Source organism: Fluviicoccus sp. (assembly GCF_030646115.1).
Lineage (GTDB): Bacteria > Pseudomonadota > Gammaproteobacteria > Pseudomonadales > Moraxellaceae > Fluviicoccus.
In genome coordinates this window covers 173015-218975 of record NZ_JAUSMX010000014.1, presented here as the reverse complement: position 1 = coordinate 218975, position 45961 = coordinate 173015, and the positions used below count along the sequence as shown (strand labels likewise).

Here is a 45961-nt window from a genome sequence, read left to right as displayed (position 1 = left end):
GCGCTCCGGAACATCAGCAAGAAGTGGACAATGCCGATCCGGGACTGGAAAGCCGCGCTGAATCGATTCACCATCCAGTACGAAGACCGGATGCTACCGTTTTAACGAAACCCCGTTTACACAAAGTTCCGCACACCCCCTAGCTTTGTTGCACCATAGCTTCTTGGATCAAAATCTGGTGTTGATCGTTTTACAAATGATCCAGCAGATGCGACATTTGCCCAACCATCATCATCATGATAGAGCTCCCAGGCTTTTCTAAGTAGCGGCACTAACTCTGAAGCACTCGTTTTTTCTGACGTGTTTAACTTCTTAACTACAGGAGCCGACTCTAAAGGTGATTGAGTAGGAGCATCAGCACCAAGGTTTTCAGTAAGAATGAAGTCATCGCATGCATTCCTGAACGAAATAGGAGTTTTCTTTTCTCCCACACCGAAAACGAATATTTCAGACTCTCTTAGTCGAGAGGCCAGCTTCGTAAAATCGCTGTCACTGGAAACCAAGGCAAAAGCATCAAATTTATTGGAATAGAGCAAGTCCATGGCATCAATAATCATTGATGCATCTGTTGAGTTTTTCCCCGTGGTGTAAGCAAATTGCTGAATTGGCTGAATAGCCAATTCATTTAATGTCTGTTTCCAGTTTTTGAGGTAATCACTAGACCAATCCCCGTAGGCTCTTTTTATTACAATATGACCATGTGCCGAAATCTCTTCCAATATGGCCTTTACCTTTGAATATTGAGCATTATCTGCGTCAATTAGTACAGCTACTTTTTTATGCTCATCCAAATCCTTCATAAAAACTCCAGTTTATATTTTGCAAAAACCCAACATCCAGTAACAGCGGCGGCGCGCAACACCATCTGCTGCATGCCGTTGTTGAGCCTCTAAGTTCCATAATGCCAAGGCAGGGGCAAGCGACTGAGCATCGCCCGTTCTCCGTCGCACTACCTATACCATTCTGCCTTGATTGCCGCGATGTCCATCTCCTTCCACTCTTCCTTCCAAAGTTCCCAATACGGAATATCGTTCGACGAAGGTGCAGGGTCACATTGATCGATTTGGACTATCGAAGGCAGAACTATAGATTCGCCCACAAGAAGTGCTTCTCCTTGTCGGAAGGAGGTCATCTTGTCAATCAGTGTTCCGAGAGAGTCTGGGAGCAGTTTCTTGACGTATCCTTGGTCAACTGGGTTTGTCAGGCGCATCGCGATAAAATTATTGCACTGCGAGAATATCGTCTCTGAAATTTCGGACGGGCGTTGGCTTGCGAGAAGCAAAGTCACGCCGTACTTACGGCCTTCCTTTGCAATACGCTCGATGGATGTCTTCGAAGAGCGGTACTTCGAGAGCTCGCTGTTAGGTACGTACTTGTGCGCCTCTTCATATACGAGGAGAACAGGTACATCGTTGTTAATCTTCTCATTAGGGTTCTTGGCGCATCGCAAACGCTTATAGATGTACCCATACTCGAAAATCAGACGAGAAATGAGGGAGACCGTTATGCTAAGGACTTCAAAAGGTACTCCGCTCAGATCGATGACTGTAACGTTTGATTTACTTGCTGCCGAATAGCCGAGCAAGTTCTCGAGCGTCTGCTCAAATGTGATGGTCTTCGACCGCTCACCCAGGAAGAAGTCAAGCCGGTTATCGTTGATTTTGCTTTCCAAACGATTGATAAAGTTGGTGAGCTTAGAGTGCAGACTCCCGTTCTCGTACTTCGGCTGGCCCGCCTTCTCTTTGTTACTTGCAGCGTAAACTTCACCCGTGTCCACACGTTCCGTGTTCTTTGCAATGGCATATTTCAAGACCTCTTGGATGTCGAACAGAAGTGGCGAGTCAAGGTGAATTCGTTGCTCATCGTCTGGCGAGCCGGTGAACTTCGCACGCCGGTCTTGCAGCACGGCTTCCTTGAAGACATTACGCTGGTTGTGATCATTCGCTTCGGTATCAATAAAGAACTCCTCCAGTTCTTCGCCATTAAGCATCCAGTATGGCAATACCAAGTTCGAAACGTCGATGAAGTTGGCATTCGGAAACGCGGACCTGTATTCCGAGTGAATGTCGAAGACAATCACATGGGAGTTGTTGAGCGAAAAGTTACCAGTTTTTTTTGAGGCCGCTTTCTGAATAATTGTCGTCAGTGTGTGAGACTTGCCAGATCCGGTGGATCCAACGATGGCAATGTGCTTATTGAAGAACTTATTGCCATTAACCGGCACTAGGACGCCGGGATTCGACGCAAGGCTTGAGAAACAAAAGCTATCAGCTTCCGCGACCGAATCTGAGTAGATGCGCCTAATGTCTTCAATCGTTGCCGGCTCTACACTCTTCGGTGGTATCGCAAGTGAGTCACCGCCGCGTTCGAACTTTCCGTCCCGTAGAACACCTATCGGGAATGCCTCTATTATGTGATTTCGCGCTCCATCATCTCGGACCACAATTTGGAAGTTTTCAATGATGGCGATGAGAATGGCGTTCTCATTGTCGGCGATTCGGACATACGAGCCAACACGAAGCGATTCCTCTGCAAGTTTGAAATCTTCCAACTTATCGACGACGATGCGAACCTTATCTGGGAAAACTGCCACCACTTGGGCATTGAGGTTGTCTGCTGTAGTTTCAACTGCCATTTGCGACTCCGATTCGGTTAGATGATAGCCTTGATGTCTGTGAGCTTTTTCAGCTGGATCTGAATGTGCTTTACGGCTTGGTTCGCGGGATCAAAGTAGCTTTTCCCCAAGTGGAATTGGTAGACCTCTCGAGTCCTCGTGATGGAGCCCACCGTCGCCTCAAGATTGTCGATTGAATTAAGCACTTTTAACTTTATCCCATTGTCGTGTGTGGCGGGTTTTGATATCGATTTCACGTTGAAGTCGGCACCATGGAAGTCGTAGCCATCGATGAAACCGAATCCCTCGGTCGCCAGCTCCTTCTTCAGCGCCACCAACTCGTCATTAGGGAGCCTGTGAACATAGACGTAGGGGCAGAACGACGAGTTTCCATCACGTTTGGTCGTCTTTGACCACTTCCTTGACAGTATGTGCAGTACATCTTTGAGATCACTCCGGACTAGTGTTTCGGGGTCAACTTCAATGAGGAAAAAACGCTCGAACGGGGATAGATTGAGGACAGTAAAGTACTGCTTGCGCAGTGCAGAAAAGTGGGCTTTCTCACCATTCTTCCGCACGAACCATTCGTTGAACAGCACGCTAGATGTGTCTGATCGCTCTAAAAACTCCCTCTTGGTAATAGTGCGGTTGGCTGGCAACGGTTGGATCGTTAACTCTCGCATCAGGGCAAGGGCGTTGTTGTAATAGAAGTACTCTGCGCTGAACGGCGTGCAGCCGTACGCGGTCTGCAACTCCTTGATGACCTGCGCAAATTGATCCTCGAAACTCGCCGCCTTGATATCAATATCAAGAACCGACAGGAACTCGGCAAGGTCGGCGTCACTAAGATTGAGTTCGTCGTGATGACGGCGCTCGACTTTCTTTTCGCTGTACGTCAGGAAGTACTGTTTCAGAAACGCAACGTCAATCGGCAACGTCAACTTCTGCTGGCCAGAGCTGTAATGGCCGCAGAGGGAGTACCTGACGACCGGCCTCCCATCATCTCTGATCGCTTTGAAATGTGTCAGCATGTACATTACGGCCGGCTTGATAACCGAGTGGTTGTACTCCGTGCCCGAGTAGTACTTGCATTGCACAGCTGTAACTTCCGTTGCAGTATGAATGTCGACGTCTTCAATGCACTCGACGGCAATAGAGTCGCCGTGATTGGACATTTGGAGCACTTTCAATATCGAGTAATCGAACTGGTAGAAGTACCCGCGTATCGTGTCAACCGCGCTGCGATCCGTCATGCGCTCATCCCCAACAGGTCGCCGAGGAGTCTCAGTGACTCGATGAAGCCCTCGTTTAACCTACCCATACCCGAGACCCTGTTAAGTCGGCGTCGATAATGAGATGAAGTAAAAAATCGATATATCATATCTGCGTTCCTGGATTTTTAAGCCCAAACTACCCGCGTAAGAAGCAAACACCCTACAGCAAAATGAACAAAAACTCAGTAATCACTGAAGTCAAAAATAGCCCCATAAGCGGCTGGGTGCTTGTCGCACTTGACGCGAAAGTTAGGACTAATGACTTATTGATATTTAGTAACATCTTCTGCTTTAAGTGTAAATATGAATCTTTCTTTATTCGAAGATGTTAATTTATTAATATTTTCAATTTCACCAACTGAACATTCGTCTTTAAAGCCGAAATAATAATTAGGGATTGCCTCACTCTTTAAAAGTAGTTGTTTAATAGAATCCTTTTCTTCTTGACTTTTTTCGGAAGGCATTATCAATATAGCCATTGTTGGTGAAATTGGAACAAATAACTCCACATCATGCTCATCTACGCTTCGTAAGTTTTTCACTGGATTATCAGATGTTATAAAGTCTACATTGGTTTTATTTTCAATAATAACGATTTTATATAACTTTTCAATCAAGGCCAATGTTATTTGCTCAGACAAAAGAAGAGTGGAAATTGTTTGATACTCTTTAAAGTCTATTCCTTTCGATTCTAGCGCTCCTTGGATATTAACTCTGATATTTTCTCTTGTTTTAGAGGTGCGTGTTAGCTGATATACTGCAAATCGCAGCATATCCTGATATCCATTCAAATCAAAACTGTCGTATTTTTTATTTAATATTATATCTATAGCCTCCAAAGCTCCATTTTCAATGATGCAATAAAAATCCTCAATTATGTTTGTTCTAAAAGCATCAAGGCGCTTAGTATCCTGCTCGTCAAGGTCAATTAGCTCCGCAAGACTAAACATATAAGAGCAATAAATCAATTTTTCGAAAAGTCCCTTTAATGGAAAAACAGTCTTTTCATTCAAGCCAAGCAAAATTTCAAATCCACTTTTATTTATTTTATCTATTTTATAAAAATAGTTTGAGCAAGCGACCTGTTTTGTACTTTTAAGAACTGGAGCATTATTGATATTCGTGTAAACCTTTTCGCCACATGCAGACCATGCTTTAAGATAAAACTGGCTTACGAAATGTTGACTTTTCTTTTTTTGCATTTCCATATCTCCTAGAACAAGTCCTAACGTAAAAGTGAGCTGCCTGCGCGGCTTTTCGCGCAGGTCCGCTCGACTGCCGGGTTGGGCGTCACTACTAGAGCACCCAGCTATTTTATTTTTTCATCAGCGCGGGGTCGCCAGCACAAGAAGGTTTTGGCTGGAGGCGCAGGCCTGCCATATATGTGTCATACCGGCACTGTGCAGGCGGATGCGAGCATATTCCCATAGGTTTTGCACCTACCTGCGGCGTTAGCAGACCTTTTGAGAAGAGATCAAGAAGCTGCGCTGCACCCTTGGTCGTTTGGTCGATTGAGTATTCACCCCACCATACCTTTCGCTGGGCGATTTTAGCGCCCCAATAGTCAGCTTGCCCCTCGCAAGACGCCCATATGTTGTTCGGATAACGAGGAGGCCCGGCATAGTGATGTCCAAGTTCATGGGCAATTACGAGTCCAGCCCCCTCGACCTGAAGACGGTGGTGTCTTATCAGGCCACCGTATAGGACTACATGACGCTTTCCGTTCCTGATGAAAGCGACAGCATTTACCGCATCGTTCAGCCAATCGATTTGGTACTCCACATCTGGATAAAAGGTCTTGTATTGCCGTGCTAAGTACTCCGCCATCTCATAGGGCACAGAGTAATCTAATGGATATAGCTCATTTGGTTGCGCTTGGTCTTCACCCTCAGGCAGCAGATGGATAGCATCTTTTGGTATTGCGACTTGGGTGTGAGGAATAAACCTGATGTTCTTTGCCTTATTGAGCACGACGACCTTCGGCAGTGACTTTTGCTTCGACAAAGAGGAAATGTGCATCTTCCTGTACTCGGCAGTTCCCACTTGTGGGCCAGTCTGTAGAGCCTGAGTTTCCTTCCGCTGTAATGCCCAATCACCAGATACCACGCCCGAAGTATCAATCAAATGTCCAAAGGGGCTGGAAACATCTTGCTCGCTTGTGGCGACTATGTTCCACATAGGACCGTAATACACGCCAGAGGCAATTTGAGAGATTGCAATTGGCTTTGCGCCTTGCGAAAGAACCAAACTGTCGGAAGGTGCCAATCGATCAGCACGCTTCAATGTACTATCTGGCATCCAGAATACGTGATCTGGCGCAACAACGATCGAGATGTTGTTGGAAAGTGTTAGGTAGATAGCATACGGAAATGGAGTGGTTTTATCGCCCATTCCGTCGCTTGAAACTACTGGGGCGGATTTCCAAGTTCCATCAAACTGGAGTGCGAGAACTGTGTCACCTGCTTTGAAGTCTTGCATTCGTTTGAATGCTTTGTCCGTTACACGGACTAAAGTGTCGCCAGCCACACAGCTGCATTTGCACCAACACCAGACTTTTGGGTCCTGCGGTGTTGGTACATATACGAGTCCACCACCTGTCCCATGGCAAGTCGCATCGACTTGGTCTTTGATCGCACCGCAGTGGTCCGCAGCACATTGGACGGCGGCACCATGTGCAACCGAAAAGCCCCCTAGACCAATCACAAAACCAATGATTCTGAGAAACCGCTTCATTTCACACTCTCCTTCGCCTACGGGTTGAAGAAAACTACGACTGCATTGCGCTCGAAAATTCCATGGGGACGCCCAACGTTTGAGCTCAGGCCGCGGCCCGTCAGGGCCGTCGCGCCTGCAGTGAATTGTTATGCGCGCCCTAAGTTAATGCGCTGATCTTAATTAGTTCAACGATCGTTGACACGCACATAACGTCTAGCGTCCAAACCTTCTGCTCCGCATTGAACGTTCTGAGCAGCGATGGCGCGGACTTAACGCACTCAACCAGCTGGGCCGAATACGGGAACTTTACAGAAAACACTTCTTTTGCCGGGTCATAGCCAACCTCAAGAGCACCATGCTTGCCTGTAAAAGTAGTAGCGATAGCCAGATGCTCAGCCTCCGGCAAAATGTCCTTTCTCTTTGTATGAAAAGTGGGGGTAATGGGTTCGGCTAGCGGTTGTGGTGAATTCCAGCCCATCTTTTGGACCAAAATTGATTTGCCGGACAGGTCCAATTTCGTATACGCGTAAGTTCCAGGGCAACTAATTATGGACAACGTTGAGTCTGTGGGACACACATCAAACTTTGGCAGCGCTTGCTTGAAGAGATAGCCACCTTCGGTCTTTATTAGTTCATATGTTTCCGCGTAGACAGCTTCCTTTGCCTCATTAAAGAATGGAAAGCGCCCCAAACCTTTCAACGGGCCAGATTCAATGCCTGAAACTGACACAACTCGCGCGACGAGATGCTTCCAAGAGTCACGCATGACCCAAAAGCCTGCTTTTTTACCATTGGCGTAATACATCTGAAAAATGTTCACGGGATCTTCCATGTTGCCTCGCGCGCATAACTACATTTCGACGACACATGCCGCCATAAATCCACTTCGTCTAAAAAGCATTACAAGAAAGAAAATTCCTTTAAAGTCAGCACGTTATAAGAAGTTCCCAAAGCACATTTCCTTTCTCGACGACCGAACCCCACCGAACGAAACCACCCAAGCCTACCAGCCCAACCACCCTGCATCAACCCCTGTTATCACAAATTTTCACAGGTATCAATTACACAAAAAATTCATATTGCCGCCCCTAGAAATCTGGCAGGCATACCCTTGCCAAACTCCATCGCGCCCAACCCTCTGAATTCCCTCCCGCACAAGAATGAGCAATCACTCCCCCCCCTGCCCCCGCCAAACCCCCTCCAACATCGGCCTCACCAAATCCACCATCATCCCCACATGATCCTCCCGCGTATTCAACCCCGGAATATACGCATACGACCTCCCCCCCGCATGCAAAAACAACTCCGCATTCTGAATCGCCAACTCCTCCAGCGTCTCCAGACAATCCGCCGAAAACGCCGGACTCACCACCTGCACCGACCCCACCCCCGCCCTCGCCCACTCCCCCAACAACACATCCGTATAAGGCTTCACCCACTCCTGCTTCCCAAACCGCGACTGAAACGCAATCGCCCACTCATCCTCCCCCAACCCCAACTGCTGCGCCACATGCGCCGCCGTACACCGGCAACGCTTCGGATAAGGATCACCCTTATCCGCATAAGGCTGCGGAATACCGTGAAAGGAAAACAACAGCTTGTCCGACGACCCATGCACCGCCCGAAATTCCCGGATACTGGCCACCAACGCCGCAATATAGCCAGGATGCGCAAAGTAATCCTTAATGATGCTAAGACCGGGCAGATTGCGCTGCGTCGCCGACCAACGCTGCACCGCATCATAAACCGGCGCCGTGGACGTCGCGGAATACTGCGGAAACAACGGCAAAATCACGATGTTCTCCACCCCTTCCCCCCGCAGCTTGTCCAGCACCGACGGCAAGGACGGATTGCCATAGGTCATCGCCCCTTCCACCCGGATCTCCGCCGGCAAAGCCCCGCTCAAACGCTGCTGCACCGCCGCCGCCTGATCCCGCAAAATACGGCGCATGGGCGAATCCCCGGACTTTTCCCAAATGCTGGCGTACAGCTTCGCCACCCGCTTCGGCCTGAACGGCAGAATGAACAGGTTGAGGATGATCTTCCACAGCAAGGGCGGAATCTCGATCACCCGGCTGTCACTGAGGAACTGCCGCAAGTAACGGCGCACGGCCTCCGGCGTGGGGGCATCAGGGGTTCCCAGATTGGCAAGGACAACACCAAGCGGAGCGGGACGGGCGGGCTTCATGGCAATACCGGGATAAAGGAACTGGGGCGATTAAAACAAAATGGCGGGGAAAACAGAAGGATACAAAGCCTGACCATACCCCCGCCAAGGCGCACGAAACAAAAAGCCGTCACAAGGACGGCTTTCTGCACACAACCGCGTCACTCAGGACAAAACGGCCGTCACCTTGGCGCTGATGGCGTCCACGGAACCCACGCCTTCAATGCAGGCATACTTCGGGGCTTCGGGATTGCCGCTGGCGGCCAGCGACTGGTAGAAACCGACCAGACGGGAAGTCTGCTCATGGTAGATTTCCAGACGCTTGCGGATGGTTTCTTCCTTGTCGTCGTCACGCTGAACCAGGTCTTCACCGGTGGCGTCATCCTTACCTTCCACCTTGGGCGGATTGTGCTGGATGTGATAGACACGGCCGGAAGCGGGATGCACGCGGCGGCCCGACAGACGGCTGATGATTTCCTGATCCGGCACCGAAATCTCGACGACGTGGTCAATGTGCACACCGGCGGCAATTAGCGCCTCGGCCTGGGGAATGGTGCGGGGAAAACCGTCGAACAGGCAGCCGTTGACACAGTCAGGCTGGGTCAGGCGGTCTTTCACCAGGCCGATGATGATCTCGTCGGACACCAGTCCACCGGCATCCATGATCTTCTTCGCAGCCACACCCAGTTCCGTTCCCGCCTTGACCGCCGCACGCAGCATGTCGCCGGTGGAAATCTGGGGAACCTGGAACTGCTGGGTAATGACTTGAGCCTGAGTGCCCTTGCCGGCGCCCGGTGGCCCCAGAAGAATGATACGCATCATATGGATTGCTCCCTAAGGATATGAAAAACCGGTGACGGGCGGCCCGCGCGGACCACCCCGAATGCTTGACGAAAAACCACAATGCCGACCATGGGACTATGGCCGCAAAATACACTTACAGGCTTGACAGTACAAGCGTCTGACACATTTTGATTCACTGATGCCATCTTATCAGGGGCGTTCCTGATTAATCAGCACCTCAATGGTCTGCAGTTTACCATTTTGGGTCAGGGGAACGGCAATGGCTTCCAGATCACCTTTTTCGCCCACCGGATTGCCGCTGGCGCTGATACGGGCGCTGACCACCACCGAGGGGAACTTCGACAGGCTGAGATCGGGCATCATCGCCTGGCTGTCATTCAGCAAGGCTTCCACCGGAAAATTGCCCACCGGCTGGCGCACCACGGCCAGCGGCATGGGCGGGCCGTTCAGCGCCCGGGCAAATATGAACAGCGTGGCTCCGGAGGGCACCTTGGCCCGCAGGTTGTCGGCAATCTTCACCGTCACCTTGATACCGCCGCTCACCGCCGCCTTTTCACCGCCGGTCTTGGCCAGCGCAATCAGCTTGTCCACTTCGGTAATGGCTTCAGACTGGGTTTCGCCGGTGCGGGCAATATGCACCTGCTTCAGCACCGGCAGATATTGCAGCGCGGTGGCCATGTCACCGGCGCGGTAAGCTCCCATGCCCATCAGCAGCAAAGCACCTTCGTGTTGCGGATGCCGCTCCAGCACGCCGGACAGCAGCATGCGGCTCTGGTCATCCAGCCGCCCCTGTCGGGTAAACAGCAGCGACTGGGCATAGGCAAGGGTAATGTCGTCGCGGTCGGGCGCCAGCTTCCAGGCGTGGTCAAAGGCTTCCAGCGCCTGATCGGCCATCTGAGCCTGCAGATAACTCATGCCCAGCATGAACCAGCCGTCGGCATCTTCAGGATGCTTCTGCAGACGGGCCTGCATCACCCGCACCATGTCCGGCAGGTTTTGGGAGGTCAGCTCTTCTTTCGTGGGGTTTTCCCCGGCAAACAGCTTGTCCACCAGCGGGCCGGTTTTCAGCTGCACCTGCCACCAGGTCCACACCGCAGGCTGCCAGGCCAGCGCCAGATAACCGGCCACGGCCAGCACCGGCACCAGCAGCATCACGCCCAGGGCGCCCTTGCGGCCCAACCGCGACTCACGCACTTTGGCGCCGCCTTCCGGCTGCAAGGACAGCAATTGCCGTTCCAACTCGGTTTTCAGGGCGCGGAACGTGGTGTCGTCAACCCGCCCGGCGGCCTGGTCTGCTTCCAGCTCGGCCAAACGCTCGCGGAACACCTGCACGTTCAATTCCAGCAGGCTGTGCTCGCTTTCACGGCTGCGCATCACCGGCCACAAGATGAGCAGGGTCATCAGCGCCGTCAGCGCCAGCGCGGACGACAGGAAAATCAGGACAGGCAGGTTAGCGCTCATGGTCGGCAGGCTTCTTCAGCAATTCATTCAGTCGGGCGGTCTCTTCAGGGCTCAGTTCGGCGGCGGGCGGCGCGGGGCGGCGGCGCAGGACAGCCAGCACGCTCACCACCAGCCCCAGCAGTGCAAACGGCCCGAACCACAGAAGCCACGTGGAAGAACGCACCGGCGGGTTGTAGGTGATGAACTCGCCGTAACGGTCCACCATGTATTCCCGGATTTCATTGTCACTGCGGCCTTCCTGAATCAACTCGAAAGTCCGGTTCTTCAAATCACGGGCAATCGGGGCGTCGGAACCGGACAGATTCTGGTTCTGGCATTTCGGGCAGCGCAGTTCATTGGTCAGCGCCCGGAAGCGGGTTTCGTCTTCTGCCGATTTGAAGTCATAGACTTCAATGGCGGCGTGTGCGGACAGGCCCATCATGCCCAGCAGCAACAGCATGGACGCCTTGGAACTCAGGACTGACATAGCGGAGCATCGCCTCCCTTCACCAGTTGTTCATAGCAGGGCTTCAGCTTGGATTGCCAGGCCGCATCGTCAAACACCCCCACAAAACGGAAACGGATGTGGCCGGAAGCATCCAGCAAATAGGTTTCCGGCGCGCCATAAACCCCCAGATCCAGCCCCAGGTTGCCCTGCTGGTCGCTGATGATCAGCGTAAAGGGGTTGCCGAGGTTGGCCAGCCAGGCTTGGGCATCTTCCGGCGTGTCCTTGTAGTTCAGGCCGATGACCGGTACGCCCGCTTCGGCAATTTTCAGCAATGCCGGGTGTTCCTGGCGGCAGGAAGGACACCAGGAGGCCCAGACATTCAGCAGCACCGGGCGGCCGCGCACATCCGCTGCGGTCAGCTCGCGGCCGTCCGTCAATGACGGCAGGCGGAATTCCGGCAAAGGCTTGCCCAGGCGCGCCGACGGCAATTCGGTGGAATCCTTGCCGATGCGGCTGAACAGCAGCACGGCAAAACCCAGAAACAGCACCAAGGGAATACCCCACAACCAGGCACGCGACTTCATCACACCTTCTCCCCTGCAGGTTCCGGGCGCACTGCCCGCACGGCCATCCGGTAACGGCGGTCAGCAATGGACGTGATGCCGCCAAACACCATGAACAACGCCCCCAGCCAGGTCCAGCGGATGAAGGGTTTGTAATAGACCCGCACCGCCCAGGCTTCGCCTTCCAGCGGTTCGCCCATGGCGACATAGATATCGCGGAACAGGCCCGGATCAATGGCCGCCTCGGTCATGACCTGGCCACGGACGTTGTAGCGGCGCTTTTGCGGAAACAGGGTTTTCTGCAAGGTGTCACCCTGATAGATGCGCACTTCGCCCTGCTCGGCCGTAAAATTGGGGCCCTGCACGCTTTTCACGCCCGCCCATTCAAAGCCGTAGCCTTCCACATAGACACGGCTGCCGGGGCTCAGGCGCACATCATGCTCCACGCTGTAGGCTGTGGTCAGGGCTACCCCGACCACCATCACCAGCAGGCCGGTATGGGCCAGTTGCATGCCCCAGTACGACGCCGTCAGGCGGCGCAAACCGGCCACAAAGCCCTGCTTGGCGGTGCCGGCCTTGACCGCGATGTCACGCAGCATGTTCAGCAATACCCAGAACACCAGCACCAGGGTCGCCGCCACCAGCGGTTTCACCTGTGCAGCCAGCATCAGCGGCAGGCCGACGCCCAGCACCAGACTGGCTACCGCAATTTTCAGCAGCGGCACGGTCAATTCACGCAGGTCATGGCGTTTCCAGCGGGTCAGCGGCCCCACTCCCAGAAACAACAGCAGCACCAGCGCCAACGGCGTGAACAGGGTATTGAAATAAGGCGGCCCCACCGAGATCTTGCCCAGCTTCAGCGCATCGGCCACCAGCGGGAACAACGTGCCGAGGAACACGACCGTGGTGGCGGTGATCAGCAGCAGGTTGTTGGCCAGCAGGAAGCCTTCGCGGGAAACCCACTGGTAGCGGCTTTCGCTGTTGAGACGGCCGGCACGCAAGGCAAACACCAGCAGGCTGGCGCCGATCACCACCACCAGGATACCCAGCACGAACATGCCGCGCGCCGGGTCGGCGGCAAAGGCATGCACCGAGGTCAGCACACCCGAGCGCACCAGGAAGGTACCCAACAGGCTGAGGGCGAAGGCCAGGATGGCCAGCATCACCGTCCACGCCTTGAACACACCGCGCTTCTCACTCACCGCCAGCGAATGAACCAGCGCCGTACCAGCCAGCCAGGGCATGAACGAGGCATTTTCAACCGGGTCCCAGAACCACCAGCCGCCCCAGCCCAGTTCGTAATAGGCCCACCACGATCCCAGCGCAATGCCCAGGGTCAGGAAGGACCAGGCTGCAATGGTCCACGGCCGCGACCAGCGCGCCCAGGCGGAGTCCAGGCGGCCGCCCAGCAGACCGGCCATGGCAAAGGCAAAGGGCACGGTGAATCCGACATAACCCATGTACAGCAACGGCGGATGGATGATCAGGCCGGGGTCCTGCAACAGCGGGTTGAGGTCAGCGCCGTTCATGGGGAAATCGGGCAGCAGGCGGCGAAACGGGTTGGAGGTTAGCAATACAAAGGCCATCATCGCCACGTTGACCATGCCCATGATCGCCAGCACGCGCGCCGTCATTTCCCGGGGCAGGCCTTTGCCAAACACCGACACCGCAGCCCCCCACAGCGACAGCACCAGCACCCACAGCAGCAGCGATCCTTCATGGCCGCCCCAGACCGAGGAAATCTTGTATTCCAGCGGCAATTGGGTGTTGGATTGGCGGGAGACGTAATCGAGGGTGAAATCGTTCTGGATGAAGGCCCAGGTCAGTCCCAGAAAGGACAGCAGCAGGCAGAGGAACTGCACGGGGGCCATGGACCGGGCCAGGCGTTGCAACGGCAGGCTGCCGGTATGCACGCCGACCAGAGGCAGAATGGATTGAAGCAAGGCCACAACAAAGGCCAGCACCAGTGCGAAGTGACCGAGTTCTGCAATCATGCCCGACTCCCGTGAAAACTGTGCGCATGATACGCACCGTGGATGGATTGTCCAGCGCGGATTATCGGAGGTTTTGTACGGGGCGGGGTATGGGACAGATCAGCGACACGCAGGGCGGGCGGCGGATGCTTTATGTTCGCCCCAATCCCTGTACGGTCTGCAGCATGGCCGCCAGCAAGGCCTGACGGTCGCCGAGGTAGCGCTGATAGAACGTGGAATGGAGAATGGCGGCACTGCCCTGCACCATCGCCCACACCGCGCTCAGATAATCGCGGGGGGTCATGGCGCTGCCATTGGCCTTGAGGAATTCCGCCACCAGCGGCATCACGTCACGCAAATGGCTTTTGCGGATGAAATACAGGCGCGCAAAATACGGACGCAGGGTGCGCCGCGTTGCCGCCAGACGGTTTTCCAGACGTTCAAACAGCAAGTGTTTTTCGGGGGAAGACAGCCGGTAGGTAAAGTAGGCCTGCAGTACCTGCGGCACGTCGCCGGTGGCGATGGCGCGGTGCATCTCCTCGGCCAGACCGGTCTCATAGGCAATCAGTAACTGCAGGATCAGCTCATCCTTGCTCTGGAAATGCTTGTAGATGGTGCCCTTGGCAATGCCCACCCGCTCGGCAATCATCTCAATGGTGATTGACTCGTCACCCAATTCCAGCAGCAATGCTTCCGCCGCCTGCAGGATAGCCTGCTCCCGCGCCCGGAACGCCGCCTGGCGGGTGGTCATTGCGGCAATCCGAACAGGGTATTGAAGTTGCGGGTCGTGGCCTCGGCCACGGCTTCGACCGTCATGCCGCGCGCTTTCGCCACGGCTTCCGCCACGGCGGGCAGGTAACGCGGTTCGTTCTTTTTGCCCCGGTAAGGCACCGGGGCCAGATAGGGGGCATCCGTTTCAATCAGCAGGCGGTCCAGCGGCAGTTGCCGGGCCACCTCCCGCAGCGATTCGGCGTTGTTGAAACTGACAATGCCCGACATCGACACATAAAAGCCCAGTTCAATACCGGCGCGGGCGGTATCCCAGTCCTCGGTGAAGCAATGCAGGATGCCCTTCTCCGCCCCGCACTCCTTCAACAGGCCGATGGTGTCGGCGCGGGCGTCGCGGGTATGCACAATCAGCGGCTTGCCGGTGCGGCGGCCGGCTTCAATATGCGCGGCAAAGCGCCGCTGCTGCGCTGCCTTGTGTTCGGGGTGATAGTAGTAATCCAGCCCGGACTCGCCAATGGCGATGACGCGATCATGATCCGCCAGTTGGCACAGCAGGTCGGCGGTCGGCTCGGATTCCGCAGGCAGTTCTTCGGACGGATGCACGCCTACGGAGGCATAGACATCGGCATGCTTCTCGGCCAAGGCGCGCAGCACGGGGAAGGTTTCCAGATCCACACTCACTGTCAGGAAACGGCGGACACCGGCGGCGCGGGCGGCCTCCAGCGCCATGTCGAGATCCCCGGCATAGGATTTCAGGTCCAGCCGGTCCAGATGACAGTGTGAATCGATAAACATAGGCGCGTTTTTTCCGGAATGACTGAAGCCGGCGGCCGCCCTCCCTTCCCCGGAGACGACCGCCATGGATTACATGGTGTAGGTGGGACGATCCGCCTGGAGCGCGCCGCCCAGCTGCGCTTCGATCTTGCGGCGGCAGGGATCACCGCCCTCACCGGCCAGCTGGATGCCGAAACCGGCCGGGCGCTGGCCCTGGTTGCGATGGTTGACCCACACCACCTTGCCGGTCACGGGCAGCTTCTCGGCATCATCAGGCAGCGTCACCACCACAAAGATCTCTTCACCCAGACGGGTCGGGCGGTTGCTGGGAATGAAAAGCGCACCGCCCTTGATGAACGGCATGTAACTGACATACAGCTGAGCCTTGTCCTTGATGACCAGGCTCAGGATACCCGCTCCGCGTGGCAACATGTTATTACCCTCTTGTTTGTTCCCAGAAGCGGTCCTGAAGCAGGCCCGCCTGAATATTGGCAGTCAGCAGTCGCTGGTTTTCCACGCACAGGGCTTGCAACTCCAGCGCCCGGCGGCCGCCCAAGGCGTCGGCCAGTTGCCGGATTATAGGCAACAAATCCGTATTTTTGATAGCACCTTGCACTTGACTGCTCATCAGATGGATATCCGCGCAGAATCCGTACAGCCAGAACCAGAAATCCTGTGCCGGTAATTTCTGCGAGGCCGTGGAGGCCGACAAGGCGCCGGAACGACCGGTCGCCACCGCCAGCAGACGCTTGGCCAAGTCTTCGCGCTGCCGGAACACCTCCTGCTTCGCCAGCGCCAGCCCGGCCAGCGGCGCGCCCTGGCTGAGCGACAGCAACAAACCGGCCTGCTCCGGCGTCTCCAGCCGTGACGCCAGCCAAGAGACAGCCTGCGCCCGCTCCGGAACACCCAGCGGCACCGTTTGGCAACGGCTGCGGATGGTGGGCAGCAAGGCCAGCGGCTGGTCGGTCAGCAACAGGATCAGCGTCCGCTCGCCCGGCTCTTCCAGTGTTTTCAGCAAACTGTTGGCGGCGTTGACGTTCAGGGTATCCGCCGGTTCAATCATGGCAATCCGCCAGCCGCCCAGTTGCGCCGACTTGGACAGGAAACCCAGCAGCGACCGCACCTGGTCCACCTTGATGACCTTGCTGGTCTTGCCGGTTTTTTCATCGGTCAGCGGGGTCAAACGGTGGCAATCGGGGTGAGTATCGGCCTTCCACAGCAAACAGCCCTTGCAGCCACCGCAAGGCTTGTTGTCCTTAGGGGCGGCACAAAACAGCAATGCCGCCAGCGATTCGGCCAACGCCGTTTTGCCGGTGCCTGCCGGGCCGCTCAGCACCAGGGCATGCGGCAGGCGTTGACGGGACTGCAAGTCCGTCAGGCGCTGCCAGGCGGCGTCATGCCACGGGTAAGGCTGAAAATGCGCCATGGGTCAATCCTGCGAGAGGCCGGGAAACGTGGCGACCACCTGCTGCAATTGCGCCTGCACGCCGCTGATATCAAGCGCGGCGTCAATTCGCCGGTAGCGTTGCGGGGCCTCGGCGGCCAGTCGCGCATATTCGCTGCGCACCTTCTCGAAAAATACGGCTTTTTCCAGCTCGAAGCGGTCCAGCTCCTGACGGGCGGCGGCCCGCGCCAGGCCCAGCTCCACCGGTGCGTCCAGCCACAAGGTCACATCCGGGCGCAAATTGCCCTGCACCAGAGTTTCCAGCACCGCAATATCAGCGGCCGGCAGGCCACGGCCACCGCCTTGATAGGCATAGGTGGCATCGGTAAAGCGGTCGCAGAGCACCCACTGCCCGGCCTGCAAAGCGGGAATGATGACTTGCTCCAAGTGCTGGGCGCGGGCGGCGAAGACCAGCAGCAGCTCGGTCATTGAAGCCATCGGCTCGGCCTCGCGCGCCAGCAGCAAAGCGCGGATGCGCTCGGCCAGTAACGTGCCTCCCGGCTCACGCGTCACCAACACCGGAATTCCGGCCTGTTGCAGCTGTTCTTTGACGAACTGCAGCGCCGTGCTTTTGCCCACCCCTTCGGTGCCTTCCAGCGTAATAAACAAACCCATGACTGCTCCACGCAATGGCGTTCAGGGCGACGGCGAAGCCTGCCGCCGCCGGGAATTTTCAAGATAGGCGCGCACGGCCTCATTATGCGTCTTCAGGTCGGGGCTGAAGATATGGGTGCCGCTGCCATCCCCCCGCGCCACAAAATACAGGCTGTCGCCCGGCGCAGGGTTCAGGGCGGCCTCAATCGCCGCCTTGCCCGGCAAGGCAATGGGCGTCGGCGGCAGGCCGTTTATGCGATAGGTGTTGTAAGGCGTCGGGGTCATCAAGTCGACCTTGCGCAGGTTGCCGGCATAGGCCGCACCCATCCCGTAGATGACGGTCGGGTCGGTTTGCAGCCGCATGCCTTGCTGCAACCGGCGGATGAACAGCCCGGCAATCTGCGGACGCTCCGAGGCGTTGCCGGTTTCCTTCTCGACTATGGAGGCCATGATCAGCGCCTCATACGGCGAACGGTAAGGCAGTCCGGGACTGCGCTGGGCCCAGGCTTTGCGCAACACCGCTTGTTGCTGGTCATACAGCTTGCGCAACACCAGCTCGTCGCTGTCACCGGGCATGAAGACATAGGTATCCGGCGCAAACAGCCCTTCCGGGTTGGTGACGGCGCTGCCCATCAGCGACATGATCTGGCTGTCACTCTGCCCCTTGAGAGTCTGGGTCAGTTCGGGATTGGCCGCCAGTTGCTCGCGCAGCTTAGCGAAAGTCGTGCCCTCAATCACGGTAATGCGGGTGACGATCTGGCCTTCGCCTTGGGCCAGTTGCCGCAACATGCCGGCCAGGCTTATGCCGGGCTGGAACTGGTACACCCCCATTTTAAGGGTGCGCGGGCTCAAGGTGCGGAAGTAGGCCTTGGCCAACACGCGATTGCGCAGCCAGCCATCCTGCTCCAGCCGGTCAAATGCCGCCTGATAACCGCTGCCGCGCTCCACCCGCAACCGGTAACCTTCTTTGGGCAGGTCCAGGGCGCTGAACAGGCCCATCCACACCCACAGCAGCGTCGCCAGCACCAGGGACAGGAACAGCCCTGCCATCAGGGGCAAAAACGGCCCGCCGGTTTTCTTCGGGGCGGGCCGCTTGCGTCGGGTTGCCGGTCCGGCAGCGCTGCGCACACGCGGGGCGCGGGGCTTGGCATCCGGGTCTTTCGGAGCAGCCGGTTTGCGCTGACGCGGTGTGGCGGCGCCCGTACCGGTGTTCTTTTTGGCCGATGGGCGGCGGGTTGTTTTTTTAGGCGGTAATTCGGGCATTTTGAAGGTGAAACTGCAAGCGTTGGGTCACAGGATTGGCCGGCATCGGTTGGCCGTTGAAGCGGCGCACTGGCCAAATCCCGTAAAGGCTGTTACAAAAAAAGAGCTCGTCGGCCTGTTCCAGGTGTTCAACCCTTAAAGTCAGAACCCGGACCGTGTGCTGCAAGCTGTGCAGGTAATCCATCAAAAAAGCGCGCATGACCCCCGCCACCCCGGCTGAAGTCAGGGGCGGGGTATACAGTAGCTGGTCCTTGACCAGGAAAAGGTTGCTGAAGACCCCCTCCGTCACATCGCCGTTGAGGTCACAAACCACCGCTTCCGGAAACGGGGTTTCAGCCAGCTCACGCCGCAGCATCACTTGTTCCAGGCGGTTCAGATGCTTGTGACCGGCCGTCAGGGGATTCAAGCCGAGCACGCCCTTCAACACCCCGCTGTCAATTCCGTGCTGATGATCACGGGAGTGCGCCGTCACCGGCCAGGCCATGAAATAACAATGAGGCTCGGCCGTTTCGTCAGGCAGGTATCCGCGTCCCCCACGCCCGCGGGTAATCACGATCTTGGCGGTGGCATTGGGGTAAGCGGCTGCAAAACGCAGGAAGTCCCGTTGCCAGTCCGGAAACCGGTTGACCGGAATGCCGAATGCCTGACAGGCCGCCAGCAAGCGCTGCCAGTGATAGCTTAACAGCACGGGCGATCCGTCGCGCACCGGCAAGGTGGTGAAATGCCCGTCGCCATAGGCAAAACCCCGGTCACCGGTGGGCAAACCGTTGATCGGGGAGCCGTTTAGCCAGACAGCCATCAGCATAAATGTCACCTGGCCTTGCAGGCCGGTCAGATGCGGCGGAAGGCCAGTGTACCGTTGGTGCCGCCAAAGCCGAAGGAGTTTGACAGTGTCACATCAATCTTCATGGACCGGGCCTTATTGGGGACATAATCCAGACGGCACTCCGGATCGGGATTGTCCAGATTGATGGTGGGCGGTGCGATGTTGTCCCGGATAGCCAGCACGCTGAAAATAGCCTCCACGCCACCGGCCGCACCCAGCAGGTGGCCGATCATGGATTTCGTGGAACTGACCGCCACGCGCCCGGCATGCTCGCCGAACACCGCTTCAATCGCTTTCGACTCCGCCACATCACCGGCCGGGGTGCTGGTGCCATGGGCATTGATGTAATCCACCGCAGAAGGATCAATACCGGCGTCCCGCAAGGCATTGCGCATGGACGCGGCCGCCCCTTCTCCGGATTCGGTCGGCGCAGTCACATGGAAAGCATCGTCACTCATGCCGAAACCAACCAGTTCCGCATAGATTTTGGCGCCGCGCGCCTTGGCGTGCTCATACTCCTCCACCACCAGCACCCCGGCGCCGTCTCCCAGCACAAACCCGTCGCGATCCTTGTCAAAGGGGCGACTGGCGGCCTGGGGATTGTCGTTGCGGGTAGACAGGGCGCGGGCAGCGGCAAAACCGGCCATGCCCAGCGGCGACGAACCTTTTTCCGCCCCGCCCGCCACCATGACATCGGCGTCACCGTAAGCAATCAGGCGCGCCGCCAGCCCGATGCAATGGGTTGCGGTGGTGCAGGCTGTGGCCAGCGCCAGGTTCGGCCCCTTCAGGCCGAAACGGATGGCCAGCAGTCCCGCCGCCAGATTGACGATGGAGCCGGGCACGAAAAACGGGGAAATCTTGTTGGGACCATCCTTGAGCAGGATGTCGTAATTGCGCTCAATGGTGCTGATGCCGCCGATACCCGCCCCGATGGCCACGCCGATGCGTCCGGCATTACCGGCGGTGACTTCGAGCCCGGCATCCTGCATTGCCTGGACTCCGGCGGACATGCCGTAATGCATGAACTCGTCATAGCGCCGCAATTCCTTGGCGGGCATGGCGGATTCGGCATCGAAGTCGCGGACGATCCCGGCGAAACGGGTCTTGTATAGGCTCGCGTCAAAATGATCAATGGTGCTGATGCCGCTGCGTCCGGCCAGAATGCCTTCCCAGGTCGAGGCTACATCCCGACCCAGGCAGGTCACCATGCCCATTCCCGTAACCACGACACGACGTCGACTCATGTTAGAACCTCGATTTTCAGCAACAATCCGCAACCAGCGTGATCCGGCCTGTCAATCAGACCGCCCACCCGGCAACACCGGCAAAAAAAAACCGCATGACCCGCGAATGCGGGCTGCGGCTTTCGACTGCTTCACAACACCGGTTTTACTTGGCGTTGCCAACAATGTAGTCAATGGCAGACTGAACCGTACCGATCTTCTCGGCTTCTTCATCAGGAATCTCAGTCTCGAATTCCTCTTCGAGAGCCATCACCAACTCAACGGTGTCCAGGGAATCGGCGCCCAGATCGTCCACGAAAGAGGACTCGTTCTTCACGTCCTCCAGCTTTACGCCCAACTGTTCGGCTACGATCTTCTTGACGCGTTCTTCGATAGTGCTCACTTTGTCTCTCCTCTGGGGGTGGTCTCGATGTCCGGGGCATCTTCATGCCGCCGGACAGCGCTGCTAGTTTATTGAAGGCCGTGCTCGGGTAGCAACATCCTTTTAGGCCGTTTGGTAAAAAGAATTACATATACATACCGCCATTGACCGGCAAAGTCACTCCGGTAATGTAAGCAGCGGTATCACCGGCCAGAAAAGCCACGGCTTCGGCGATGTCTTCAGGCTGACCGAGACGGCCGGCCGGAATCTGGGAAAGCATGGCCTGTTGCTGGGCTTCAGACAAGGCATGCGTCATGTCGGTGGCGATAAAACCGGGGGCCACACTGTTGACGGTAATGTTGCGGCTGCCCATTTCACGGGCCAGGGAACGGCTGAAGCCCTCCAGACCCGCCTTGGCAGCGGCATAATTCGTTTGTCCGGGATTGCCCATCAGGCCCACCACGGAGCTGATATTGATGATGCGGCCCCAGCGCGCCTTGCCCATGCCCTTCAGGCAGGCCTTGGACAGCCGGAAAATGGCGGTCAGGTTGGTGGCGATCACGTCATCCCACTCGGCATCCTTCATGCGGAGCAACAAGTTGTCGCGGGTGATCCCGGCATTGTTGACCAGGATCAGCGGCGCGCCGAAACGGCTTTGCACGGCGTCGATAAAGGCCTCGATCTGTCCGGGCTGCGCCACGTTCAGCATCATGCCCGCACCGCCGGATTCCGACAGCCAGGCGTTAATGGCCTCGGCCCCGGCCTCGGTCGTCGCCGTGCCCACGACAATGGCGCCCTGCGCCGCCAGCTTGGCGGCAATGGCCTTGCCGATTCCGCGGCTGGCGCCGGTAACGATCGCAACTTTTCCTTGCAGTGACATCTTTCTCTCCGGGATCAGGCTGAACGGGCCAAAGCGGCCAACAGTGAGCTTTCGTTTTCCAGCGACTCGCACTCCATGCCTTTGTGGATGCGCTTGTTCAAACCGCACAACACCTTGCCGGGACCGCACTCCAGAGTGCGCGTCACACCTTGCGCCGCCAGCCACTCCACACTGCGCACCCACTGCACCGGGCTGTACAACTGGGCGACCAGCGCCTGGCGCATGCTGTCGGCGTCCGCTTCGATGCGGGCGGAAACATTCTGCACTACCGGGATTGCAGGCATGTTAAATGTCACATCCTGCAAGGCGGCCGCCAGCTTTTCCGCAGCGGGCTTCATCAGGGAACAATGCGATGGAACGCTGACCGGCAGGATCAGGGCGCGCTTGGCTCCCTTGGCGGTGGCCAGCCGCATGGCGGCCTCGACCGCTGCCTTCTCCCCGGCAATCACAACCTGTGCAGGCGAGTTGAAATTAACCGCGTCAACCACACCCTCAACAGCCGCTTCACGACAGGCGGCAAGGACATCATCATCTGACAGGCCCAGGATCGCCGCCATGGCGCCGGTTCCGGCCGGAACCGCATCCTGCATCAGGCGGCCGCGCAGGGCCACCAGGCGTACGGCGTCCGCCAGGGACAGCACACCGGCCGCCACCAGCGCCGTGTACTCCCCCAGGGAATGCCCGGCCAGAAAGGACGGTTGCACGCCGTTTTCGGCCTGCCAGATGCGCCACAAGGCAATACCGGCGGTCAACAAGGCGGGCTGGGTGTTTTCGGTGCGATTCAGGGCCTCTTCATCATTCTGGCAAAGCGACCAGAGATCAAAGCCCAATGCGGCGGAGGCTTCCGCAAAAGTCTCAGCTACCACGGGGAATCGGGCGGCGACATCGGACAACATGCCCTTTTGCTGCGAGCCTTGTCCGGGGAACACAAAAGCGAGTGAAGTCATAATTTTTCCGTATTCAGGTAGACGATGCGGCCGTCACGCAGCACCAGCTCGCCCACCAAATCCTCATTCTGTTCAATCAGGCTCTGCTTCTCTTTGACCTGAATCAGGAAACGACTGCGGTTGTGGGTGCGGATAATGGCCTGCTTGCCGTCTTCCCGCAACTGAATCTGTCGCAATTCAATGGTGTTGAGGATCAGTTTGGCGACCATGAAATTGGCATTCTGGATCTTGCGGTATTCATCAAGGGTGATTTCACGGTTATCGCGTGGCAGCAGATGGCGGTATTCCGGCGCGAACAGGGACATCAGGGGCTCGATATCCTTATGCATGACATGGGTGGCTTGCTGGTCCAGGAAGGCGCGTACATCAGCCTCGGTGATGGCCTCAAAGGCGCTGGCGATGTTGGCGGCAAAAGCCAGTACCAGCCAGAGGATGAAACGCATTTCAGGCCCCGGCAACCGGTTGCAGGCGGCTGGCGATCAACGAGGGAATGTCTTTTTCAACTTCCTTGACCGCCACCCGGATGGCGTTGGCGAACGACTTCTGGTCGGCGCTGCCGTGGCTCTTGATGACGATGCCGGTCAGTCCGACCAAGCTGGCGCCGTTGTACCGCCCCGGGTCCATGCGACGCCGCAGGCCGTTCCAGATCGGGATGGCGATGGCTCCGGCCAGCTTGGTGAAGGCGTTACGGTTAATCTCTTCCTTGACGAACGCGCCAAACATGCGGGCTACGCCCTCGGTGGTCTTCAGGGCAATGTTGCCGACAAAACCGTCGCAAACGACCACGTCCGCTTCCCCGGCGAAAACTCCGTCGCCCTCCACATAACCGATATAATTGAGGCCGGACTCCTTGAGCAAAGTGTTGGCCTCCTTGATCAGGTCATTTCCCTTGATCTCTTCCTCACCGATATTCAGCAAGCCGACACGCGGCCGGTCAATGCCATCCAACGCCTCCGCCACCAAACTGCCCATCTGTGCAAACTGCAACAGGTGGCGCGCCTCGGAATCAACGTTGGCGCCCAGGTCGAGCATGTGGCAATGACCCTTGACGGTCGGCAAGGCGGTCATGATGGCCGGGCGGTCGATTCCGGCATGGGTCTTGAGCACAAAACGGCTGATGGCCATCAGCGCCCCGGTATTACCGGCGCTGACACAAGCGGAAGCCTTGCCTTCATGAACCAGGTTGATGGCGAGACGCATGGAGGAATTGCGTTTGTTGCGCAGGGCAACCGCGACCTTGTCATGCATCAACACGACTTCGTCGGTATGGACGATGCTGACGCGGGAAGATTCTTCGGGACTGAGACGGGCAAGCAGGGGGCGAATCACATTCTCCTGACCAACCAGAACAAGCCGGAGTGCAGGATATGTTTGCAATACAGAAAGCGATGCGGGAACGGTAACGCGGGGACCGTGGTCCCCGCCCATGGCGTCAACGGCTAGCGTGATCGCCATGCCGTTTATTACTCTTCGACGGCAGCCACGGGGAAGAGTTGACGGCCACGATACACGCCATCCTTGGTGACGTGGTGACGGCGATGCACTTCACCGGTGGTGCTGTCCACGCTCAGGGCGACCGTGGTCAGGGCATCATGGGAGCGACGCATGTCGCGACGCGAGCGGCTTTTGCGGTTTTGCTGAACGGCCATTTTGAGACTCCAGACAACATCAGTTGATTACGGGTTATTCTTTTGCTGCCGGCTTGTTCAAAGCCGCCAGCACCTGAAACGGGTTTTCCCGACGACTTTCCTCACCGCTCACTTCAAGCGTACGCACCTTGAGCTCACAACTCTCATGGGCCGGAATGAAGGGAATGGCCAGCAACAATTCGTCTTCGAGGATTTCCGCCAGAACCAGGCCCTGTTCGGCAACGACCAGATAATCCGTGTCGTCCGACAGCCGTTCGGCGTCTTCCTCATCATGCACCAGCGCCAGATCCACCGTAACCGACACCGGTAAGGCAAGCGGCTCAAGGCATCGCTGGCAGGTCAGGGCCACGACCGTCTCCAGCGTGCCTCGCAACCATGCAACATGCCTGACTTCCGACTCCCGCTCCAGGCGGCAACGCACCTGAACAACGCCCTCGTGATCATTCAATCCCTCGCACAAACGCGGGAAAGACGCCAACGGGAGATCCGCCACCACATGGGCAGCTCGGTCCGCCCATTTGAAGGGCTCAATTGCGGCAGGTAAGTAAGGGACTGGCATAATAGGCGGTGAATCATACGGGGTCAGGACGATATTGTCAAAAACTGCTTGGGCCTTTTTTAGACGTCAACATGGAGCGGCGCATCCCCTTCCGTACCTACCGGCCGCCATCTGCGCAACACCTCGCGCAACTCCGCCAGCCGGACAGGCTTGCCGATAAAGTCTGACATGCCTGCCTGACGACAGGCTTCGCGGTCCGCCTGCATCACATTGGCGGTCATGGCAATGACCGGCAGTCCGGCAAATTCAGGACGATGCCGCAACTCCCGCGTCGCGTCCAGGCCGTCCAGCACCGGCATCTGTAAATCCATCAACACCAAGTCATAGGAGGCTCTTCCCCGGCCCAACAGCGCATCCAGCGCCTGCTGCCCGTCATCCGCCGTATCCACAGCCACCCCCAGGCTTTCCAGCATGCGCCGGGCCACCAGCTGATTGACCGCGTTGTCCTCCACCAGCAACACGCGCATGTCTGCAAGCTGCGTGGCCGGTTCATCCGGGCCATCGCCCTCCCCTCCAGCCCGAACCCTGGCCATCAGCTTCAGCAAGCTGTGCGTCGTGACCGGCTTTACCAGCACCCGGGAGGAGCGAATCATCGGCAGATCTTCGTCAAGACCGCCCCAAGGTGCCTGCAGGAAGGCGACCGGCGTGGAGATCGTGGCCAATATATCGCAGTCACGACACACCACCTTGGGCAAACCTGCGTCGAACAGCAGCAAATCAAAGGCCGCCTCTGGCGCGGCCAATATCCGGCAGGCATCCCCCAAGGTATAGGCCACCGTAATCACCCACCCCGTTCGCGCAACCTGACCACTCACGGAATAGGCCAGATGATGATTTTCGGTTACCAGCAACAGCCGCACCGGGGGAGTGTCATCAACCCCTGCATACTCTTCCGGGCTGACCTCCAGCAGGATTGAGAACGAAAAGCAACTGCCCTGCCCCGGACGGCTCTCTACCTGCAGCTTCCCCCCCATAAGACTGACGAGACGCTGGCAGATGGCGAGACCCAGGCCGGTGCCGCCAAACTGGCGGGTGGTTGATGCATCTCCTTGCCGGAAAGCTTCGAAGATGCGCTCCTGCTGATCCGGCCGGAGGCCGATACCGGTATCTCGGACGGCAAAGTGCAACAGGGCTTTCCGGCTGCTCCTGCTCTCCACGCGAATTTCGATATCAACATGCCCCTTTGGCGTGAACTTGATAGCGTTGCCCAGCAAATTCATCAGAATCTGCAACAGCCGCATTTCATCACCCACCAGCACCACGGGCACATCCGGCGCCAACAGGAAAAACACCTCGACCTCCTTGTCCTGGGCCGCATTAATCGCCAGATTCCGCAGGGACTCCAGCAAGCGGTCAACGGCAAAAGGCTCATGCTCCAGCGTCAGCTTGCCCGCCTCCACCTTGGACAAGTCCAGGATATCGTTGAGTATGGTCAGCAGGAACTCGCCTGAGCCCCGGAGTCGGGCCAGATAATCGCGTTGCTGTTCATTGAGGGGGGTATTTTCCAGCAACTGCCCCAAGCCAAGGATGCCGTTCATTGGCGTACGGATCTCATGGCTCATATTGGCCAGAAACTCGCTCTTGGCGCGCGTGGCGCTTTCCGCCGCCTCCTTGGCGGCGGTCAAGATAGCCTCATGATCTTTCTGGGGCGTGATATCAATGAACGCCACCAGATTCAACGAACCCAGCAAATAGGAATGAAAACGGACATAGCGGTATTCACCATTTCGGCACTGAACCCTTGCCTCCATGGGCTCAAATACGCCCTGCTGACGCCTGGCTGCAGTCAGGCGCTCAAACCATTGGGATTTTATTTCCTCGCGATAGCTTTCATCCGGATATGCGCGGCTCCACCAATCCGCAACATAACGTATTTCTGATTTTGAATATCCAAAAACATCACGAAAACAATGATTTAAAAGCGTAACCTCGCCTTCCCTCCCGGAAAAAACCGCAAAGGGAATCGGGGCGTTTTCGATCAGGGTGCTGAAGCGCTGCTCGCTTTCAGCCAGTTCCCGCCGTGCGCCCAGTTCGCGACGGATACGCACATCCAGGCGGCGGCGGAAAAAAACCAGTAACACGAGCAGCAACAGCAAGGCGCTCAAAGCCAGGATTGTCAGAACACGCTCAGGCCGATAACGCCAGTAATCCATCAGGGAAAGCTCGCGCTTGTGCACGCCCAGCCACTTTTCACGAATGCGGCGATGTTCGGCAGGGCTGATATCAGCGATGGACCTGTCCAGAATAATTGCGAGTTGCGGCCAATCCTTGCGCACACCAATAGAAATCGGCGAATCATAGGGGGTGATCGCCGCCAGCTTCAAACCGGAAATATGCAGCGAATTCACCAGCCAGGTGGCCGATGCATGATTGGAAAGCACATAATCCACTTCGCCCAGCGCCAGTGCGGACAGCATTTCATCCAGATAGCGATAGCGAACCGGCGTAATTTCCGGATAGTGGGTTTTGAGTATCTCATCCGGAAAATAATCGGCTTCCACACCGACGCGATGCCCTGTCAGATCCTCCAGTTGCCCCAGAAACGGGGTATCCAGGCGCGTCAGGATAACTACGGGAAAACGCAGATAGTGACGAGTGAATGTCAGGTACTCCCGACGGCCAGGCGTATCGGTAATGGATGGGGTAATATCAAGATTCTTTTGCTGCAACAGCAGCCAGGTCTGGCTCCAGGGCTGGCGCGGACCTGTTACAAAACGGATACCTGTTCGTTCTGAAACCAGCGCGAGATAATCGGCGCTTATCCCTTGATGTTTCCCCCCGGCATCCAGGAATTCGTAGGGTGGCCACTCCGGATCAATACCGACGCGGACGACAGGATGCGCCTCCAGCCAGGCTTTTTCTTCCGGGGTCCATTCCAGCGCCCATGCATAGTCCTGAACCAGCCACAGGCCCAACAGGCACCAACACCAGACGCGAAGGATCCGAAACTCCATGTTGTTCTGTCTCTTCCGGATGACGACGAAAACCGCTCCTTCAATTTACGGGCACTTGCGGGCGAAAGCAAAGAAAAAACCGGTAGAGCCCCAAAACAAAAATGCCCGCAACAATGCGGGCATTTTTGGAATCACGTAGGTGATTACTTGGCAGCAGCAGCGGCTTGGGCAGCCACTTCGGCCGCGAAGTCGACCACGGCACGCTCAATGCCTTCGCCCACTTCGAAACGAACGAAGCTGACGACGGAACCACCGGCCTTCTTCACAAAGTCGCCGACCTTGGTTTCCGGGTCCTTCACGAAGGCCTGTTCCACCAGACTGACTTCAGCCAGATACTTCTTCAGGCTGCCTTCAATCATCTTCTCGACGATGTTTTCGGGCTTGCCGGATTCACGGGCCTTGGCCGCGTAAATTTCCTTCTCACGGGCCAGCACATCGGCGGCCACATCAGCAGGATTCACCACCGTCGGGTTGGCGGCGGCCACATGCATGGCGACATCGCGGGCCACGTCAGCGTTGCCGCCGTTCAGGACCACGGCGACACCAATCTTGATGCCGTGCACATAAGAACCGACCACATCACCGGTAACGATGACCGCGCGACGGATCTGGATGTTTTCACCAATCTTTTGCACCAGGGCGACACGGGCTTCTTCGACGGTCAGACCGTCACCGTAGGCCAGGCCGGCAATCTTGGCGGCATCGGTTTCACCGGCAGCCAGCGCCACATCAGCCACTTGCTTGGCGAACGTGGTGAAGTTGGCATCCTTGGCGACGAAGTCGGTCTGGCTGTTCACTTCCAGCAGCAGCGCGGTCTTGCCGTCAGCCGCTGTAGCCGAGAGAATGGCGCCTTCGGCAGCCACGTTGCCAGCCTTCTTGGCGGCCTTGGCTTGACCAGACTTGCGCAGGTTGTCGATGGCCAGCTCAATGTCGCCACCGGCTTCGGTCAGCGCCTTCTTGCATTCCATCATGCCCAGACCGGTACGCTCACGCAGCTCTTTAACGAGGGAAGCAGTAATTTCTGCCATGTTCATGTCCTCTTTCGATATCGGGAAAACCGTCCGCACCGCCAGGGCGGGCGCGGACCACAATCATTATTAATAAAGAAAGGGAGACTCAGCTCCCTTCCTCAAACGTCACGCAAACCTGAAATCAGGCAGCGGTATCCGTCTTTTCCGCATCGGCTTCACGGCCGCCGCTCTGGGTGGCGGAGTATTCCTTGCCTTCCAGAATGGCGTCAGCCATGGCGCCAGCGTACAGCTGGATGGCGCGGATGGCGTCATCGTTGCCGGGAATTACATAATCCACGCCGTCAGGATTGGAGTTGGTGTCGACAATGCCGATCACGGGAATGCCCAGCTTTCTGGCTTCCTGGATGGCAATGGCTTCATGATCCACGTCGATGATGAACAGGGCATCAGGCAGGCCGCCCATGTCCTTGATGCCGCCCAGGCTCTTTTCCAGCTTTTCCATTTCGCGGGTGCGCTCAAGGGCTTCACGCTTGGTCAGCTTGGTGAAGGTGCCGTCCAGGGACTGGGCTTCCAGATCTTTCAGACGCTTGATGGACTGACGGATGGTCTTCCAGTTGGTCAGCATGCCGCCCAACCAGCGGTGGTCCACGAAGGGCATGCCGGCGCGCAGGGCGTGCTCACGCACGATTTCAGAAGCGGCGCGCTTGGTGCCGACGAACAGCACCTTGTTCTTGCGGGAAGCCAGACCATTGGCATAGGTCAGGGCATCGTTCAAACGCTTGACGGTGATGTCAAGGTTGATGATATGGATCTTGTTGCGGGCGCCAAAGATGTACTGGCCCATCTTGGGGTTCCAGAAACGGGTTTGGTGACCGAAATGCGCGCCGGCTTGCAGCAGATCGCGAATTGAAACTTGTGCCATGTTAAACTCCGGTGTTCGGGTTAGGCCTCCATGTACCCCGGTTACCGACCTGTCTCGCAGGCACCCAATAACCGTGACGGCACATGTGCGTCATTAGTGATAAAAAAACCTGTCCGGTTTATTTGCCGAAACAGGCGCGGCTTTATACCATATCGCCCTTCCCGCCTCAATCATGACGTAGTAGTTCTTTATGACCGTATCCCTGAAAAGCCTCGATGAAATAGAAAAAATGCGCGTCGCCGGTCGGCTGGCCGCTGATGTACTGATGATGATCGGCCCTTTCGTCAAGGCCGGCGTCACCACTGAAGAACTGGATCGCATCTGCCACGATTATATTGTCAACGTCCAGCAGGCCATTCCGGCGCCGCTCAACTACAAGGGTTTTCCCAAAAGCATCTGCACCTCGGTCAACCATGTGGTCTGCCATGGCATCCCCACCGACAAGAAAGTGCTGAAAAACGGCGACATCATCAATATCGACATTACTGTCATCAAGGACGGGTATCACGGCGATACCTCGAAAATGTTCGTGGTGGGTGAAGGCTCGGTGCTGGCCCATCGTCTGGTCAAGGTTACGCAGGAGTGCCTGTACCGGGCGCTGGCCGTAGTCAAGCCCGGGGCGCGTCTGGGCGACATCGGCAGCGCCATCCAGAGACACGCGGAAGCCAACCGCTACAGTGTCGTGCGCGATTATTGCGGCCACGGCATCGGCAAGGTATTTCACGAAGAGCCGCAGATCCTGCATTACGGCCGCGCCGGGGACGGTCTGGCTTTGCAGGCGGGCATGATTTTCACCATTGAACCGATGATCAATGCCGGTTCCTGGCAAACCAAACTGCTGCCCGACGGCTGGACCGCCGTCACCAAGGATCACAAACTCTCCGCCCAATGGGAACACACCATCCTGGTGACCGATACCGGTGTCGAAGTGCTTACCGCCCGTCCCGATGAGGACTTGGCCTTTCTTCAGGGATAACCTCCATGTCACCTCCTCCCACGCTGGTTCCGCGTCTGTTTGACAAGAGCCGTCTGGCGCCAGCCACACTGACTACAGCGCAATATCGTGACCTGCTCAAGGATGCCCATCAGCAGTTGCAGACCGAGTTCGACAACGGCACCTGCGTGCGCCTGCTGGTTTCGGCCCGGGCGCTGGCCGTGGACGAAGTGCTGCATCACGTCTGGTCCGGAGCCGGTCTGGGACGGCAGCCGGATATCAGCCTGCTGGCTGTTGGGGGTTACGGCCGGGGTGAACTGCACCCCTGCTCCGATATCGACGTGCTGATCCTGCACAACTTGCCAAGCCTGTCGCCGGATCTACAGGAAACCATAAGTGGTTTTATCGCCAGGCTATGGGATCTGGGGCTGGATATCGGCTCCAGCGTGCGCTCGCTGGAAGAGTGCGTGGAAAATGTGGGTCAGGACATCACCATCGCCACCAATTTGCTGGAAGTGCGCACCCTTTCCGGCCCGGACCACCTGCGGCAGAGCCTGTTGCAACTGACACGACCGCTATGGACCGGCGCTGCCTTTTTCGAAGCCAAGAAAGAAGAGCAGCTGGCCCGGCATGGCAAGCACAACTTCACGGAATACAATCTCGAACCCGACCTCAAGAACGCACCGGGCGGCCTGCGTGACATCCAGACCATCGCCTGGGTGGCCAAGCGTCATTTTGACGCCACCACCCTCTACGACCTCGTCAACCACGGCTTCCTCACCGAATACGAATACCGGCAGCTGATGGAAGGCGAAGCTTTCCTGTGGCGCATCCGATTCCTGTTGCACATGCTGTCGAAGCGTAACGAAAACCGGCTGTTGTTCGACTACCAGAAAACCATCGCCAACCTGCTGGGCTACACCGACAGTAACGCCAACCGCGCCGTTGAACAGTTCATGAAGGCTTATTATCGCGCCGCCATGAACCTGTCGATGCTGAATGAACTGCTATTGCAGTATTTCGACGAAACCATTCTGAAAACGGAAGCTGACAGCGAGATCGTCCCGCTTAACGACCATTTCCAGCTCCGGGACAATCACATCGAGGTGCGGCATCATCAGGTTTTCGCCAAGCACCCTTCCGCGCTGCTGGAGATTTTCCTGATCCTGGCGGAAAACACCCTGATCCAGGGCGTGCGCGCCAGCACCATCCGCCTGATCATGGTGGAAGCCCGCAAGATCAACGACGATTTCCGACAAAATCCGCGCAACCGCGAATTATTCATCAGCATCCTGCGGGCCCCGCATGCGTTATTCTCCACCCTGCGGCGCATGAAGCGTTATGGAGTTCTCGGCGCCTACCTGCCCGCCTTTGGCGCCATTGTCGGGCAGATGCAGTACGACCTGTTCCACATCTATACCGTCGATGCCCATACGCTGCTGGTCATCAAGAACATGCGCCGCTTCCGTTATCAGGAAGGCGCCGAACAGTTCCCGGTGGTGGCCGAAGTCGCCCAGCGCCTGCCCAAGCTGGAACTGCTGTATATCGCCGGCCTGTTCCACGACATCGGCAAGGGTCGCGGCGGCGATCACTCCGACCTGGGATCAGTGGACGCCCGCGAATTCTGCCTCTCGCACGGTCTCAGCGTGCGGGAAGCCAATCTGGTGGCCTGGTTGACGCAAAAACACTTGTTGATGTCGGTGACTGCCCAGAAGCAGGATGTCTCCGACCCTGAAGTGATTCACAAGTTCGCCGCCCAGGTTGGCGACCTGGTGCATCTGGACTACCTTTATGCCCTGACCGTCGCGGATATCTGCGCCACCAACCCCAAACTGTGGAACTCGTGGCGCGCCTCCTTGTTACGGCAACTGTACCAGCAGACGCGCCGCGCCCTGCGCCGGGGACTGAACAACCCGGTGGATCGTCAGGAGTGGATTCACGAAACACGTATCAACGCCCTGGAAATCCTGGTGGATGAACAAGGCCGCGATGAAAACCGGATCAATGAAATCTGGACCGGTCTGGGTGAAGACTATTTCCTGCGCGAATCCGCCAGTGATATTGCCTGGCATACCGCCGCCATCCTGGCCCATGGCGACGATACCCGTCCGTTGGTCACGATCAAGGAAAGCCATGGCACGCAGTTCGAAGGCGCCACCCAGATCTTCGTCTACACCCGTGACCTGCCCAACCTGTTTGCAGCCTCGGTGGCAACGCTGGACCATCTGCACCTGACCGTCCTTGACGCCCGCATCATCACCGCTGAGAACCGCTACTCACTGGACACCTACATTGTGCTGGACGAAGACAATACCCAGATCACCGACCCCGATCGGCTGGAATACATCCAGGCTAACCTGGAGAAGGCGTTGTCTCACCCCGATCAATATCCGACCATTGTCCAGAAACGCCTGCCCAGACAACTCAAGCACTTCAGCGTCAAGACCATGGTCAACATCAGCAACGACATTCACCGTCAGCAAACCGTGCTGGAGGTTATCACCCTCGACCGGCCGGGCCTGCTGGCCCGCATTGGGCTGATTTTCATGGAGCACGGCGTCAACCTGCAGAACGCCCGCATCGCGACGCTGGGGGAACGGGCGGAAGACGTTTTCTTTATCACGGACCGCGACAGCCACCCCATATCCAACCCCGACCTTTGTGAGAAACTGGCCAACGCCCTACGCAGCCAACTGGACACGGTGAACTGAATGAATCCTGACTTGAGCCAACTGCACCCATACCCTTTTGAAAAGCTGGCCCGACTGTTCAGCGACTTGACCCCGCCAGCGGACCTAAAGCCCATTGCCCTGTCGATCGGGGAGCCCAAGCATCCCTCCCCGGAATTCGTGATGCGCACCATCAACCAGCAGGCCAGGCATCTAGCCACCTATCCCAGCACCAAGGGCATTCCGGAACTGCGCCAGGCCATCGCCGCATGGCTGCAACGCCGTTTCCGCCTGACCGAACTGGATGCCGAAACCCAGATCCTGCCGGTCAACGGCACCCGCGAAGCGCTGTTTTCCTTTACCCAGGCCGTGATCAACCGCAACGCCCGTCCTTTGGTGGTAATGCCGAACCCCTTCTACCAAATCTATGAAGGCGCGGCTTTCCTGGCCGGCGCCGAGCCTTGGTACCTGCCCTGCACCGCTGACAACCGCTTCATCCCCGACTTTGATGCCGTACCTGCCGACATCTGGGAACAGACGCAACTGCTGTTCATCTGCAGCCCCGGCAATCCCACCGGCGCCGTCATTCCGCGTGAAACCCTGGTCCGTCTGCTGGAACTCAGTGACCAATACGGTTTTGTCATCGCCTCGGATGAGTGCTATTCGGAAATCTATTTTGACGAAACACAGCCGCCGGTAGGGCTATTGCAGGTTTGCGCAGAACAGGGACGGCATGACTACCGCAACTGCGTGGTATTCCACTCCTTATCGAAGCGCTCCAACGTCCCGGGCCTGCGTTCAGGTTTTATCGCGGGTGACGCCTCGCTGCTGAAGCCTTACCTGCTCTATCGCACTTACCATGGCTCGGCCATGCCGGTACAGCATCAGTGGGCGTCGATCATGGCCTGGCTGGATGAAGGTCATGTTATCCAGAATCGCTCCCTTTACCGCCAGAAATTCAAAGCCTTCCGAGACATTCTTGATCCTGTATTACCATTGCAGATGCCGGATGCAGGGTTTTACTTCTGGGCGGAAACACCAACCGACGACGAGGCTTTCGCCCGGCTGCTATATGGCCAGGCCCATGTCACCGTACTGCCCGGCCGCTACCTCGGCCGCACCATTGACGGCTTCAATCCAGGCGAAAACCGCGTTCGCATGGCGCTGGTGGCCTCACAGACAGACTGCATCGCGGCGGCCGAACGCATCAAGGCGTTGCTTTAAGCGCGAAGCACTACCGGTTTGGCGCATAAAAACCGCTATAATGCTTTCCTTATTTAGCTTAATGACGACGGAGACCGCCATGTCACTCGCCGACCTGATTACCCAGGCCTTTGAAGACCGCTTGCAGTTCAGCCCCACGAATGCCCCCCAGGACGTGCGTAACGCCGTCGCCGAGGCCCTGAACCTGCTGGACAGCGGCAAGGCCCGCGTCGCCGAGAAGATCAATGGTGAATGGGTGGTGAACCAATGGCTGAAGAAGGCGGTGCTGCTTTCCTTCCGCCTGAATGATAACGAGCCCCTGTCCGGCGGCAACGCCATCCAGTTCTATGACAAGGTGCCCACCAAGTTCGCCGACTGGAGCGCCGACCAGTTCCGTGATGCCGGAATCCGCGTGGTTCCTCCGGCTGTCGCCCGTCGCGGCAGCTTCATTGCCCGCAATGTGGTGCTGATGCCGTCTTACGTGAATATCGGCGCGTATGTTGATGAAAACTCGATGGTTGATACCTGGGCTACCGTCGGTTCCTGCGCCCAGATCGGCAAGAACGTGCACCTTTCAGGCGGCGTCGGCATCGGTGGCGTTCTGGAGCCGCTGCAGGCCAACCCCACCATTATTGAAGACAACTGCTTCATTGGCGCGCGCTCGGAAATTGTCGAAGGCGTGATTGTCGAAGAAGGCGCCGTCATTTCCATGGGCGTCTATATCGGGCAGTCCACCCGTATTTATGACCGTGAAACCGGCGAAGTGCATTACGGCCGCGTACCTGCCGGCTCGGTGGTGGTGCCGGGTAACCTGCCCTCGAAGGACGGCAAGTACAGCCTGTATGCCGCCATCATCGTCAAAAAGGTGGATGCGCAGACCCGCAGCAAGGTGGGCCTGAACGAATTGTTGCGCGCTGACTGAAATTACAGGGAACGGACCGGCATCACCCCCGGTCCGGACATCAAATGATCACGATCTACGGCATCCGCAACTGCGATACGGTCAAAAAAAGCCTGAAATGGTTTGATGACCGTCACATCGCCTATCACTTTCACGACTTCAAGAAACAAGGGCTGGATGAACCCACCCTCAATGACTGGCTGGAACGGTTCGGCTGGGAAAAACTGATCAATCGCCAGGGCACAACCTGGCGGAAGCTGGCGCTGACAGCAGAAGCCATGGCTGATCCGGGCCAAGCCCGTGCGATTATCCTGCAAAACCTGTCACTTATCCGCCGACCGCTGGTGCTTCATAGTGAAATCGGCGCTCTTGTGATAGGATTCGAGCCGGCCTTATGGATTGATGTTGCGGGTGTCAACAGTCTTGCAGATTTTAGCGGCCTTTCTTTTAACACCTGATACATTTTTATTCTTGCAACAGTCCGGAGATTATTTTAGCATTCCGGTATAGCCGCAAGGTAATTTGCTCAAGGAGTATACATTATGCATCGCAAACTGCTGGGAATCGCCATTGTTGCCCTGCTTCCCTTCACCTCTGCTTTTGCTGCAACGGGTTGCCCTGAAGTTCAGCAAGCAGTGACCGGTGGTACAGACCTGAAGACTGCCATGGAGTCTGCTGTTGATAACGGTCAATGCTCTGCTGCCGAAGCCGCAAGCGCTGGTCAGCTTATTGCAGGAAGTGCAGCCGAGCGCCAGATTGTTGCTGCGTTTCGCCTTAGCAAGGGTGTTACCGGTAATTTCACGGGTGTAAACGGTCAAGGTTATCGCGTCTTCGGTGGTCAAATCACTATTACTACCGGTTTCGGTGGCACTAATGGTGGTGGTGGCGGTTTAGCCTCAATCTTGTAATCTATTGCTGTTGCAAAAAAGGGGCTTCGCGGCCCTTTTTTGTTGTTTGAATACTCCATCCTGCATCCACTTCTGATCATCGCTCTGGTACATCATGGAACGAGCCCTTTATGTCAGTCTGCTTGGACTGTTGGTCTGGGCCCCGCTCCCGCTTGCAAGTAATCGTTTCTGGTCATTGTCGTTGCTTCAGACTTGGGTTGGAGTGCTCTTCGCCCTCTGGCTGATTTACCGCAGCCGTCAATCGGACACAGAAAATACCCCTACCCTGACGATTGCAAGTCGCAACCGCGATATGATCATCCTGTTCTGGTTGATACCGCTCTGGAGCCTGATACAGTTAATCCCTTTGCCTCCATCATGGCGGGAGGCCTTGAGCGCCCTTCCATATCCAGATTCTGCATACTGGCACCCCCTCTCGATGGATATCGGGGCCACGTTGTTCCAGACAATGGAGAGCATTGCCTATGCCATGTTCTTCACATTGGCTCTGAACCTGATCAACACACCAGCCCGTCTCCAGCGCACATGTGAGCTACTGGTTGTCTGCGGGGTGCTCCAGGCCAGTTATGGTGTCATGGTGACATTAGGAGGCAAGGGTTATGACTTGTTCGGCATCCTGTATCGTCCGCAGCAATCCGGATCGGCCAGTGGTACTTTTGCCAACCGGAACCATCTGGCAGGCTATCTGGAGATGTGCCTCGCAATCGGTGTCGGCTTGTTGCTGACTCACATGATTCAGAACAATGACACTGATAGCGGCTGGCGGGCCATGCTCCGCCGTTTTTTGGCGACATTGATGAGCGGAAAGGCACGGCTGCGGATTTTCCTGGGGTTGATGGTCGTTGCATTGGTATTGACACACTCCCGCATGGGTAACAGCGCATTCTTTGCCAGTCTGGGTATTTCCGCCGTCATTGGCTTGTTTCTCTATGCCCGTCACAAACGCAGCACCGCCATGGTCATTCTGTTCAGCAGCCTCATCGCCATTGACTCCCTGATTTTGGGAGCCTGGTTCGGCCTGGATAGATTGGCGGCGCGCCTGGAACAAACCACGATGGAAAGAGAGGAACGAACTTATGTCTTTTCAGCTGCCATTGATATGTTGAAGGAGGTTCCGATTACCGGGGTTGGCGCGGGGGCATTCGCCAGCACCTTTGACTCCTTCAAAACCGGGGAGATATTTTATGATTACGATTTAACCCACAATGACTATCTGCAAATCGCCATTGAATACGGAGTCATAGGAGCCCTGCTGTTCGGCTTGATCGTCGTTCATGCCTTCCGCCTGGCTATTGTTGCACAGCGATCCCGGCATACCGCCATCCTCAAGGGCGCAGGCTTTGCCGCCATGATGGGCATTATCAGCCTGATGATTCACTCCTGGGTTGACTTCAATTTGCAGATTCCGGCCAACGCCTTGATGTTTACCCTGCTCTGCGCCTTCGCCTGCATTGCAACAGGTATGGAGTTGCAGTCGCATCAAGCTAAAGCCGAGCCGGGACAACACCGCTCACGGCATCGTCGTCATTCTTCCACCAATACCGGTCACGAGAATCCAGAATCATGAAAATGCTCATCCTTGCCAGTTGCTTGCTGGCCGTATCCCTGCCCGCCCTGGCTGAAACTCCGGTTCAAAACCGTATTGATTTCCAGACGGAAGTCGAGGCTGTCGCCCCCAATGACCTGCTGACGGCCAACCTCAGCCTGGAAAGCAGCAACAAGAATCCGACTGTATTGGCACGGGAACTGACGCAAAAAATCAACGACGCCCTAAAGCTGGGCCTGGCCTACAAAACGGTCAAGCTAACTTCGGGCAACCAGCAAACCTGGCCGATCTACTCCGACAAGAACAAACTGGAAAGCTGGCGCGGCCGCGCGGAAATCCGCTTGGAAAGTCAGGACTTCAAAGCAGCCGGAGAACTGATCAGCCAGTTGCAAGGTTCGCTGCAACTGAACGGCCTTAACTTCAGTGTGGCGCCCGCCACACGCCGGGAACTGGAAAACCAGTTGATTGAACAGGCGGTGCAAGCTTTCCGCCTGCGGGCCGACCGCATCCGGCTAGCGTGGAACGCCAAATCCTACAAGCTGGTGCAAATGAATCTGGGAACCGCCAACCAACCTTCGCCACAACCGCTATACAACATGCGCGCCGCAAAAATGGAAATGACGGCGGATGCACCCGCCGCCGAATATTCCGGCGGTGAAAGCCGGCTTAACGTCCAGGTTTCGGGATCCATAGAACTGGCCCCCTAAGCCGCTCGCTGCTTAGCTTCCGGTCAAAAGACCGGAAGCGGGATATCCCGGAACAAAGCATCGACAGCGTCCTGATCTCCGGCGGCAATGGCTTCCTCAACCCGCCTGCGGGTCAGATGCGGCGAAAACTCCTCAATAAATGCATACATGAAACCCCGTAGCCACATGCCGCGCCGGAAGGCCATGCGGGTGGTGCTGGGCGGGAAGAGATGGCTGACATCCAGCGCCACCAGATCGGTGTCCTGCTCCGGTTCATACGCCATATGCGCAATAATGCCGATACCCATCCCCAAACGCACATAGGTCTTGATGACATCGGCATCGGTCGCGGTAAAAACGACATTGGGGGTTAAGCCCTGTTTCCGGAAGGCATCGTCCAGCACCGAACGGCCGGTAAAGCCAAAGACATAGGTGACGATGGGCCATGAGGCGATATCTTCTATGGTCAGTCGATCGGTCCTGCACGCCAACGGGTGGTCTTTCGGCACCACCACGGTACGGTTCCACTGGTAGCAGGGCAGCAATAACAGATTGGAAAAATGTTCCATGCCTTCAGTGGCAATGGCGAAGTCCGTTGTACCATCGGAGGCCATGGCCGCGATCTGCTGCGGTGTTCCCTGCTGCAAATGCAGCGAAACATCCGGAAAATGATGACGGAACGATGCAATCACCGAAGGCAGGCGATAGCGGGCCTGGGTATGCGTGGTCGAGATCGCCAATCGTCCCTTGCGGGGATTACTGTACTCCTCCCCTACTTGCCGGATATTCTCGGCCTGACGCAGCATTTCCTTCGCCAGAGCCAGCACTTCCTTGCCAGCCGGAGTCACCTGGGTAAAATGCTTCCCGCTGCGGGTGAAAATTTCCACCCCCAATTCATCCTCCAGCAATCGGATCTGCTTGCTGACTCCCGGCTGGGAGGTGAAAAGGCTTTGTGCTGCGGAAGATACATTCAGGTTTTGCCGTGACACCTCAACGATATACCGCAATTGTTGTAACTTCATAACCATCTCTAATTCCATCCAGTTATAACTATATAACTTCTTTTCACTTCTGATGCCATCCCCAAAAGCCTACATTACGCGCATCTGAATGAAAGGTCTGCTTATGTCCCCTGATCTGGGTTTTATACTGGCCGGAGCACTGGTTGGCCTGTGTGTCGGCTTGACCGGCGTGGGCGGTGGTTCGCTGATGACGCCGCTGCTGACCATGATGGGCGTCCCCCTGCATACGGCTATTGGCACGGACCTGCTATATGCCGCTATCACCAAGTCAAGCGGCTCAGTGGTTCATTTCCAGAAAAAAAACATTGAGTGGTCGGTCGTGCGCTGGCTGGCGTTGGGCTCCATTCCCGCCTCACTGCTGACGGCCTGGGCGCTGCACGCCTTTTTTGGCAATGCCAACAACTACAAGGGCGTCATGACTGTGTCGCTGGGCCTGATGCTGATGGTCACCGCGCTGTCACTCGTCTTCAAGAACCAACTGCAGAAATTCCATGACGCCAATCCGGTCAAGAGCCGCTTCCGCGCCTGGGTTTCCGCCAACAATACCCAGTCCACGGTGCTGATGGGGATTGCGTTGGGGGTTTTGGTTACCTTGTCATCCGTGGGTGCGGGCGCCTTTGGCGTGGTGGTGCTGTTGAGCTTGTACCCGGCGCTTTCCACCATCAAGATTATCGGCACCGATGTCACCCATGCGGTGTTCCTGACGCTGGTGGCCGGTCTGGCACACGCCAAGATGGGCAATGTCGATTATCACTTGCTGTCGATGCTGCTGATCGGCTCCATCCCGGCCATTATTGCCGGCACCCATCTCAGCTCACGCATGCCGGAACCGGTGATCCGCCCCCTGCTGGGCCTGACGCTGATGGCCTTGAGCATCAAGTTCGTATTCTATTGATGCCGGTCTGAACCTGATCAGCCATTACCTCTACAGCATTTTCTCCGGAATGATTTTCCCCAGGAATGCCGCTTGCCAGCGTTTCCAGAATCCGGCTTCCGGATCTCGGTGCAGCACCTCGGACTTACCGGCGGGCGCACCCCACCACAGGAGCCGTCCGGGCTCGTCGGGATTGGCATACACCTGATAACTGCGGTCCGGGAGCATCATGCGCTCAAAACTGGCGCGGAGTTCCTTCACCAACTCCGGACTGTCGATCAGAATGCCCGTTTCCGTATTCAGATAAATGGAACGTTGATCCAGATTCATCGAGCCGATAAATACCCGCTGCGCATCCATGATCATGGCCTTGGCATGCAGACTGGATTGGGAACTGCCGATCAGGTGAAACGATGCCACCGGCCGCCGTTTCAGGGGCCGCATCTCATAGAGCTCAACACCTGACCTGATCAATTCCCCCCGCCAGCGCGAATAGCCGCCATGCACATAGGCGACATCGGTGGCCGCGAGAGAGTTGGTCAACACCCGCACCCGCACGCCCCGCGTCACCAGCGCCGCCAGCCTCTCCCGCAAACGCGGGCCCGGCACAAAATAGGCGGAGATCAGCAAGGTGTCTTCCCTGGTTTTATCCAGCACCGGGTACAGCTCGGCGGCCATATGCACCCCTTTGAACAAGCCTTTGGCCTCGCTCATGATTTTTTCCGGCCGGTCATAGAGCATTCGCGCCCGGCCATGGCTTAAGGTCAACTGATGCCGGGCGATGCCTTGGCCCAAAGGGTTCTTGGAAAACTGCGCCTGATAATCGTTGTCTTGCAAACTCATCATCAGCTTTTGCAGCCGGAAACGCATGACTTCCAGATGTTCTTCCGTGGGCATTTCCCGCAGGAAGGCCCGAACCGGAATGGCCAACTGGTGATTCCAGTATTCATCGAAACTCAACGATGCCTGAAAGACAACCGGCCCCAGCACCAGGACATCGAGATCGGTAAATTCCGTGGCCGCCTCGCTGTCGAAATACTCATTACCCAGATTTCTGCCACCCACAATCAATGCCGCGTTGTCCACGACCAACAACTTGTTGTGCATGCGCTTGTTGAGGGAGGACTTCTGGAAAAACTCCAGAATCCGCAACGGATTGACTTTACCCCGGGCCAGAAACGGATTGAAAACACGTATTTCTATGCGGGGATGCGCACTCAGGGTCGCCAGGATATAGTCGCGTTTCAGCCCGTAGATATCGTCCACCAACAAGCGGATGCGCACACCCCGATCCGCCGCCAGTAACAGATGATGAATCAGCAGCTGCGTGCTGCTGTCATCGCGAACCATGTAATACTGCATGTCGATGCTGTTGACCGCCTGATCAATCAGGGCCAGGCGGGCTGACAGGGCGTCACGGCCGGTGCTGACTAAATGGAAGGCAGACTCCCCTGAAGCCAGGGACAAGCTGTCGGTCCAGTCACGCAAGGGCGTTGAGCCATATGAAATGAAGGTCTGGGTAATGGGGCGGGGAACTTTGGGATTGACAGAGGTGCAGCCGGTCAGCCAGACGGCAAACCACAGCACGATCCAGACCGTAAGCCGGCCGGGCCGGGACAGGAATGCCTTGCCGTTGACGCTGTTATTCATGGGTCGGGCTGCAGGTGACCGCGTTATTGTGACCTGACTTTAACACACCCTGCGGCTGGAGAAGCGCTGACCGATGGTTTCAGCTTGCCGGAGGAACCAGCAAAATACAAAGTATTGACCCTCTCCCCGACCTTGGGAGAGGGAAGCTCTTTTCAACAGATCACTGGAACAAGCCTCAACGGAAGTAGGCGTTATCCGTCACCGTGTGGTCGGTGCTGTCCACCACGCGCTGCAATTCGGGGATGCTGGCCTTGAGCGTCGTTTCAACACCCTGCTTCAAGGTCATGTCGACGGCGGAACAGCCCTGACAGCCGCCGCCGAACTTCAACACAGCGGTCATGCCTTCCTTTTCGTCATTGAAGACTTCCAGCAGGCTGACATTGCCGTTATGCGCGGCCAGGCCGGGGTTGATTTCACTGAACAGCACATGGTTGATGCGCTCTTCCAGGCTGCTGCTTTCCCCGATCTGCGGCACCTTGGACTTGGGCGCCTTGAACGTTAGCTGGCCGCCGAAACGGTCCTTGTTGTAGTCAATGACGGCATCTTGCAGATAGGGTTCGCTCTTGAACTCGATAAATGTGGTGAATCCATCCATGGGGATGCGGATATCATCCACCAGCTCTTCACCCGGCGTGCAATAGGCCATGCAGCATTCAGCGCGCGGCGTACCGGGATTTTCGACAAAGATGCGTACGGCAATGCCATCGCTGTTCTGCTTGGCCAGCAATTCGCGCAGATAGCCCTGGGCTGCTTCAGTGATACTGATGTTCAGATTACTCATAACCACGGGTCTCATGGAGTGTTTTGTAAAGTATAACGCTTTTCTGCATAACCTAGTAGATTAGTAGGTTATGTCACTGCACGACAGCATCCCGCGAATTTGCTAGAATACACCCCCTTTTTGTTTTGCCCCCGACGCCATCTGCCATGACCGCATCCCGTACCGCCCAGCTTCGCGCCGCCCTGCAACAACGCATCCTGATTATTGACGGGGCAATGGGCACGATGATCCAGCGCCACAAGCTGCAGGAAGCCGATTATCGCGGGGAGCGCTTTGCCGACTGGCCGCACGACGTGCAGGGCAACAACGACCTGCTGGTGCTGACCCAGCCGCAGATCATCGCCGGTATCCACGACGCCTATTGCGCCGCCGGAGCCGACATCCTGGAAACCTGTTCCTTTAACAGCACCCGCGTCTCGCAGGCCGACTACCATATGGAGGAACTGACGCCGGAGCTGAACCGCGCCGCCGCCCGCCTCGCCCGTGAGGTAGCCGATAAATGGACAGCGCAAACTCCGGACAAGCCGCGTTTTGTCGCCGGCGTGATCGGCCCCACCTCGCGCACCTGTTCCATTTCGCCGGATGTGAACAACCCCGCCTACCGCAACATCACCTTTGATGCGCTGGTGACCGATTACTACGAAGCCACTATCGGCTTGGTGGAAGGCGGCGCGGACATCCTGCTGATTGAAACCGTCTTCGACACTCTGAACTGCAAGGCGGCAATCTACGCGGTCAAAAAATATTTCGATGACACCCGGACCGAACTGCCGGTGATGATTTCCGGCACCATTACCGACGCCTCCGGCCGCACCCTCACCGGCCAGACTGCCGAGGCGTTCTGGAACTCGGTGCGTCACGCCGACCTGCTGTCGATCGGCTTCAACTGCGCGCTGGGCGCGGATGCGATGCGACCGCACGTGAAGGAAATCGCCGAAAAGGCCGATATCTTTGTCAGCGCCCACCCCAACGCCGGGCTGCCGAACGCCTTTGGCGAATATGACGAAACCCCGGAACAGACGGCTGCCTTCATTCGTGACTTTGCTGAAAGCGGTCTGGTGAACATCGTCGGCGGTTGCTGCGGCACCACACCCGACCACATCGCCGCCATCTACACGGCAGTGAAGGATATTCCTCCGCGCGTCATTCCGGTGATTGAACCCGCCTGCCGCCTGTCCGGGCTGGAACCGTTCAATATCACCAAGGATTCGTTGTTCGTCAACGTCGGCGAGCGCACCAACGTCACCGGCTCCAAGAAATTCGCCCGGCTGATCCGCGAGCAGAACTACGCCGAAGCCTTGGCCGTTGCCCTGGACCAAGTGCAAAGCGGCGCGCAGATCATCGACATCAACATGGACGAAGGCATGCTCGATTCGCAGGGAGCGATGGTCACCTTCCTCAACATGATTGCCTCCGAGCCGGACATTTCGCGGGTGCCGATCATGGTGGACTCCTCGAAGTGGGAGATCATCGAAGCGGGCCTGAAGTGCATCCAGGGCAAGCCGGTGGTGAACTCGATTTCGCTGAAGGAAGGCCACGCCGAGTTTGTGGAACGGGCAAAGCTGTGCCGCCGTTATGGGGCAGCCGTAATTGTCATGGCCTTTGACGAACAGGGTCAGGCCGATACCGCCGCCCGCAAGCGCGAGATTTGCGAACGCTCCTACCGCGTGCTGGTGGATGAAGTCGGTTTCCCGGCCGAAGACATCATTTTCGACCCGAACATTTTTGCCGTCGCCACCGGCATTGAGGAGCACAACAACTACGCCGTCGACTTCATCGAAGCCACCGGCTGGATCAAGCAGAACCTGCCGCACGCCATGATTTCCGGTGGTGTTTCCAACGTCTCGTTCTCCTTCCGTGGCAATGAGCCGGTGCGTGAAGCAATCCACGCCGTGTTCCTGTATCACGCTATCCAGCAAGGCATGACCATGGGCATCGTCAACGCCGGGCAGCTGGCCATTTATGACGACATTCCCGCCGAACTCAAGGAACGTGTGGAAGACGTGGTGCTGAACCGTCGCCCGGACGGCACCGAACGCCTGCTGGAAATTGCCGAGCAGTATCGCGGCGACGGTGCGGTGAAACATGTCGAGAATCTGGAATGGCGCAACCAGTCCGTGGCCAAGCGGCTGGAATATGCATTGGTGAAAGGCATCACCGCCTTTATTGACGTCGACACCGAAGAAGCCCGCCTGCAATCCACCCGGCCGCTGGATGTGATTGAAGGACCGCTGATGGCCGGGATGAACGTGGTCGGCGACCTGTTCGGCGAGGGCAAGATGTTCCTGCCGCAGGTGGTGAAGTCCGCCCGAGTGATGAAACAGGCCGTGGCCTGGCTGAACCCCTACATCGAAGCCGAAAAGGTGGTTGGCCAAAGCAAGGGCAAGATCCTGATGGCCACCGTCAAGGGCGATGTGCACGACATCGGCAAGAACATTGTCGGCGTGGTGTTGGGCTGCAACGGTTACGACATTATTGATATGGGCGTGATGGTGCCTTGCGAGAAGATCCTGGAAACGGCCATTCGCGAGAAGGTGGATATCATCGGCCTGTCCGGGCTGATCACACCGTCGCTGGATGAAATGGTCTATGTGGCGCGCGAGATGCAGCGTCTGGGCTTCAAGATTCCGCTGATGATTGGCGGCGCGACCACCTCGAAGGCGCACACCGCC

The 45961-nt window shown here is 57.0% G+C and carries 43 protein-coding genes (1 of these 43 only partly in view); 10 read left to right on the top strand and 33 right to left on the bottom strand.

What is annotated here, in order from left to right; translation table 11 throughout:
* Window positions 1-116: 116 nt before the first annotated feature.
* The 30 genes from Q7T36_RS10455 to rpsB form a co-directional block, all read right to left on the bottom strand.
* The gene (locus tag Q7T36_RS10455) at window positions 117-800 is read right to left on the bottom strand and encodes an NYN domain-containing protein (protein ID WP_304847699.1); all 684 of its coding nucleotides are present in this window, start codon (window positions 798-800) and stop codon (window positions 117-119) included.
* Between the two features lie 149 nt (window positions 801-949).
* Window positions 950-2635 carry an ATP-binding protein gene (locus tag Q7T36_RS10450; protein ID WP_304847697.1) on the bottom strand — a complete coding sequence of 562 codons (1686 nt, stop codon included), beginning with the start codon at window positions 2633-2635 and terminating at the stop codon, window positions 950-952.
* A gap of 17 nt (window positions 2636-2652) precedes the next feature.
* Complete coding sequence (locus Q7T36_RS10445; protein WP_304847694.1) at window positions 2653-3867, bottom strand: DUF4297 family anti-phage-associated protein; 1215 nt, start codon at window positions 3865-3867, stop codon at window positions 2653-2655.
* A 284-nt stretch (window positions 3868-4151) separates the two neighbouring features.
* Window positions 4152-5090, bottom strand: coding sequence for a DUF4238 domain-containing protein (locus Q7T36_RS10440; RefSeq protein ID WP_304847691.1), 939 nt, complete (start codon window positions 5088-5090; stop codon window positions 4152-4154).
* Between the two features lie 112 nt (window positions 5091-5202).
* Window positions 5203-6621, bottom strand: a complete 1419-nt coding sequence (locus tag Q7T36_RS10435; RefSeq protein ID WP_304847689.1) for a hypothetical protein — start codon at window positions 6619-6621, stop codon at window positions 5203-5205.
* 139 nt (window positions 6622-6760) lie between these two features.
* Window positions 6761-7435, bottom strand: a complete 675-nt coding sequence (locus Q7T36_RS10430) for a hypothetical protein (RefSeq protein ID WP_304847687.1) — start codon at window positions 7433-7435, stop codon at window positions 6761-6763.
* Between the two features lie 336 nt (window positions 7436-7771).
* On the bottom strand, window positions 7772-8791 hold the full coding sequence (gene hemH, locus Q7T36_RS10425) for a ferrochelatase (RefSeq protein ID WP_304847685.1): 1020 nt from the start codon (window positions 8789-8791) through the stop codon (window positions 7772-7774).
* Between the two features lie 144 nt (window positions 8792-8935).
* The gene (gene adk / locus Q7T36_RS10420; RefSeq protein WP_304847721.1) at window positions 8936-9589 is read right to left on the bottom strand and encodes an adenylate kinase; all 654 of its coding nucleotides are present in this window, start codon (window positions 9587-9589) and stop codon (window positions 8936-8938) included.
* Between the two features lie 174 nt (window positions 9590-9763).
* Window positions 9764-11035 carry a c-type cytochrome biogenesis protein CcmI gene (ccmI, locus tag Q7T36_RS10415; protein WP_304847683.1) on the bottom strand — a complete coding sequence of 424 codons (1272 nt, stop codon included), beginning with the start codon at window positions 11033-11035 and terminating at the stop codon, window positions 9764-9766.
* Window positions 11025-11501, bottom strand: coding sequence for a cytochrome c-type biogenesis protein (locus tag Q7T36_RS10410; protein ID WP_304847680.1), 477 nt, complete (start codon window positions 11499-11501; stop codon window positions 11025-11027). The genes ccmI and Q7T36_RS10410 overlap by 11 nt, the downstream gene beginning before the upstream one ends.
* On the bottom strand, window positions 11489-12046 hold the full coding sequence (locus Q7T36_RS10405; protein ID WP_304847676.1) for a DsbE family thiol:disulfide interchange protein: 558 nt from the start codon (window positions 12044-12046) through the stop codon (window positions 11489-11491). The genes Q7T36_RS10410 and Q7T36_RS10405 overlap by 13 nt, the downstream gene beginning before the upstream one ends.
* Window positions 12046-14019 carry a heme lyase CcmF/NrfE family subunit gene (locus tag Q7T36_RS10400; protein ID WP_304847674.1) on the bottom strand — a complete coding sequence of 658 codons (1974 nt, stop codon included), beginning with the start codon at window positions 14017-14019 and terminating at the stop codon, window positions 12046-12048. Before Q7T36_RS10400 ends, Q7T36_RS10405 begins: the two co-directional genes overlap by 1 nt.
* Before the next feature lie 130 nt (window positions 14020-14149).
* A complete protein-coding gene (locus tag Q7T36_RS10395) occupies window positions 14150-14749 on the bottom strand; it encodes a TetR/AcrR family transcriptional regulator (protein ID WP_304847672.1) in 600 nt (199 codons plus the stop codon).
* Entirely contained in the window at window positions 14746-15522 is a 777-nt protein-coding gene (locus Q7T36_RS10390) for a TatD family hydrolase (protein ID WP_304847669.1), read from the bottom strand. Before Q7T36_RS10390 ends, Q7T36_RS10395 begins: the two co-directional genes overlap by 4 nt.
* Before the next feature lie 69 nt (window positions 15523-15591).
* On the bottom strand, window positions 15592-15933 hold the full coding sequence (locus Q7T36_RS10385; protein WP_304847666.1) for a PilZ domain-containing protein: 342 nt from the start codon (window positions 15931-15933) through the stop codon (window positions 15592-15594).
* 4 nt (window positions 15934-15937) lie between these two features.
* Window positions 15938-16927, bottom strand: a complete 990-nt coding sequence (locus Q7T36_RS10380) for a DNA polymerase III subunit delta' (protein ID WP_304847663.1) — start codon at window positions 16925-16927, stop codon at window positions 15938-15940.
* A gap of 3 nt (window positions 16928-16930) precedes the next feature.
* Window positions 16931-17560, bottom strand: coding sequence for a dTMP kinase (gene tmk, locus Q7T36_RS10375; protein ID WP_370690100.1), 630 nt, complete (start codon window positions 17558-17560; stop codon window positions 16931-16933).
* Between the two features lie 21 nt (window positions 17561-17581).
* Window positions 17582-18802, bottom strand: coding sequence for an endolytic transglycosylase MltG (gene mltG / locus Q7T36_RS10370; RefSeq protein ID WP_304847660.1), 1221 nt, complete (start codon window positions 18800-18802; stop codon window positions 17582-17584).
* Complete coding sequence (pabC, locus tag Q7T36_RS10365) at window positions 18783-19607, bottom strand: aminodeoxychorismate lyase (RefSeq protein ID WP_304847656.1); 825 nt, start codon at window positions 19605-19607, stop codon at window positions 18783-18785. The genes mltG and pabC overlap by 20 nt, the downstream gene beginning before the upstream one ends.
* Before the next feature lie 26 nt (window positions 19608-19633).
* Entirely contained in the window at window positions 19634-20872 is a 1239-nt protein-coding gene (fabF, locus tag Q7T36_RS10360) for a beta-ketoacyl-ACP synthase II (RefSeq protein WP_304847653.1), read from the bottom strand.
* Between the two features lie 145 nt (window positions 20873-21017).
* Window positions 21018-21254 carry an acyl carrier protein gene (gene acpP, locus Q7T36_RS10355; RefSeq protein WP_304847651.1) on the bottom strand — a complete coding sequence of 79 codons (237 nt, stop codon included), beginning with the start codon at window positions 21252-21254 and terminating at the stop codon, window positions 21018-21020.
* Window positions 21255-21378: 124 nt separating this feature from the next.
* Window positions 21379-22113: a 3-oxoacyl-ACP reductase FabG gene (gene fabG, locus Q7T36_RS10350; RefSeq protein WP_304847649.1), complete on the bottom strand. Its 735-nt coding sequence runs from the start codon at window positions 22111-22113 to the stop codon at window positions 21379-21381.
* A 14-nt stretch (window positions 22114-22127) separates the two neighbouring features.
* Window positions 22128-23060: an ACP S-malonyltransferase gene (gene fabD / locus Q7T36_RS10345; protein ID WP_304847647.1), complete on the bottom strand. Its 933-nt coding sequence runs from the start codon at window positions 23058-23060 to the stop codon at window positions 22128-22130.
* On the bottom strand, window positions 23057-23503 hold the full coding sequence (locus Q7T36_RS10340; protein ID WP_304847645.1) for a hypothetical protein: 447 nt from the start codon (window positions 23501-23503) through the stop codon (window positions 23057-23059). The genes fabD and Q7T36_RS10340 overlap by 4 nt, the downstream gene beginning before the upstream one ends.
* A gap of 1 nt (window position 23504) precedes the next feature.
* A complete protein-coding gene (gene plsX / locus Q7T36_RS10335) occupies window positions 23505-24515 on the bottom strand; it encodes a phosphate acyltransferase PlsX (protein WP_304847642.1) in 1011 nt (336 codons plus the stop codon).
* An 8-nt stretch (window positions 24516-24523) separates the two neighbouring features.
* A complete protein-coding gene (gene rpmF / locus Q7T36_RS10330) occupies window positions 24524-24709 on the bottom strand; it encodes a 50S ribosomal protein L32 (RefSeq protein ID WP_304847639.1) in 186 nt (61 codons plus the stop codon).
* Window positions 24710-24743: 34 nt separating this feature from the next.
* The gene (locus Q7T36_RS10325) at window positions 24744-25187 is read right to left on the bottom strand and encodes a DUF177 domain-containing protein (protein ID WP_304847636.1); all 444 of its coding nucleotides are present in this window, start codon (window positions 25185-25187) and stop codon (window positions 24744-24746) included.
* A 140-nt stretch (window positions 25188-25327) separates the two neighbouring features.
* Window positions 25328-28222, bottom strand: coding sequence for a transporter substrate-binding domain-containing protein (locus Q7T36_RS10320; RefSeq protein WP_304847633.1), 2895 nt, complete (start codon window positions 28220-28222; stop codon window positions 25328-25330).
* Between the two features lie 143 nt (window positions 28223-28365).
* A complete protein-coding gene (gene tsf / locus Q7T36_RS10315; protein ID WP_304847630.1) occupies window positions 28366-29250 on the bottom strand; it encodes a translation elongation factor Ts in 885 nt (294 codons plus the stop codon).
* Window positions 29251-29374: 124 nt separating this feature from the next.
* Window positions 29375-30115 carry a 30S ribosomal protein S2 gene (gene rpsB / locus Q7T36_RS10310; protein ID WP_304847627.1) on the bottom strand — a complete coding sequence of 247 codons (741 nt, stop codon included), beginning with the start codon at window positions 30113-30115 and terminating at the stop codon, window positions 29375-29377.
* Between the two features lie 190 nt (window positions 30116-30305).
* Here rpsB and map point away from each other — a divergent pair, with 190 nt between their 5' ends.
* The 8 genes from map (at window position 30306) to Q7T36_RS10270 (ending at window position 38983) form a co-directional block, all read left to right on the top strand.
* A complete protein-coding gene (map, locus tag Q7T36_RS10305) occupies window positions 30306-31091 on the top strand; it encodes a type I methionyl aminopeptidase (RefSeq protein ID WP_304847625.1) in 786 nt (261 codons plus the stop codon).
* Between the two features lie 5 nt (window positions 31092-31096).
* Window positions 31097-33760 (top strand): [protein-PII] uridylyltransferase, encoded by a 2664-nt coding sequence (locus Q7T36_RS10300; protein ID WP_304847623.1) that lies wholly within the window; start codon window positions 31097-31099, stop codon window positions 33758-33760.
* A complete protein-coding gene (gene dapC / locus Q7T36_RS10295; RefSeq protein WP_304847621.1) occupies window positions 33761-34942 on the top strand; it encodes a succinyldiaminopimelate transaminase in 1182 nt (393 codons plus the stop codon).
* Between the two features lie 79 nt (window positions 34943-35021).
* On the top strand, window positions 35022-35843 hold the full coding sequence (dapD, locus tag Q7T36_RS10290; protein ID WP_304847617.1) for a 2,3,4,5-tetrahydropyridine-2,6-dicarboxylate N-succinyltransferase: 822 nt from the start codon (window positions 35022-35024) through the stop codon (window positions 35841-35843).
* A 44-nt stretch (window positions 35844-35887) separates the two neighbouring features.
* A complete protein-coding gene (locus tag Q7T36_RS10285) occupies window positions 35888-36280 on the top strand; it encodes a Spx/MgsR family RNA polymerase-binding regulatory protein (protein ID WP_304847614.1) in 393 nt (130 codons plus the stop codon).
* A gap of 84 nt (window positions 36281-36364) precedes the next feature.
* The gene (locus Q7T36_RS10280; protein ID WP_304847611.1) at window positions 36365-36730 is read left to right on the top strand and encodes a hypothetical protein; all 366 of its coding nucleotides are present in this window, start codon (window positions 36365-36367) and stop codon (window positions 36728-36730) included.
* Between the two features lie 94 nt (window positions 36731-36824).
* Window positions 36825-38297, top strand: coding sequence for an O-antigen ligase (locus Q7T36_RS10275; RefSeq protein ID WP_304847609.1), 1473 nt, complete (start codon window positions 36825-36827; stop codon window positions 38295-38297).
* The gene (locus tag Q7T36_RS10270; protein ID WP_304847606.1) at window positions 38294-38983 is read left to right on the top strand and encodes an SIMPL domain-containing protein; all 690 of its coding nucleotides are present in this window, start codon (window positions 38294-38296) and stop codon (window positions 38981-38983) included. Before Q7T36_RS10275 ends, Q7T36_RS10270 begins: the two co-directional genes overlap by 4 nt.
* Window positions 38984-39006: 23 nt before the next feature.
* On the opposite strand, the gene cysB is transcribed toward Q7T36_RS10270, so the two are convergent.
* Complete coding sequence (cysB, locus tag Q7T36_RS10265; RefSeq protein ID WP_304847603.1) at window positions 39007-39984, bottom strand: HTH-type transcriptional regulator CysB; 978 nt, start codon at window positions 39982-39984, stop codon at window positions 39007-39009.
* Between the two features lie 88 nt (window positions 39985-40072).
* Between cysB and Q7T36_RS10260 the strand changes: the two genes are divergently transcribed.
* Complete coding sequence (locus Q7T36_RS10260) at window positions 40073-40879, top strand: sulfite exporter TauE/SafE family protein (protein ID WP_370690098.1); 807 nt, start codon at window positions 40073-40075, stop codon at window positions 40877-40879.
* A 30-nt stretch (window positions 40880-40909) separates the two neighbouring features.
* On the opposite strand, the gene Q7T36_RS10255 is transcribed toward Q7T36_RS10260, so the two are convergent.
* Together Q7T36_RS10255 and nfuA are read right to left on the bottom strand one after the other, a co-directional pair.
* A complete protein-coding gene (locus Q7T36_RS10255; RefSeq protein ID WP_304847600.1) occupies window positions 40910-42508 on the bottom strand; it encodes a phospholipase D family protein in 1599 nt (532 codons plus the stop codon).
* A 175-nt stretch (window positions 42509-42683) separates the two neighbouring features.
* The gene (gene nfuA, locus Q7T36_RS10250) at window positions 42684-43289 is read right to left on the bottom strand and encodes a Fe-S biogenesis protein NfuA (RefSeq protein ID WP_304847597.1); all 606 of its coding nucleotides are present in this window, start codon (window positions 43287-43289) and stop codon (window positions 42684-42686) included.
* Window positions 43290-43435: 146 nt separating this feature from the next.
* On the opposite strand from nfuA, the gene metH reads away from it, so the two are divergent.
* A protein-coding gene (gene metH / locus Q7T36_RS10245) for a methionine synthase (RefSeq protein WP_304847594.1) crosses the window boundary here: on the top strand, window positions 43436-45961 show its 5' portion. Its footprint extends 1167 nt past the window's final position; 2526 of the gene's 3693 nt are visible here — the first part of the coding sequence; the start codon lies at window positions 43436-43438; its stop codon lies beyond the right edge, outside the window.

Coding starts and splice junctions, on each gene's coding strand:
- Q7T36_RS10455 (WP_304847699.1), bottom strand. CDS start 800: ATGAAGGATTTGGATGAGCATAAAAAAGTAGCTGTACTAATTGACGCA.
- Q7T36_RS10450 (WP_304847697.1), bottom strand. CDS start 2,635: ATGGCAGTTGAAACTACAGCAGACAACCTCAATGCCCAAGTGGTGGCA.
- Q7T36_RS10445 (WP_304847694.1), bottom strand. CDS start 3,867: ATGACGGATCGCAGCGCGGTTGACACGATACGCGGGTACTTCTACCAG.
- Q7T36_RS10440 (WP_304847691.1), bottom strand. CDS start 5,090: ATGCAAAAAAAGAAAAGTCAACATTTCGTAAGCCAGTTTTATCTTAAA.
- Q7T36_RS10435 (WP_304847689.1), bottom strand. CDS start 6,621: ATGAAGCGGTTTCTCAGAATCATTGGTTTTGTGATTGGTCTAGGGGGC.
- Q7T36_RS10430 (WP_304847687.1), bottom strand. CDS start 7,435: ATGGAAGATCCCGTGAACATTTTTCAGATGTATTACGCCAATGGTAAA.
- hemH (WP_304847685.1), bottom strand. CDS start 8,791: ATGAAGCCCGCCCGTCCCGCTCCGCTTGGTGTTGTCCTTGCCAATCTG.
- adk (WP_304847721.1), bottom strand. CDS start 9,589: ATGCGTATCATTCTTCTGGGGCCACCGGGCGCCGGCAAGGGCACTCAG.
- ccmI (WP_304847683.1), bottom strand. CDS start 11,035: ATGAGCGCTAACCTGCCTGTCCTGATTTTCCTGTCGTCCGCGCTGGCG.
- Q7T36_RS10410 (WP_304847680.1), bottom strand. CDS start 11,501: ATGTCAGTCCTGAGTTCCAAGGCGTCCATGCTGTTGCTGCTGGGCATG.
- Q7T36_RS10405 (WP_304847676.1), bottom strand. CDS start 12,046: ATGAAGTCGCGTGCCTGGTTGTGGGGTATTCCCTTGGTGCTGTTTCTG.
- Q7T36_RS10400 (WP_304847674.1), bottom strand. CDS start 14,019: ATGATTGCAGAACTCGGTCACTTCGCACTGGTGCTGGCCTTTGTTGTG.
- Q7T36_RS10395 (WP_304847672.1), bottom strand. CDS start 14,749: ATGACCACCCGCCAGGCGGCGTTCCGGGCGCGGGAGCAGGCTATCCTG.
- Q7T36_RS10390 (WP_304847669.1), bottom strand. CDS start 15,522: ATGTTTATCGATTCACACTGTCATCTGGACCGGCTGGACCTGAAATCC.
- Q7T36_RS10385 (WP_304847666.1), bottom strand. CDS start 15,933: ATGTTGCCACGCGGAGCGGGTATCCTGAGCCTGGTCATCAAGGACAAG.
- Q7T36_RS10380 (WP_304847663.1), bottom strand. CDS start 16,927: ATGGCGCATTTTCAGCCTTACCCGTGGCATGACGCCGCCTGGCAGCGC.
- tmk (WP_370690100.1), bottom strand. CDS start 17,560: ATGGGTTTGTTTATTACGCTGGAAGGCACCGAAGGGGTGGGCAAAAGC.
- mltG (WP_304847660.1), bottom strand. CDS start 18,802: ATGCCCGAATTACCGCCTAAAAAAACAACCCGCCGCCCATCGGCCAAA.
- pabC (WP_304847656.1), bottom strand. CDS start 19,607: ATGCTGATGGCTGTCTGGCTAAACGGCTCCCCGATCAACGGTTTGCCC.
- fabF (WP_304847653.1), bottom strand. CDS start 20,872: ATGAGTCGACGTCGTGTCGTGGTTACGGGAATGGGCATGGTGACCTGC.
- fabG (WP_304847649.1), bottom strand. CDS start 22,113: ATGTCACTGCAAGGAAAAGTTGCGATCGTTACCGGCGCCAGCCGCGGA.
- fabD (WP_304847647.1), bottom strand. CDS start 23,060: ATGACTTCACTCGCTTTTGTGTTCCCCGGACAAGGCTCGCAGCAAAAG.
- Q7T36_RS10340 (WP_304847645.1), bottom strand. CDS start 23,503: ATGCGTTTCATCCTCTGGCTGGTACTGGCTTTTGCCGCCAACATCGCC.
- plsX (WP_304847642.1), bottom strand. CDS start 24,515: ATGGCGATCACGCTAGCCGTTGACGCCATGGGCGGGGACCACGGTCCC.
- rpmF (WP_304847639.1), bottom strand. CDS start 24,709: ATGGCCGTTCAGCAAAACCGCAAAAGCCGCTCGCGTCGCGACATGCGT.
- Q7T36_RS10320 (WP_304847633.1), bottom strand. CDS start 28,222: ATGGAGTTTCGGATCCTTCGCGTCTGGTGTTGGTGCCTGTTGGGCCTG.
- tsf (WP_304847630.1), bottom strand. CDS start 29,250: ATGGCAGAAATTACTGCTTCCCTCGTTAAAGAGCTGCGTGAGCGTACC.
- rpsB (WP_304847627.1), bottom strand. CDS start 30,115: ATGGCACAAGTTTCAATTCGCGATCTGCTGCAAGCCGGCGCGCATTTC.
- map (WP_304847625.1), top strand. CDS start 30,306: ATGACCGTATCCCTGAAAAGCCTCGATGAAATAGAAAAAATGCGCGTC.
- Q7T36_RS10300 (WP_304847623.1), top strand. CDS start 31,097: ATGTCACCTCCTCCCACGCTGGTTCCGCGTCTGTTTGACAAGAGCCGT.
- dapC (WP_304847621.1), top strand. CDS start 33,761: ATGAATCCTGACTTGAGCCAACTGCACCCATACCCTTTTGAAAAGCTG.
- dapD (WP_304847617.1), top strand. CDS start 35,022: ATGTCACTCGCCGACCTGATTACCCAGGCCTTTGAAGACCGCTTGCAG.
- Q7T36_RS10285 (WP_304847614.1), top strand. CDS start 35,888: ATGATCACGATCTACGGCATCCGCAACTGCGATACGGTCAAAAAAAGC.
- Q7T36_RS10280 (WP_304847611.1), top strand. CDS start 36,365: ATGCATCGCAAACTGCTGGGAATCGCCATTGTTGCCCTGCTTCCCTTC.
- Q7T36_RS10275 (WP_304847609.1), top strand. CDS start 36,825: ATGGAACGAGCCCTTTATGTCAGTCTGCTTGGACTGTTGGTCTGGGCC.
- Q7T36_RS10270 (WP_304847606.1), top strand. CDS start 38,294: ATGAAAATGCTCATCCTTGCCAGTTGCTTGCTGGCCGTATCCCTGCCC.
- cysB (WP_304847603.1), bottom strand. CDS start 39,984: ATGAAGTTACAACAATTGCGGTATATCGTTGAGGTGTCACGGCAAAAC.
- Q7T36_RS10260 (WP_370690098.1), top strand. CDS start 40,073: ATGAAAGGTCTGCTTATGTCCCCTGATCTGGGTTTTATACTGGCCGGA.
- Q7T36_RS10255 (WP_304847600.1), bottom strand. CDS start 42,508: ATGAATAACAGCGTCAACGGCAAGGCATTCCTGTCCCGGCCCGGCCGG.
- nfuA (WP_304847597.1), bottom strand. CDS start 43,289: ATGAGTAATCTGAACATCAGTATCACTGAAGCAGCCCAGGGCTATCTG.